The organism is Thiomonas sp. 13-64-67, from assembly GCF_002282795.1.
Lineage (GTDB): Bacteria > Pseudomonadota > Gammaproteobacteria > Burkholderiales > Burkholderiaceae_C > Thiomonas > Thiomonas arsenitoxydans.
Window position 1 is genome coordinate 1 of sequence record NZ_NCKP01000039.1, and the last position, 56,240, is coordinate 56,240.

The 56,240-nt window shown below is 63.3% G+C and carries 52 protein-coding genes, 1 tRNA gene and 1 rRNA gene (1 of these 54 running past the window's edge); 27 read left to right on the plus strand and 27 right to left on the minus strand.

Annotated elements, in window-relative coordinates:
- From B7X30_RS10425 to B7X30_RS10435, 3 genes are all read right to left on the minus strand, one after another.
- Positions 1-876: ribosomal RNA gene (locus tag B7X30_RS10425) — 16S ribosomal RNA — on the minus strand; the annotation flags it as partial.
- Between the two features lie 439 nt (positions 877-1,315).
- On the minus strand, positions 1,316-2,191 hold the full coding sequence (locus B7X30_RS10430; protein ID WP_276732819.1) for a D-amino acid aminotransferase: 876 nt from the start codon (positions 2,189-2,191) through the stop codon (positions 1,316-1,318).
- A gap of 43 nt (positions 2,192-2,234) precedes the next feature.
- Entirely contained in the window at positions 2,235-2,906 is a 672-nt protein-coding gene (locus tag B7X30_RS10435; RefSeq protein WP_286730490.1) for a response regulator, read from the minus strand.
- Positions 2,907-3,028: 122 nt separating this feature from the next.
- On the opposite strand from B7X30_RS10435, the gene B7X30_RS10440 reads away from it, so the two are divergent.
- The 3 genes from B7X30_RS10440 to lnt are packed head-to-tail and all read left to right on the plus strand — an operon-like array spanning position 3,029 to position 6,298.
- Positions 3,029-4,075 (plus strand): PhoH family protein, encoded by a 1,047-nt coding sequence (locus B7X30_RS10440; protein ID WP_286730491.1) that lies wholly within the window; start codon positions 3,029-3,031, stop codon positions 4,073-4,075.
- Complete coding sequence (gene ybeY, locus B7X30_RS10445; RefSeq protein ID WP_286730492.1) at positions 4,072-4,599, plus strand: rRNA maturation RNase YbeY; 528 nt, start codon at positions 4,072-4,074, stop codon at positions 4,597-4,599. The genes B7X30_RS10440 and ybeY overlap by 4 nt, the downstream gene beginning before the upstream one ends.
- A gap of 46 nt (positions 4,600-4,645) precedes the next feature.
- A complete protein-coding gene (lnt, locus tag B7X30_RS10450) occupies positions 4,646-6,298 on the plus strand; it encodes an apolipoprotein N-acyltransferase (RefSeq protein ID WP_286730493.1) in 1,653 nt (550 codons plus the stop codon).
- Here the strand turns inward: lnt and B7X30_RS10455 are convergent.
- A complete protein-coding gene (locus B7X30_RS10455) occupies positions 6,190-6,648 on the minus strand; it encodes a DUF2784 domain-containing protein (protein WP_286730494.1) in 459 nt (152 codons plus the stop codon). The genes lnt and B7X30_RS10455 overlap by 109 nt on opposite strands.
- A gap of 187 nt (positions 6,649-6,835) precedes the next feature.
- Between B7X30_RS10455 and B7X30_RS10460 the strand changes: the two genes are divergently transcribed.
- Together B7X30_RS10460 and B7X30_RS10465 are read left to right on the plus strand one after the other, a co-directional pair.
- Positions 6,836-7,480, plus strand: coding sequence for a TlpA family protein disulfide reductase (locus B7X30_RS10460; RefSeq protein ID WP_286730495.1), 645 nt, complete (start codon positions 6,836-6,838; stop codon positions 7,478-7,480).
- A 13-nt stretch (positions 7,481-7,493) separates the two neighbouring features.
- Positions 7,494-8,813: an MFS transporter gene (locus B7X30_RS10465; protein ID WP_286730496.1), complete on the plus strand. Its 1,320-nt coding sequence runs from the start codon at positions 7,494-7,496 to the stop codon at positions 8,811-8,813.
- A 97-nt stretch (positions 8,814-8,910) separates the two neighbouring features.
- On the opposite strand, the gene B7X30_RS10470 is transcribed toward B7X30_RS10465, so the two are convergent.
- From B7X30_RS10470 to B7X30_RS10480, 3 genes are all read right to left on the minus strand, one after another.
- On the minus strand, positions 8,911-9,855 hold the full coding sequence (locus B7X30_RS10470; protein WP_286730497.1) for a c-type cytochrome: 945 nt from the start codon (positions 9,853-9,855) through the stop codon (positions 8,911-8,913).
- Positions 9,856-9,867: 12 nt separating this feature from the next.
- The gene (locus B7X30_RS10475) at positions 9,868-10,521 is read right to left on the minus strand and encodes a c-type cytochrome (RefSeq protein ID WP_286730498.1); all 654 of its coding nucleotides are present in this window, start codon (positions 10,519-10,521) and stop codon (positions 9,868-9,870) included.
- Between the two features lie 194 nt (positions 10,522-10,715).
- The gene (locus B7X30_RS10480) at positions 10,716-11,135 is read right to left on the minus strand and encodes a YidB family protein (RefSeq protein WP_276732789.1); all 420 of its coding nucleotides are present in this window, start codon (positions 11,133-11,135) and stop codon (positions 10,716-10,718) included.
- A 158-nt stretch (positions 11,136-11,293) separates the two neighbouring features.
- Here B7X30_RS10480 and B7X30_RS10485 point away from each other — a divergent pair, with 158 nt between their 5' ends.
- The 12 genes from B7X30_RS10485 (at position 11,294) to B7X30_RS10540 (ending at position 22,741) form a co-directional block, all read left to right on the plus strand.
- A complete protein-coding gene (locus B7X30_RS10485) occupies positions 11,294-12,586 on the plus strand; it encodes a glutamate-5-semialdehyde dehydrogenase (protein WP_286730499.1) in 1,293 nt (430 codons plus the stop codon).
- A 17-nt stretch (positions 12,587-12,603) separates the two neighbouring features.
- Positions 12,604-12,903 carry a hypothetical protein gene (locus tag B7X30_RS10490; protein ID WP_013107298.1) on the plus strand — a complete coding sequence of 100 codons (300 nt, stop codon included), beginning with the start codon at positions 12,604-12,606 and terminating at the stop codon, positions 12,901-12,903.
- A 22-nt stretch (positions 12,904-12,925) separates the two neighbouring features.
- Positions 12,926-13,393, plus strand: a complete 468-nt coding sequence (locus tag B7X30_RS10495) for a DsrE family protein (RefSeq protein WP_013107299.1) — start codon at positions 12,926-12,928, stop codon at positions 13,391-13,393.
- A 247-nt stretch (positions 13,394-13,640) separates the two neighbouring features.
- Positions 13,641-13,943 carry a c-type cytochrome gene (locus B7X30_RS10500; RefSeq protein ID WP_013124335.1) on the plus strand — a complete coding sequence of 101 codons (303 nt, stop codon included), beginning with the start codon at positions 13,641-13,643 and terminating at the stop codon, positions 13,941-13,943.
- A 13-nt stretch (positions 13,944-13,956) separates the two neighbouring features.
- Positions 13,957-15,249 carry an NAD(P)/FAD-dependent oxidoreductase gene (locus B7X30_RS10505; protein WP_286730501.1) on the plus strand — a complete coding sequence of 431 codons (1,293 nt, stop codon included), beginning with the start codon at positions 13,957-13,959 and terminating at the stop codon, positions 15,247-15,249.
- A 155-nt stretch (positions 15,250-15,404) separates the two neighbouring features.
- Positions 15,405-15,899 (plus strand): DsrE family protein, encoded by a 495-nt coding sequence (locus B7X30_RS10510; protein ID WP_286730502.1) that lies wholly within the window; start codon positions 15,405-15,407, stop codon positions 15,897-15,899.
- Positions 15,890-17,269 (plus strand): 16S rRNA (cytosine(967)-C(5))-methyltransferase RsmB, encoded by a 1,380-nt coding sequence (gene rsmB, locus B7X30_RS10515; RefSeq protein ID WP_013107304.1) that lies wholly within the window; start codon positions 15,890-15,892, stop codon positions 17,267-17,269. The genes B7X30_RS10510 and rsmB overlap by 10 nt, the downstream gene beginning before the upstream one ends.
- 58 nt (positions 17,270-17,327) lie before the next feature.
- On the plus strand, positions 17,328-17,792 hold the full coding sequence (locus tag B7X30_RS10520; protein ID WP_286730504.1) for a DUF4390 domain-containing protein: 465 nt from the start codon (positions 17,328-17,330) through the stop codon (positions 17,790-17,792).
- Complete coding sequence (locus B7X30_RS10525) at positions 17,789-20,092, plus strand: sensor histidine kinase (RefSeq protein ID WP_286730505.1); 2,304 nt, start codon at positions 17,789-17,791, stop codon at positions 20,090-20,092. Before B7X30_RS10520 ends, B7X30_RS10525 begins: the two co-directional genes overlap by 4 nt.
- Before the next feature lie 12 nt (positions 20,093-20,104).
- The gene (locus B7X30_RS10530; RefSeq protein WP_286730507.1) at positions 20,105-20,824 is read left to right on the plus strand and encodes a response regulator; all 720 of its coding nucleotides are present in this window, start codon (positions 20,105-20,107) and stop codon (positions 20,822-20,824) included.
- 113 nt (positions 20,825-20,937) lie between these two features.
- Positions 20,938-21,013, plus strand: a tRNA-Phe gene (locus B7X30_RS10535).
- A 252-nt stretch (positions 21,014-21,265) separates the two neighbouring features.
- The gene (locus tag B7X30_RS10540) at positions 21,266-22,741 is read left to right on the plus strand and encodes an amidase (RefSeq protein WP_286730509.1); all 1,476 of its coding nucleotides are present in this window, start codon (positions 21,266-21,268) and stop codon (positions 22,739-22,741) included.
- Here B7X30_RS10540 and B7X30_RS10545 read toward each other — a convergent pair.
- The 4 genes from B7X30_RS10545 to B7X30_RS10560 form a co-directional block, all read right to left on the minus strand.
- Complete coding sequence (locus tag B7X30_RS10545) at positions 22,675-23,787, minus strand: TsoY family (seleno)protein (protein WP_286730511.1); 1,113 nt, start codon at positions 23,785-23,787, stop codon at positions 22,675-22,677. The genes B7X30_RS10540 and B7X30_RS10545 overlap by 67 nt on opposite strands.
- A 208-nt stretch (positions 23,788-23,995) precedes the next feature.
- Complete coding sequence (locus tag B7X30_RS10550; RefSeq protein ID WP_286730512.1) at positions 23,996-24,547, minus strand: chorismate--pyruvate lyase family protein; 552 nt, start codon at positions 24,545-24,547, stop codon at positions 23,996-23,998.
- A 51-nt stretch (positions 24,548-24,598) separates the two neighbouring features.
- The gene (locus B7X30_RS10555; protein WP_013124372.1) at positions 24,599-25,264 is read right to left on the minus strand and encodes a dienelactone hydrolase family protein; all 666 of its coding nucleotides are present in this window, start codon (positions 25,262-25,264) and stop codon (positions 24,599-24,601) included.
- A 111-nt stretch (positions 25,265-25,375) separates the two neighbouring features.
- The gene (locus B7X30_RS10560; RefSeq protein WP_286730515.1) at positions 25,376-26,287 is read right to left on the minus strand and encodes a LysR family transcriptional regulator; all 912 of its coding nucleotides are present in this window, start codon (positions 26,285-26,287) and stop codon (positions 25,376-25,378) included.
- 111 nt (positions 26,288-26,398) lie between these two features.
- Here B7X30_RS10560 and metE point away from each other — a divergent pair, with 111 nt between their 5' ends.
- From metE to B7X30_RS10585, 5 genes are all read left to right on the plus strand, one after another.
- On the plus strand, positions 26,399-28,780 hold the full coding sequence (gene metE / locus B7X30_RS10565; protein WP_286730516.1) for a 5-methyltetrahydropteroyltriglutamate--homocysteine S-methyltransferase: 2,382 nt from the start codon (positions 26,399-26,401) through the stop codon (positions 28,778-28,780).
- Between the two features lie 155 nt (positions 28,781-28,935).
- The gene (locus B7X30_RS10570; RefSeq protein WP_286730517.1) at positions 28,936-31,290 is read left to right on the plus strand and encodes a DUF1631 family protein; all 2,355 of its coding nucleotides are present in this window, start codon (positions 28,936-28,938) and stop codon (positions 31,288-31,290) included.
- A 149-nt stretch (positions 31,291-31,439) separates the two neighbouring features.
- Positions 31,440-32,375, plus strand: coding sequence for an extracellular solute-binding protein (locus B7X30_RS10575; protein ID WP_286730518.1), 936 nt, complete (start codon positions 31,440-31,442; stop codon positions 32,373-32,375).
- A 51-nt stretch (positions 32,376-32,426) separates the two neighbouring features.
- Positions 32,427-33,257: an ABC transporter permease gene (locus tag B7X30_RS10580; RefSeq protein WP_286730520.1), complete on the plus strand. Its 831-nt coding sequence runs from the start codon at positions 32,427-32,429 to the stop codon at positions 33,255-33,257.
- Positions 33,258-33,296: 39 nt separating this feature from the next.
- On the plus strand, positions 33,297-34,349 hold the full coding sequence (locus B7X30_RS10585) for an ABC transporter ATP-binding protein (RefSeq protein WP_286730521.1): 1,053 nt from the start codon (positions 33,297-33,299) through the stop codon (positions 34,347-34,349).
- Between the two features lie 16 nt (positions 34,350-34,365).
- Here B7X30_RS10585 and B7X30_RS10590 read toward each other — a convergent pair whose 3' ends face one another.
- Positions 34,366-34,749: a winged helix-turn-helix domain-containing protein gene (locus B7X30_RS10590; RefSeq protein WP_013107334.1), complete on the minus strand. Its 384-nt coding sequence runs from the start codon at positions 34,747-34,749 to the stop codon at positions 34,366-34,368.
- Between the two features lie 34 nt (positions 34,750-34,783).
- Complete coding sequence (locus B7X30_RS10595; RefSeq protein ID WP_286730523.1) at positions 34,784-35,356, minus strand: hypothetical protein; 573 nt, start codon at positions 35,354-35,356, stop codon at positions 34,784-34,786.
- Positions 35,357-35,764: 408 nt separating this feature from the next.
- Between B7X30_RS10595 and B7X30_RS10600 the strand changes: the two genes are divergently transcribed.
- Positions 35,765-37,585, plus strand: coding sequence for a chloride channel protein (locus tag B7X30_RS10600; protein WP_286730524.1), 1,821 nt, complete (start codon positions 35,765-35,767; stop codon positions 37,583-37,585).
- 316 nt (positions 37,586-37,901) lie between these two features.
- On the opposite strand, the gene B7X30_RS10605 is transcribed toward B7X30_RS10600, so the two are convergent.
- The 11 genes from B7X30_RS10605 to B7X30_RS10655 all read right to left on the minus strand — a co-directional run bounded on the left by B7X30_RS10605 (position 37,902) and on the right by B7X30_RS10655 (position 48,682).
- Positions 37,902-38,543 carry a TorD/DmsD family molecular chaperone gene (locus B7X30_RS10605; RefSeq protein WP_286730525.1) on the minus strand — a complete coding sequence of 214 codons (642 nt, stop codon included), beginning with the start codon at positions 38,541-38,543 and terminating at the stop codon, positions 37,902-37,904.
- A gap of 5 nt (positions 38,544-38,548) precedes the next feature.
- Complete coding sequence (locus B7X30_RS10610) at positions 38,549-40,759, minus strand: 4Fe-4S dicluster domain-containing protein (RefSeq protein WP_286730526.1); 2,211 nt, start codon at positions 40,757-40,759, stop codon at positions 38,549-38,551.
- The gene (locus tag B7X30_RS10615) at positions 40,756-41,355 is read right to left on the minus strand and encodes a DUF3306 domain-containing protein (RefSeq protein ID WP_286730528.1); all 600 of its coding nucleotides are present in this window, start codon (positions 41,353-41,355) and stop codon (positions 40,756-40,758) included. Before B7X30_RS10615 ends, B7X30_RS10610 begins: the two co-directional genes overlap by 4 nt.
- Positions 41,352-41,945: a DUF3305 domain-containing protein gene (locus B7X30_RS10620; RefSeq protein ID WP_156053673.1), complete on the minus strand. Its 594-nt coding sequence runs from the start codon at positions 41,943-41,945 to the stop codon at positions 41,352-41,354. The genes B7X30_RS10615 and B7X30_RS10620 overlap by 4 nt, the downstream gene beginning before the upstream one ends.
- The gene (locus B7X30_RS10625; RefSeq protein ID WP_286730529.1) at positions 41,942-42,826 is read right to left on the minus strand and encodes a formate dehydrogenase accessory sulfurtransferase FdhD; all 885 of its coding nucleotides are present in this window, start codon (positions 42,824-42,826) and stop codon (positions 41,942-41,944) included. The genes B7X30_RS10620 and B7X30_RS10625 overlap by 4 nt, the downstream gene beginning before the upstream one ends.
- A gap of 79 nt (positions 42,827-42,905) precedes the next feature.
- Positions 42,906-43,214 (minus strand): hypothetical protein, encoded by a 309-nt coding sequence (locus B7X30_RS10630; RefSeq protein ID WP_286730530.1) that lies wholly within the window; start codon positions 43,212-43,214, stop codon positions 42,906-42,908.
- Positions 43,215-43,233: 19 nt separating this feature from the next.
- Entirely contained in the window at positions 43,234-44,418 is a 1,185-nt protein-coding gene (locus B7X30_RS10635) for a formate dehydrogenase subunit gamma (protein WP_286730532.1), read from the minus strand.
- Positions 44,419-44,427: 9 nt separating this feature from the next.
- Complete coding sequence (locus tag B7X30_RS10640) at positions 44,428-44,661, minus strand: hypothetical protein (protein ID WP_286730534.1); 234 nt, start codon at positions 44,659-44,661, stop codon at positions 44,428-44,430.
- Entirely contained in the window at positions 44,658-45,290 is a 633-nt protein-coding gene (fdh3B, locus tag B7X30_RS10645) for a formate dehydrogenase FDH3 subunit beta (protein WP_286730535.1), read from the minus strand. The genes B7X30_RS10640 and fdh3B overlap by 4 nt, the downstream gene beginning before the upstream one ends.
- 31 nt (positions 45,291-45,321) lie before the next feature.
- Positions 45,322-48,309 carry a formate dehydrogenase subunit alpha gene (locus B7X30_RS10650; protein ID WP_286730537.1) on the minus strand — a complete coding sequence of 996 codons (2,988 nt, stop codon included), beginning with the start codon at positions 48,307-48,309 and terminating at the stop codon, positions 45,322-45,324.
- 127 nt (positions 48,310-48,436) lie between these two features.
- A complete protein-coding gene (locus B7X30_RS10655) occupies positions 48,437-48,682 on the minus strand; it encodes a hypothetical protein (RefSeq protein WP_013107347.1) in 246 nt (81 codons plus the stop codon).
- A 206-nt stretch (positions 48,683-48,888) separates the two neighbouring features.
- Here B7X30_RS10655 and B7X30_RS10660 point away from each other — a divergent pair, with 206 nt between their 5' ends.
- Positions 48,889-49,566 carry a hypothetical protein gene (locus tag B7X30_RS10660; RefSeq protein ID WP_286730539.1) on the plus strand — a complete coding sequence of 226 codons (678 nt, stop codon included), beginning with the start codon at positions 48,889-48,891 and terminating at the stop codon, positions 49,564-49,566.
- On the plus strand, positions 49,563-50,915 hold the full coding sequence (locus tag B7X30_RS10665; RefSeq protein WP_286730540.1) for a (Fe-S)-binding protein: 1,353 nt from the start codon (positions 49,563-49,565) through the stop codon (positions 50,913-50,915). Before B7X30_RS10660 ends, B7X30_RS10665 begins: the two co-directional genes overlap by 4 nt.
- Before the next feature lie 103 nt (positions 50,916-51,018).
- Here B7X30_RS10665 and B7X30_RS10670 read toward each other — a convergent pair whose 3' ends face one another.
- The gene (locus B7X30_RS10670; protein WP_286730541.1) at positions 51,019-52,509 is read right to left on the minus strand and encodes an MFS transporter; all 1,491 of its coding nucleotides are present in this window, start codon (positions 52,507-52,509) and stop codon (positions 51,019-51,021) included.
- 353 nt (positions 52,510-52,862) lie between these two features.
- Entirely contained in the window at positions 52,863-53,837 is a 975-nt protein-coding gene (locus tag B7X30_RS10675; RefSeq protein ID WP_013124393.1) for a sulfurtransferase, read from the minus strand.
- 590 nt (positions 53,838-54,427) lie between these two features.
- On the opposite strand from B7X30_RS10675, the gene B7X30_RS10680 reads away from it, so the two are divergent.
- Both B7X30_RS10680 and mscL read left to right on the plus strand, forming a co-directional pair.
- Entirely contained in the window at positions 54,428-54,889 is a 462-nt protein-coding gene (locus tag B7X30_RS10680) for a CZB domain-containing protein (protein WP_013107352.1), read from the plus strand.
- A 134-nt stretch (positions 54,890-55,023) separates the two neighbouring features.
- A complete protein-coding gene (gene mscL / locus B7X30_RS10685; protein WP_013107353.1) occupies positions 55,024-55,446 on the plus strand; it encodes a large conductance mechanosensitive channel protein MscL in 423 nt (140 codons plus the stop codon).
- 33 nt (positions 55,447-55,479) lie between these two features.
- Here mscL and B7X30_RS10690 read toward each other — a convergent pair whose 3' ends face one another.
- A protein-coding gene (locus B7X30_RS10690; RefSeq protein WP_286730542.1) for a CHASE2 domain-containing protein crosses the window boundary here: on the minus strand, positions 55,480-56,240 show its final stretch. Its footprint extends 1,261 nt past the window's final position; the window shows 761 of its 2,022 coding nt (coding positions 1,262-2,022); its start codon lies beyond the right edge, outside the window — the gene reads right to left on this strand; its stop codon occupies positions 55,480-55,482.

Below are 56,240 nucleotides of genomic sequence, written 5' to 3' on the forward strand. Positions count from 1 at the left end.
ACCGCTTGTGCGGGTCCCCGTCAATTCCTTTGAGTTTTAACCTTGCGGCCGTACTCCCCAGGCGGTCGACTTCACGCGTTAGCTTCGTTACTGAACAGTAACCCGTCCAACAACTAGTCGACATCGTTTAGGGCGTGGACTACCAGGGTATCTAATCCTGTTTGCTCCCCACGCTTTCGTGCATGAGCGTCAGTGCAGGCCCAGGGAGTTGCCTTCGCCATCGGTGTTCCTCCGCATATCTACGCATTTCACTGCTACACGCGGAATTCCACTCCCCTCTGCCGCACTCTAGTCAGGCAGTCACAAATGCAGTTCCCAGGTTGAGCCCGGGAATTTCACATCTGTCTTACCTAACCGCCTGCGCACGCTTTACGCCCAGTAATTCCGATTAACGCTTGCACCCTACGTATTACCGCGGCTGCTGGCACGTAGTTAGCCGGTGCTTATTCTGCGGGTACCGTCATCACCGAATGGTATTAGCACTCGATATTTCGCCCCCGCCAAAAGTGGTTTACAACCCGAAGGCCTTCATCCCACACGCGGCATTGCTGGATCAGGGTTGCCCCCATTGTCCAAGATTCCCCACTGCTGCCTCCCGTAGGAGTCTGGGCCGTGTCTCAGTCCCAGTGTGGCTGGTCGTCCTCTCAGACCAGCTACGGATCGACGTGAGGTCTTGCGATCCCCCACTTTCACCCGTAGGTCGTATGCGGTATTAGCTACGCTTTCGCGTAGTTATCCCCCATCACAGGGCACGTTCCGATGTATTACTCACCCGTTCGCCACTCGCCGCCAGGTTACCCCGCGTTGCCGTTCGACTTGCATGTGTAAAGCATGCCGCTAGCGTTCAATCTGAGCCAGGATCAAACTCTATAGTTCGATCATTTTGCATTGCGAACAATGCTCACTCAAGGAATTACGGAAAATTTCCGTACTTCATATGAGCGTTTGGTATATTTGCATCAAGCCAAACGCCCACGCTTATCGGTTGATTTCTTAATGAGCCCGCCTATTTACGCGTTTGCTGCGTTTGCAGCGAAGACATCAATTATTGCACTACTTTTAATCCCGAGTCAAGCGAAATGTTTTATTCTTTTCTTTGCTTCGGTCGCTGCTTTTTTTTGCAGCGAAGACATCAATTATTGCACTATTTTTAATTCCCGGTCAAGCAGAAGGTTATTCTGTATTCTGCTCGACTGCTTGGCTCGGTTAGCGCCGAGAGATGAGATTGTGCATGGGGCGAAACGGCCTGTCAAGCACTTTCGTGACAGCCCGGTAAAAGTCCCTCATTGCCAGGGCGTCTCAACGCTGACTACGGCTAATGAGACTGGCTTTTCTTGGCTTCTTGGTAGGCACTGTAGAGTGCGGTCGCCACTGGCCCGGGCTTGCCTTGGCCCACTGCCTTGCCATCCAGTGTCGCGACGGAGAGCACCTCTTTTGTTGCGGAGGTGAGCAAAATTTCGTCGGCGCAGCGCAGCTCCCACTCGGAGATGGGGCGAAATTCAAGTTTGACTCCAATTTCGCCGCACAGCTCTTGCAGCAACCCGACACGGATGCCTTCCAGCTTGTCGTGATCCCGAAGGGGGGCCGCGAGTCGGCCGTTGCGCACCAACCAAACATTTGAGGCCGAGGCTTCGGTCAGTTGGCCGTCTCTGATGAGAACGGTTTCAGTGGCGTCACTCTCAACAGAGAGTTGCCGGGCCAAGACGTTGCCGAGAAGCGAGATCGATTTGATATGCGCGTTTCTCCAGCGTAGATCGGGCGCCGTGATGCAGGCCACACCTTGGGCGCGCTTTTGTTCGGGCACGTGCGGAAACGGAAAGCTCATCATGAACACGGTCGGCTCGACACCTTGGGGAAACGCATGATCGCGCTTGGCCACGCCACGGGTGACTTGTATATATATGCACTGATCGTCAGGGGCGTTGCGCGCGATGAGTTCCCGTACCAGCGCCAGCCAGTCGTTGGCATGACTGGGATTCTTGATACCCACAGCGTCTAGGCTGCGTGCCAGTCTTGCGAGGTGGTCATGGGCCCGGAAAACCCGCCTGCCATAAACGGGAATCACCTCATAGACCCCGTCCCCAAAGATGAAGCCACGATCAAGTACGGATACTTGGCATTGAGCAAGCGGCTGAAAGGCGCCATTCAGATAGCACTCGGACTGATCGGTCGACATCGGGTTGAATGACATAGCGAATTTCCAGGAAAGAGCGAAGAGCCAAAGGGAGCAGGATTCAACGCACCAAACCGCGCCGCACCGCCTCCAGAGCAGCTTCAGCGCGCGAAGAGATGTTGAGCTTGCGGTAGATCTGTTTGACGTAATCGGCCACAGTGTGTCGCGACAGGCGGAGCTGAACGGCAATTTCTGGCAGGGTGTAACCCTTGCCCACCAGTTGCAGCACCTCGCTCTCGCGCTCGGTGAGCGCAATGTGTTCTTCTTGCGGCAGATTTGAAGAAGGCGCCGACATCGTGCGATGCAGATGGGTGAAATGCTGCACCATGCGACGGGCAATACTGGGCGACAAGGGTGGCTCGCCATCCTGGATGCGTCGAAGTTGGGCACGCAACTCGATTTTTGGGCGATCTTTGAGCAAATAACCGAAGGCGCCCGCTTGCAGAGCGGGGAAGAGATGGTCGTCATCGTCGAAGATGGTGACCACGACAGAGCGGGCCTGTGGGCGGGTTTCCGTGAGGGTGCGGATCAATTCCAGGCCGCTGGCATCGGGAAGGCCCAGATCGACCAGCAGCAGATCGACGGGTTCGCGCTGCAGAATCTGCATGGCGTCGGCCATGCGACCCGCCTCGAAAATGCGCACGCCAGGATAGTTTTCGCGCAGCAATTCGACAAACCCGGCCCGCACAGCGGGAAGGTCATCGACGACCAAAGCGCATTGCATGGTGCTCATCGGCTTCCGTTTCTGATTCTTGCGCCGAGCAGACAATGACGGCGTCAGCCCGATACTATCAACTCACGCCTCTGAATGCGGGGATTTGTGCCGCCATCGGCTCCGCAACCTTATTCGTCCCCATGCCCAACTCGCCCGTGCAACTTCGACACACTTTTTCCCCGCCCGACAATGCCCGCCTCGCCCAGCTCTGCGGCCCGCTGGATGAAAACCTCAGGCAGATCGAGGTCGCGTTCGACGTTCGCCTGTCGCGTCGTGCCGGCACCGTGAGCATCGAGGGCGAAAGTGCCGCCGCCCGGCGCGCACTCGATCTGCTGCAAACGCTCTGGGGCCGGGCCGACGCACGCTTCAGTCTGGAAGACATCCAGCTCGAACTGGTGCAAGCCGCACAAGGGCAGCGCCCCAAACTCACCGCGGCCGACGACGAGCCGGTGCTCTACACCCGCCGGGAAAGTCTGCACGGCCGCACGCCTAATCAGGTTCAGTACATCCGCAACATTCTTCAGCACGACATCACCTTTGGCATAGGCCCGGCGGGCACGGGCAAAACCTTTCTCGCGGTGGCCTGCGCCGTCGATGCGCTGGAGCGTCACGCCATCACCCGTCTGGTGCTGACGCGCCCCGCGGTCGAAGCCGGGGAGCGGCTCGGTTTCTTGCCCGGCGATCTGACCCAGAAGATCGACCCGTATCTGCGACCTTTGTACGACGCGCTGTACGACCTGCTCGGCATGGAAAAAACGCAAAAATTGTTCGAACGCGGCGCCATCGAGATCGCGCCGCTGGCTTTCATGCGCGGACGCACACTCAACCAGTCGTTCATCATTCTGGATGAGGCGCAGAACACCACGCCTGAGCAGATGAAAATGTTCCTCACCCGCATCGGCTTCGGTTCGCGCGCCGTCATCACCGGCGACGTCAGCCAAGTGGACTTGCCGCGCGGAACGCAAAGCGGTCTGGCGCAAGCCCAGAAGGTGCTGGCCGATGTGCGCGGCATCGCCTTCAACTCATTCACCAGCCAGGACGTGGTTCGGCACCCGCTGGTGGCGCGTATCGTTGATGCCTACGATGCGCATGACGTCGCACTGAAAGGCGAGCCGCCGTCCGGCGCGAGCGCAGGCGATTTGGCCAGCGCCACCTCATCCCGTCGACGGCCACCGCGCTCCGCATGACTCGCGCCGCACGCCCCACGAAACCTGCGTTGCGGCTTTCGGTGCAGTTTGCCGATACGACGCACCGCGATCAGTTGCCGCGCGCCCTGCTGCTGCGCTGGGTTCGCGCCGCCTTGCGCGTGGGCCCCGAAAGTTTCGATGCTCTACCGCAGGCCGGGGCGTTGTCTGAGGCGCATCAGATCACCTTGCGTTTTGTGGCTGCTGACGAAGGCCGGGCGCTCAACCGGGCCTATCGCGGCAAGGATTACCCCACCAATGTGCTGACCTTCGATTACAGCCACTGGCCGGTTCAGGCCGACATCGTGCTGTGCTGCCCCGTGGTCGCTGGCGAAGCGCTGGCGCAGCACAAGCCGCTTGGGTCGCACTACGCCCATCTGGTCATACACGGTCTGCTGCACGCGCAGGGCTGGGATCATCAGACCGAGCTAGAGGCACAAGAGATGGAACGTCACGAGGTGACGGTGTTGCAACGCTTCGGCATTTCCGACCCCTACGCCGACGGCAGCGAAATGCCCGCAGGTTAAAGTGCGGGCGCTGCCCACTCCGCCCTTTCAGGCTTCTCATCCCCTTATGTCCGAACGTCCCGCCAAACGCGATACCCAGAGCGCAGCCGCCAGCGCCCTGCCGCGCGGTCTGCTGCGCCAATTCACTCAACCCCGGTTTGCGCCGTTTGTCTCCATCGTGCTGGGCGTGCTGCTCGCCCAGACCTTCGGGCGGCAGCAGCTCGGCGGATGGTCAATCGTCATTCTGGCCGCCTGGATCAGCCTGCTGTGGGCCGATACGCAGCCCCGCCCGAAAGACCGGGCCAAGCGCGGCGCCTTGCTCGGTTTCAGTCTCGGGCTGGGCTGGTTCACGGGCGGGCTGTGGTGGCTTTATATCAGTATGGCGGTGTATGGCGGCATGGCGCCGCCGATTGCGGGCGGTGCCTTGCTGTTGTTCTGTGCCTATCTCGCCCTCTACCCCACGCTGGCCGCTGCACTTGCAGCCGCACTCGCCCCCGCGGCAGGGCGCGAGCCCTGGAAACTGGCCCGCGCCATCGGCGCCACGCTGGTGTTGGCCGGAGGGTGGACGCTGGCGGAATGGTTGCGCGGCACGCTGTTCACCGGATTTCCGTGGCTGGCCCTGGGCTATGCCCAGGTCGGCAACCCGCTCTCCGGCTACGCCCCGGTGATCGGCCAGTACGGCGTGAACTTCGCCGCCGCATTGGCCGCCGCGCTGTTGGCGCTGCTCTCGCAAGTGAGCTTGCGGGGTGCGCTGGTCAGTCTGGGCCTGCTGGTGGCGCTTTTTCTCGGCGGCTTGCAATTGCAGCAGGTGCGCTGGACGCATGCGGTCGGCCCGGCGCTCAAAGTCGCCTTGCTCCAGGGCGATGTCGCCCAGTCGGAAAAATTCAAGCCCGAAACACTGGGCCCCACGCTGCAGCTCTACGGCAACTGGCTGAGTTCGCTCAAAGCCAATCTCATCGTCACGCCGGAAACCGCCGTGCCCGTGCTGCCTGAAGATCTCGACCCCGGCTATCTGCGGCAGATCGAGCGGGCGCTGCGCGAGCACCACACCGCCGCGTTGCTGGGCATTCCGCTCACCCGCGGCGCCGATCAATACACCAATAGTGTGCTGGGACTGGGGGGCGCTGCGCCCTATCGCTATGACAAATCGCATCTGGTGCCGTTTGGCGAGTTCGTGCCCTACGGTTTTCACTGGTTTGTCAAACTGATGGACATGCCGCTGGGCAGCTTTGCGCGCGGCGGGCTCGATCAGCCGCCCTTTGTGGTGCGGGGCGTGAAAGTGGCGCCGAACATCTGCTACGAAGACCTTTTCGGCGCGCAGATGGCGCAGCGCTTTCGCAACCCCGCGCACGCGCCGAATGTGTTCGCCAACCTGACCAATCTTGGCTGGTTCGGCAACACCATCATCATCCCGCAGCATCTGGAAATCGCGCGCATGCGTTCGCTGGAATTCCAGATCCCCGGCATTCGCGCCACCAATACGGGCGCCACCGCCATCATCAACGCCCACGGCCAGGTCGCCGCCGAGTTGCCGCCCTACACCGTCGGGGTACTGACCGGCTCGGTGCAGGGGCACGCGGGACTGACGCCGTTCGCCTGGCTGGCGTCACGTTACGGCGACTGGCCCGAGGTGCTGCTGGCGGCGTTCGCCTTGCTGCTGGGCTGGGCCCTGACCCGCCTGCAGCGCGGTGGCACCCACCACCACAACGCCAGGGTGTAGGCCCCCACGGCCAGATAGATGACAGTGAACACCGCCAGGGGCAGATTCCAGAAAATCAAATGATCGATCCAGGTCTGGATCAGGCCCGCGGTATAGCCGCGCTGTCCGGCATCTTGCATCAGCGCGCTCTGCCACAAGGTGAGAAAGCAGGCACGCCCCAACGCTGCCTGCGCCGCCACCACCGCCATCGACAGCAGATGCGCTGCGCGCCAGACGCAGCCGCGCACCCAGCGCCAACGCCGCCATGCGCCCAGCGGCACGACGATCAGACCGGCCACATTGAACACAATCACGCCCAGATGCACCGCGAGAACGAGGTGCGCCAGTTGCAGATCGAGTGAGGCAGGCATGGCGTAAGCGGGTCAGCAAAGATGCCACCATACGCCGAACAGGCACTACAACCCGTTACGTCGCCCTAAGCGCAGCCCGGCTATGTTGTCATCATTCGCCACGCCCGCGCTGTCTGCGTGATGACCTCGGGATGTCGGCGTCAGCCGCCGCCGATGGCGTGGTCATTTCATTTGTTGGAGCCGTTTCATGCAGTCTCTTACCGTTTTTTTGCGCCGCGCCAGCGCCGCAATCGTGCTCTGCGCCGCCTGCACGCCCGCTTCCTGGGCGGCGGGATTCACCTTTACCCCCTACCCCACAGCGCACAAGTTGCCGCTGTCTCAGGTCACTTTCGAAAACGCGCAGGGCAAGCACATGACCCTGGCGGATTTCAAGGGCAAGGTCGTGCTGCTCAATATCTGGGCGACCTGGTGCCCGCCCTGCGTCCACGAAATGCCCACGCTGGACAAACTGCAAAAGCTGCTTGGCGGCAAAAACTTCGCTGTCGTGCCGCTTTCGGTGGACAAGGGCGGCATCTATACCGTGAAAAGCTTTTACGACGATAACTTCATCAGCCACCTGCCGATCTACGTCGACCCCACCACCCAGGTGCTCGACACCCTGAGCATTCTGGGCACGCCGACGACCATCCTGATCAACAAGCAGGGCGAAGAGATCGCCCGCACCATGGGGCCGGAAGATTGGGACAAGCCGGCTGTGATTGCCCAGATCAAGCATTACATGGCCGCCCCCGCAGGCTCGGCGGCCAAGCCGCCGCAACAGGCGCGCACCGTGGAAATTCGCGACACCCGCGTGGCGACCGCCGCAACCACAACAGGTGCTGCGCCGGAATAAGCGCGGCGGGAAAATGCAGACTGCAGCGCCCGAAGCATTCACCCAGCGGCCCGGTGACGCGTTCAACCACAAGCGCGGCGCCTGGGCGCAGATTTCTCCGGCGGCGCGGCGCATCATCCTCGCCCGCACTGCGCGGAGCATCGGTCAGGGCGCGCTGGTCGCCGCCTTCACCCTGTACCTGCACGCGCTGAACTGGAACGCGCCGCAGATCGGCGCGGTGCTCAGCGGCGGGCTGTTCATCGGCGCGGCACTCACGCTGTGGATCGGACCGTTGAGCGACCGGCTCGGGCGGCGCCAATTCCTGTTGGGATACGAGCTGGTTCTCGTCGTTTGCGCGGCGGTGGCCCTGCTCGCAGCCACACCCTGGCTGCTGGTGCCCGCGGCCTTGCTGGGCGGATTTGGCCGCGGCGCCAATGGAGCCGCCGGTCCGTTCGGGCCGCTGGAGCAATCGTGGCTGGCCCACGGCACGCCGCCCGCGCTGCGCTCACAGATTTTCAGTCTGAACTCCACGCTGGGCATGCTCGGCATGGCGCTGGGCGCCGTGTTGGGCGCTGCCCCCCATTGGCTCAGCGCCCTCATGCCGACGGATTGGGCTTACCGCAGCCTATTCATCCTGCCGCTGCTGGGCTCGGCGATAGGGTTTTTTCTGCTGCTGAAAGCCGAAGACGCCCCGACAGCGGCAAACCCTGAAGCTCGTCCGCCGGCCCTGGCAACGGTTCCCGAAGACCAAGATCAGGCGGATCGCCAAGCCCGTCACCTGCGCGAAAACGCCTTGCTCTGGCGGCTCGGATTGGTGAATGCGCTCAACGGCCTGGGCATCGGCATGGTCGCCCCGCTGATGGCCTATTGGTATCTGGTGCGCTACGGGCACGGGCCGGCCAGCATTGGGCCGGCCATGGCGGTGAGCTTTGTTTTCGCCGCTTTCGGCGCGCAGATCGCAAGCCGCCTAGCGCAGCGCTTCGGCGCGGTGCGGGCCGTCGTCGGCATGCGCACGATGGGGCTGATCATGCTGGTGCTCACGCCTTTGTCGCCGGTGTTCTCGATCGCAGCCGGTTTTTACGCCCTGCGCGCCACCGCGAATCAAGGCACCATGGGCGTGCGTCAAGCACTGACGGTGAGCCTGACGGGCGCGGATCGGCGCGGTCTGGCCGCAACGGTCAACAATGTGTCCATCCAGATTCCGCGCGCCATTGGGCCTTTGATTGCCGGGGTTTTGCTGCACCTGGGCTGGCTGATCGCCCCGTTTTTTGTGGCGGCCACGTTTCAGGCCGCCTATCTGGTCTTGTATCAGCGGTTTTTCAAAAACATCGAGCCGCGCGACGCGGCCCCCTGAAAGCGCAACGCCCCGCAGAAGCAGGGCGTCGCCACAGACATGAGGCGGAGCTCGACGATCACTCAGCGATGAATCCGCTGAACAATCCGCCGAACAATCAGCGAGGTTTGGGTGCCCCGATGTCACCCAGCAGCTTGCCGTTGACCTTGGTGCCGTACAGGCTGAACTTGCTGTCGTGGAACTTGGCACGGGTGGCCGCCACGCTGCCCTGCCAGCGCGGGTCTTGCGGGCGCTCCTGCGCGTCCATGAAATAGGCGACGTCCCAAGCCTCCTGCGGGCTCAGGCTGTAGCTCATGCCGTAGGGCATATTGGCGTAAATGAACTTGGCCGCGTTTTTGTAGCTGCCCATGCCCGCGCCCCAGTTGAACGACTTGGGACCCCACAGCGGCGGAAACACCGTTTCGCCGTTGACGTACTGCCCCTCTCCATTGGCGGCGTGACACAAAATGCACTTGGCCTCGTACACCTTCTGACCCCGCACATAGTCGGGCGCCTGCTGCGGCTCGGGCAGGTTCGGGTAACCGCGCCCCGCCACTTTTTCATCGACCGGCAGCCCCTTGGAAAGCCAGTAGGAATAGCTCTCCAGCGCCACCAGGGTTTTGCTGCCCAAGGGGGGCGCCTTGCCGTTTTGGCTGAACTTGAAGCAGCCTTGCAGGCGCTCCTCGAACGTGTTGACCTTTTTGTTCTTGCCGCGATAGGCGGGATAGCTGACATACGCCGCCCATAGCGGCGCTGAGCCCGCCATGCGGCCGGCGTCGGTATGGCAGTTCACACAGCTCAGGGTGTTGCCGACAAAGTCTTTCGCGTATTTGGGCGTGTCGAGCATGATGTCACGCCCGAGCTTGACCATCTTGCCGAAATCATCATCGGGAATGGCCGACTCTGGCGGCGGGGTGAATTTGGCGCCGGTGCCGACCGCTGCGTTGATTTCTGACTTGGGGGGCGCCATCGGCGCATCGGCCGCCAAGGCCGAAGCCGCAGAAGCGGCAAAGAGACCAAGCGCGCACAGCGCCAGCGTCATAGGGGTTTGTTTGCGTGTCATGGTGCGCTCCGATCAATGTTTTGCCGAGGCGGACTTGGCAGGACTCAGGGGCTGCGCCGCAAGCCACTGCGCCACGGCCTGCGTTTGCGCATCGGTCATGCGCAAGGCGACGGTGTGCATCAGGCCCAGCGGATCGCCGCTGCGGCTGCCATCCTTCCAGGCCTTGATCTGCGCCTCGATATAGGCGGCGCTCTGGCCGACCAGAGCGGGGAAGTTCTCACCCACGCCAACCGCTCCCGGGCCATGACAGCGGATACAGGCAGGAATGCCTTTTTCCCAATCGCCGCGCAGCGCCAGCCGCTCACCCTCGGCCGCCGCCGCTCCGGTTGGCATGGGCGCGGGTTTGCCGCTGGGCTTGAGCTTGGAGTAATAAGTCGCCAGTGCGGTGACCTGCGCTGCACTCAGCGGTTTGGCCATGCCGGACATGATGGCGTTGTTGCGCGCGCCGTCGGCGAAATAGCGCAGTTGATCGGCCAGATATTGCTCGGGCAGACCCGCCAGTCGCGGATAACCCGCAGCCGCATTGCCCATGCCACCTGCGCCGTGACAGGCGATGCAGGACGCCGCTTCAGGCGGGGCGGCAGCCCAGCTAGAAGGCGCGGCCCAAAACAAGGCGCCGAGCGTGGCCACGGCCAGCACTCGGCGCATCGGGATGAATTGACGCATGGGGAGACTCCTCTCAAGTCGGTGCAGGGTTTCATATTGCGCGGCAAATGACGATTGCCGTTGCGGGAAAACCCTGTCAAAGTCGAGGCGAAGTCTAAAGGCGGTTGGCGGAATGAACAAACGCCTTCTGTCGATATCGATCAGAAATGCGATTGCTGGTCTGATCGAATCTGCGTCAAAACATTACCGGGGCTTCAACCCAGCAGCTTGCCCAGCATCTGCTGCGCGGTCGCCATCAGATCGCCCTCGGTCGGCAACTGGCCACCCGGCGTGAGTTTGTCCACCACATCGGGCAGCGCCTGCGACAACTCCCCCGCAGCCTGTTCCGGCTGAATGCCAAGTTTGCTGGCAATATCGCCCAGTGCGCCGCTGCCCAGCACCTGCTGAATCTGCTCGGCCGAAATCGGCAGATTCGAGCCCGTGCCCACCCACGACTGCACCAGATCGCCCAGGCCGCCCTGCTGGAACTTATCCAGCAGCCCACTCAGACCGCCGCTGTTGTTCATCAGCCCCATGACCACCTGCAGCATCGGGTTGTCCCCCGCTGCGCCCTGGGCCTGCTGGCCTCCCAGCATCTGCCCCAAACCCCCAGCCACGCTATCGAACAGCCCCATGATTCACTCCTTGGTCGATAATTCAGTTCAGCAAGTCCAGCCCCCTTAGCGCACAATTGCACCTCGCTAGGGCGACCTGAATAGCTTATTGGGATTGCATGACCTTGAGTATCGTTTGTCGGCCCGAATTTTGAAACTTCTGCTTTATTTACAGTTTCATGGACGCTTCTTCTGAACAGATTCACACCCTGATGGCCGACCTCGGGGCTCGTGCTCGCGCCGCCTCGCGCGACATGGCCCGGGCATCAACCGCGGCGAAAGATCGTGCGCTGGTCGCGCTGGCCGCCGCCATCCGGGCGCATCGTCCCGCCCTGCAGGACGCCAATCTGCGCGACTTGCACGCAGCGCGCGAAGCCGGGCTGGAAGCGGCGTTCGTCGATCGTCTCACCCTGAGCGATAAGGTGGTCGAGCAGATGGCGCAAAGCTGCGAGCAGGTCGCCGCGCTGGCCGACCCGATCGGCGGCATTGACGGCGTGCGCCGCCGACCCAGCGGTATCAGCGTGGGGCAGATGCGGGTGCCGCTGGGCGTGTTCGGCATGATTTACGAGAGTCGGCCCAATGTCACCATCGAGGCCGCGTCGCTCGCCATCAAGAGCGGTAACGCGGTCATTCTGCGCGGCGGCTCAGAAGCCATACACAGCAACCGCGCGCTGGCCGATCTGGTGGCGCAGGCGTTGCAGACTGCGGGTCTGCCCGCCGACGCGGTGCAACTAGTGCCGACCACCGACCGTGCCGCCGTGGGGGCGCTCATCACCATGCCGCAATTCGTCGACGTCATCATTCCGCGCGGCGGCAAGGGGCTGATTGAGCGCATCAGCGCCGAAGCGCGGGTGCCGGTCATCAAGCACCTCGATGGCAACTGCCATGTGTATGTGGACAGCGGCGCCGATCTCGACATGGCCGTTCGCGTGACAGAAAACGCCAAGACCCAGCGCTACAGCCCGTGCAACGCAGCCGAGTCCTTGCTGGTCGCCCGCGATATGGCGGCTGATTTCCTGCCGCGCATCGGCGCCGCGTTCGTGCGCAAGGGCGTGGAAATGCGCTGCTGCCCGGCCAGCCGCGCCCTGCTCGCTGCCGTGCCCGGCGCCGCACCGCTGCTGCGTGATGCCACCGAGGCCGACTGGAGCGCCGAGTACCTCGCACCCATCATCTCCATCAAATTGGTGGAGGGGGTGGATGAAGCCATCGCCCACATCAACCGCTACGGCTCGCAGCACACCGACGCCATTCTCACCCGCGATCACCCCCGCGCCATGCGGTTTTTGCGCGAGGTCGATTCGGCCAGCGTCATGGTGAACGCCTCGACGCGGTTCGCTGACGGGTTCGAATATGGCCTGGGCGCGGAAATCGGCATTTCCACCGACAAGTTTCACGCCCGCGGCCCAGTGGGTCTGGAAGGTCTGACCAGCGTGAAGTGGGTGGTGCTGGGCGACGGTGAAGTGCGCAACTGATTTTTTCTCCATCACACATGACTTCCCCCCAGATCGAAACCGCCGTCCTCACCCTGCCCACCCTGCTGCGCATCAATGCCGCCATTGGCGCGGGTTTCGGCGTGCTCAGCGCCTTGCTCACCGCCGTTGTGAAATGGCGCGACTTCAATGGCTTCGAGCTGCTGGCCATCCTGCCCGGAGCGGTGTTTTTCAATACTCTGGCGCTGGTATTCGTCACCCTGGTGGGGTATTGGCTGTACCGCTGGCTGGCTGAGCGCCAGCACTGGAGCCTGCATCATCTGCACACGCGGCGCACCCATCCGCACACGTCAGCCTGACCCAAAAATCGAGGAGACCTCCATGAATCCACGCGACCGCATCAGACTGCTCGGCGCAGGGCTCATTGGCCTGGGTGGCGCCCAGCTCGCGCAGGCGCAGACGCAAGGGCCGGTGGCAGCGCAGCAGATTTCCAGCGAGCCGTGGAAAGTGGCGTTTCAAATCAGCGACAGCCTGGAGCAGGCCTATGAGGGGCTGATCAATATCCAGAACGTGCTGGAACTCGACCCCAAGATGCAGTTCATCGTGGTGGGTTACGGCAAGGCCATTCACTTTCTGCTCAACGGCGCCAAAACGCCGCAAGGCGCGCTGTTCTCCGGGATGATCGGTGATTTAGCCAATCAGGGCGTGCAGTTCAAGGCCTGCAACAACACCCTGACCTTTCTCAAAATTCCGCAAAGCGAACTGGTGCTCGAAGCGACGGTGGTTCCGGCTGGGGTTTATGAGCTGGTCAAGCTGCAGTCCGAGGGCTGGTACTACATCAAGCCCTGAGTCGATCCACGAGGCGGCCTCTGCGGCAGGCTGTCGCCTCTCAGCTGGCAGCACCCGATCGAATTGTGTGACCCGGGTCACACAGCCGCTCGCCTACGCACCCGGGTATTGACAGCGCTCAAGCGTGGCAAATTCCTGCTGGTTCACCCGAATGTATCCATTTGCTACATTTCGATACCTTTTGCTTTAGATCAAAGACTTTTGATGTCTTCTGGTCTGCAGCTAAATCCCCTCAAGGAGGCATCGAATGTTGCGCAAACTGTTGTTGACGACGTCCCTGCTCTGCGCCACGGGCGCGGTGCAAGCGGCCGATCTGGTCACGCCGAGCCAGGCGCTGGCCGCCACCTGCTTCAACTGCCACGGGCCGCATGGCGTGTCCACCGCAGCCATTCCCTCACTGGCCGGGCGCACCTCGGCGTCGATCGTGGAGACCATGGCGGAATACAAGACGGGCAAGCGCACCGGCACCATCATGCCGCAGATCGCCAAGGGCTACACCGATGAGCAGATCGCGGTCATCGCCACCTATTTCTCGCAGCAAAAACAGTAAGGACGCACACGCCATGCAATCCCGTCGCAAATTCCTGGCAGGCGCCGCCACTGTGGGCGCCATCGGTCTCGCACCCGCGCTGTCGGGCTGCGCCAGCACCACCCGCAGCGCCGCGGGCAAAGGCAAGGTCGTCATCGTCGGCGCCGGTTATGGCGGCTCGACTGCGGCCAAATACATCCGTGACTGGTCGGGCAACGCCATCGAGGTGACGGTGGTCGATCCGGGCGATGCCTTCATCTCCTGCCCTGTTTCCAATCTGGTCATCGCCGGCGCCAAGTCGATGCAGGACATCACCACCTCCTACGACGCGCTGCGCGACCGCCACGGCGTGAAATGGGTCAAGAGCATGGTGGAAAGCATCGACCCTGCCGCCCACACCGTCAAGCTCGCCAACGGCGACACGCTGAAGTACGACAAGCTCGTGGTCTCGCCCGGCATCGATCTGATGTTCGATACAGTCAAGGGCCTGAAAGCCGCGAATGAAGCGGGCAAACTGCTCATTTCCATGAAGGCGGGCCCGGAAACCGTGGCGCTGCGCCAGCAGATCGAGTCCATGCGCGACGGCGGGGTGTTCGCCATCTCGGTGCCCAAGGCCCCCTACCGCTGCCCGCCCGGCCCTTACGAGCGCGCCACGCTGGTGGCCGCCTACTTCAAAAAGCACAAACCCAAGTCCAAGGTCATCATTTTCGACGCCAACGACAAGGTGCAATCGAAGGAGCCGCTGTTCAAAAAAGCCTGGGCCGAGATGTATGCGGGCATGGTGGAGTACGTGCCCGACCGCAACGTGGTGGGGGTGAACGCGCAGACGATGGAAGTCGAGTTCGAAGTGGACAACCCGGTCAAGGCCGACGTGCTCAACGTCATTCCGCAGCAGCGTGCGGGGGTCATCGCGCAGCGAACCGGCCTGGCCAATATGAACGGCCGCTGGTGCGCGGTGGACTATAAAACTTTCGAATCGTCGGTACACAAAGACATCCACGTGCTCGGCGACTCCATCCAGATCTCGCCGCTGATGCCCAAGTCGGGCCACATGGCCAACCAGCACGCCAAGGTCGCCGCCGCGGCCATTGTGTCCATGCTTTACGACCAGCCGGTCAACGACCATCCGGTGGTGATGAACACCTGCTACAGCATGGTGAGCTTCGACCGGGCGATTCACGTCGCCACGGTGCACCAGTACAACGAGAAGGAAAAGACCTATCTCACCGTTCCCGGTTCAGGCGGCATCTCGGCAGGGCTGTCCGACGTCGAGTCGCACTACGCCGAGGCGTGGGCCACCAATATCTGGCGCGACACCTTGTCCTGATCACACACCCACGCGCCGCAGGGTCTGTGCTTGCCCGGATTGTGCGGTGCGTGGTTCGCAGGCATCATGACAAAGTCGATTTGAAGTCGGCCCTATCTTTTTTCGCGGCAACGCCATCAGAGCGCAACGCGACAACCATCCCAAGGAGGAGACAAATGGAGAACACCCCCAATCGCCGCAAGGCACTGGCTGCGGCAACCGTTGGCGCCGCGGCACTCATGGTCAGCACCACCGCGCGCGCGCAAGGCCGCGCAGACAAGGAAGGCCCCGTGAAAGTCGTCTATCACGTCACACAGGGCGACGCACAAGGCTCGCGCTGCCTAGGCAATGTACGCAACCATCTGGCGGCAGACCCCACGGCGAAAATCGTGGTCGTCGGAAACGGCGCGGGCATCGACTTCATGCTGAGCGGCGCAGAAGATGGAAAGGGCGCCGACTTTTCCGGCTTGGTCGGCGGCCTCGCGGCGCAGGGCGTGTCGTTCCGCGTGTGCAACAACACCCTGACCTCGCGCAAAATCCCTAAAGATCGCGTGCTGCTCGATGCCACCACAATCTGCAATACCGTGAGGGCTACGCCTACATCTGCCCTTGAGCCTTCGCCGTTCAAACGGCTCATCCAGCGGGAGGCTGCACCGATAATGTGCCGGTGACCTCCCCTTCTCAACCCACCGTTCCGTCCGCCCAGCGCCCCTTGTGGCGCGATCTGATCGCTTGCGCGCAATTGATTGGCGCGGTAAAGGCGGGCGCTTCACTTTCCACCGCCTTGCCCCAGGCCGCAACACGCGGCAAGTGGGATGCCAGCCAGCGCGGCGCCGCGCAGGCGCTGAGCTTTGCCGTCTTGCGCCATCTCGGCACAGCGCGGGCCTTGCTGGCCGATCTGCAGCCCAAGCCGATCCACCCGCCCCTGCTGCGCGATGTCTTGCAGACCGCGTTGGCGCTGCTGCTGCCGGATGCCCCCGCGCACTACGCCGCACACACCGTGGTCAATCAGGCTGTCGAAGCATGCAAGCGCACGCCTTCGCTGCGCCATGCCCAAGGGTTTGCCAACGCCTTGCTGCGGCGCTTTGTGAGCCGGACAGCCGACATCGAAGCGGTGCGAATGAGCACCCTGGAGGCGAGATGGAATCATCCGGACTGGTGGGTGCAGGCCCTGCAGTCGGCCTATCCCGCCGACTGGCAAAGCGTGCTCGAGGTCGCGCAGCGACAGCCTGCCATGACCCTGCGGGTGAACCCCCGTCTTCAGTCGCGCACCGCCTATCAGGCCGCGCTCGCTGCGTGCGGGCTGCCGTGCACGGCGCCTGACGACCCCCTGCTCGACCAAGCGCTCATTCTGAAGCAGGCGGTGGCGGTTGAGCGCCTGCCCGGCTTCGAGCGCGGCTGGGTGAGCGTGCAAGACGCCGCCGCGCAATACGCCGCCGCGCTGCTCGACGTCCAGCCGGGCCAGCGCGTGCTCGACGCCTGCGCCGCGCCGGGCGGCAAGACCGCGCATCTGCTCGAACGCTGCGATTGCGACCTGCTCGCCCTCGACAAAGACGCTCAGCGTTTGCGTCGGGTGGAAGACACCCTAGACCGCCTCGGCCTACAGGCGCGCACCCTCGCCGCCGACGCCGCCCATCCAGCCACCTGGTGGGACGGACAGCCCTTCGACCGCATTCTGCTCGACGCGCCCTGCAGCGCCTCGGGCATCGCCCGCCGCCACCCCGACATCCGCTGGCTGCGCCGTGCCGCCGACATCCCCGCGCTCGCGGCCACGCAAGCCGCGCTGCTCGACGCGCTCTGGCCGCTGCTGCGGCCTGGCGGAAAACTGCTTTATGTCACCTGCTCGGTGTTCCCGCAGGAGGGGGTGGAGCAGGCCCGGGCCTTCCTCGCCCGCTATGCCGATGCGATAGCATCGCCCGCGCCGGGGCAGTTGTTGCCGCAGGAACCCGCGCCCGATCAGACCGGGGATGAACCCGGCCCTGGCGCTGCGATTCATTCGCAAGACGGGTTCTTCTACGCCCTGTTCACCAAAGCATCGTGAAAACCCGCCCCGCCTCCCCCGACCCCATGCGCCGCAAGCTGCTGCGCAAGAGCCGCTCATGCTGACCATGAGCCCGGAGGGCTTGTTTGTCACCACGGCCGCCGTATTCGCCTTGCCGCGCAGCCTCGAAGACGTGCTTCACCGCGGCATTGCGCTTTATTTCGAGACCGTGGTCACGGTGGTGCGCCCGCGTTGGTACTGGTTCAACGAGGACATCGCTCAGGCCCGGCGTGAAGTGCGACTGGCCTATCAGCCGCTGCTGCAGCGCTACCGCGTTTCCGTGGGCGGTCTGCAGCAGAACTATGACAGCCTCGACGAGGCGCTGGGCGTGGTGCAACGCACCCGGCACCTGCGCGTGGCCGAACCCTCGCAGCTCACGGCCGGTCAGACCTACCAACTCGATGCGCGGTTCAAGCTCGATCTGTCGCAGTTGCCGCGACCGTTTCAGCTCAATGTCTCTTCTCAGTCGGACTGGAAAATCGAAGCCACCTTTCCGCCGCAACCCTTCGTGTGGACGCCATGACCCGGCCGAGCAGTAATGCCTGGGACAGTCGCACCTCGCGCTGGGCCACGCGCATGGCGCTGGCGCTGGGCCTGCCGCTGGCGGTGTTCCTGGTTTTTCTGCTGGCGGTATCAACCGACAACACTGGGCAGCCCAGCCCATTCTTTGCCTGGCTGTACTGGATCAATTTTGTCGTGGCGGGGGTGTTGCTGCTGGTCGTGCTGGCACTCGGTCTGCGGCTGGGCTGGCGTCTGCACAAACGGCGCTTCGGCAGCCGTCTGCTGTTCAAACTCGCCGCGGTGTTCGCCTTGGTCGGCGTGCTGCCCGGGGTGGTGATCTACACCGTGTCTTACCAATTCGTCGCCCGCAGTATCGAGACCTGGTTCGACGTCAAGGTGGAGGGCGCGCTCAGTGCGGGCCTGAACCTGGGGCGTACCACGCTCAATGTGCTGCAGAACGATCTGCAGTCCAAGGCCCGCAACCTGTCGGTACAGATCGCCGACGACCCGACCCTGCTGTCTCCGCTCTCGATGGAGCAGCTACGGCAGCAACTCGGGCTGCAACAGATCACCGTGTTCGATGGCAATGGCACGGTGCTCGTCACCGCGGGCGGAAACCCGTTCTCGCTGGTGCCCGATCTGCCCGGCCCGAACAGCATGCGGCAGCTGCGCACCATGGGCTCCATTGCAGACATCGAAGGCGGCGACGACGGCGCCAGTCAGACCCCACAAACGCTGAAGCTGCGGGTGGTGATCAGCCTGCCCACGCGCCATTTCGTCCTGCCCGGGCATGGGCGCTATCTGCAACTCATCCAGAACGTGCCGCAAGCCATCTCCAGCAGCGCCCTCGAAGTGCAGCGCGCGTATGGCGAATATCAGGAGCGCGCCCTGGGCCGTGAGGGCCTGAAGCGCATGTACATCTCCACGCTCACGCTCACGCTGTTTCTCGCCGTGTTCCTGGCGGTGCTGCTGGCTGTGGTGCTGGGCAACCAGTTGGCCAAGCCGCTGCTGCTGCTGGCCGACGGCATGAAGGCCGTGGCCGAAGGGGACCTGCGGCAGAAGCCCAACTTCCAGCGCAATGACGAGCTCGGCGTGCTGGTGCGCTCGTTCAATGCCATGACCAACCAGCTCGCCGAAGCCCGGGCGCAGGTGCAGTTCAATCACGACGCACTGGAAGCGTCGCGCGCTTATCTGCAAAGCGTGCTCGACAACCTCAGCACGGGCGTGCTCGTCCTGGGCAGCGATCAGCGGCTAGCCCTGGCCAACCCCAGCGCCACCCGGCTGCTGCGCGCGCCACTGCAAGGCCTGATCGGGCAGCCGCTGAATCAGCACCCCAGCCTGCAGGCCCTGGCGCAGACCATCGCCGATGCCTTTACTTCGCTCGACGAACAAGACAATGCCGGACCCAGCCCGCACTGGCTGCAGCAGATCGAGTACCCGCTGCCGGGCAGCGACGCCACCATCACCTTGCTGGCCCGGGGCGCCCGGCTGGCCTTGCCCGGACAGCCCGCATCGGTCGTTGTGTTCGACGACATCTCCGAGGTCATCTCCGCACAGCGCTCGCTCGCCTGGGCCGAAGTCGCCAGGCGACTGGCGCACGAAATCAAGAACCCGCTCACGCCCATCCAGCTCTCGGCCGAACGCCTGCAGATGAAGCTGGCCGCCAAACTCGAAGGCGCCGATCGCGACATGCTCCAACGCAGCACCACCACGATCGTCAACCAGGTCCAGGCCATGCAGCACATGGTCAACGACTTCCGCGACTACGCGCGTCTGCCGGCCGGCAAACCCGAGGCCATGAACCTCAACGCACTCATCCAAGACGTGCTCAATCTCTACACCAGCCTGCCCGCACACGATGGCGCCAGCCCCGAAGAAAAGCCGCAGGTAAGGGCCGACCTGGCTGCCGATCTGCCCCACATTCTCGGCAACGCCACGCAGCTGCGGCAGGTCATTCACAACCTGCTGCAAAACGCCATTGATGCGGTCGCCGCACAGCCACAGCGCAAGGTGCGCATCCGTACCGAGGCCCTGCCGACGCCGTCTGGCGCCGCCCTGCGCGTGCGTCTGAGCGTGAGCGACAACGGCCCCGGATTCAGCGACAAAATCCTCAACCGCGCCTTCGAGCCCTATGTCACCAGCAAGCCGCGTGGCACCGGTCTGGGTCTGGCCGTGGTGAAAAAAATCGCAGAGGAACACCACGCCCGCATCGAGATTCAGAACCTGCAGTCAGAGGGGTCGGTTTGCGGCGCGCGCGTTTCACTTATATTCCCTGGGCTGGCGCAACAACATTCTGTGGATGCGCCCCAGCGGCAAGCATGAGAGTGAGTCGGTATGGCAAGTATTTTGGTAGTTGACGATGAGATGGGAATTCGGGAGCTGCTCTCGGAAATTCTCAATGACGAAGGGCACACCGTATCGCTGGCCGAAAACGCCGCGCAGGCCCGACAGCTGCGCGCCCAGGCCCGGCCCGACCTCGTGCTGCTCGATATCTGGATGCCCGATACCGACGGCGTCACCCTGCTCAAAGAATGGTCCAGCAGCGGACAGCTCACCATGCCGGTCATCATGATGTCCGGTCACGGCACCATCGACCACGCCGTAGAAGCCACGCGCATCGGCGCCATGGCCTTTCTCGAAAAGCCCATTGCCCTGCAGAAGCTCCTGCAATCCGTCTCGCAAGCGCTCACCAAACCTGTGGCCCGCAGCGCCAGCGGCGTCAACCCCGCTTCACCGCTCGCGGTCATGCCCGGCGTCAACGCCGTGCAGGCGCAGCAACCCGTGGCCCTGCCCGCAGAACGCGCCTTCCTGCTGGACCGCCCCTTGCGCGAAGCGCGCGATGAATTCGAACGCGCCTATTTCGAATTTCACCTCACACGCGAAAACGGCAGCATGACCCGCGTAGCCGAAAAAACCGGGCTCGAACGCACACACCTCTATCGCAAGATCAAACAACTCGGAGTCGATCTCGGCCGCGGTTCGCGCAACAGAAATGAACCCTCGTCCGTCCAGGAAGACGAAGCCACTGCGCATCTAGACCCCTCCGCCGAATAGGCCGCCACGAGCCGGACATTGCGAGTGCCCTGAAAAATTTTGCTAGGATGTTCGTTTTTCGGAAATGTAGCGCTCCGAAAAATCGCTTTTGCGCTGGCAGTTTCTGAAATTTTGGCCAGGTAGCTCAGTTGGTAGAGCAGCGGACTGAAAATCCGCGTGTCGGCAGTTCGATTCTGCCCCTGGCCACCAAGTGGATTCAACAACTTAGCCCCGCCTAACCCGCGGGGCTTTGTTTTTTATGCCAAATTTTGTGCCAAATCTCCCGCCTAAAGAGCGCTGAGGGCCTCCCCTCATCGGGAGGCCTTTTTGTTTCCCGCTGGATGTGCTTTCATTGAGCACGACATGTCGACTCAAAATCCATCTGCCATTCCGTCTCACATTCCGGATGCCCTGGATCTTGCTGAGAGTATCCGCCGTGGCGAGTGTGATGCTGCGGAGGTCTTGCAAAGCGCAATCGCGCGCTGTGATGCGATCAATCCGCGAATCAATGCCGTCATCGCAGATTTGCGCGAGCACGCCAAAGCCGGGTTGAAGCACGCGCGCACCGGGGACGCCCCGTTTGCGGGTGTTCCGTTTCTGCTCAAGGACCTGAGCATGGATCTGGCTAGGTACGGTACCAGCCAGGGCAATGCTGCGTTGGCCCGCAGACCAGTGGCGCAGACCGACGCGGTCGTGCGGCGGTGGGAGCAGGCCGGGCTGTTGATTTTCGGCAAGACCAATACGCCGGAGCTGGGCTTGAAGGCCATCACCGAGCCGGTGGCGTTTGGGCCGACGCGCAATCCGTGGAATCTCGACCACACGCCCGGCGGCTCTTCTGGGGGTGCCGCGGCTGCGGTGGCTGCGGGTATTGTGCCGGCGGCGGCTGCGGGAGACGGCGGAGGGTCGATCCGTATTCCGGCGGCTTATTGCGGTTTGTTCGGGCTCAAACCTTCGCGTGGGCGGGTGAGTTGTGCGCCTCAGTTCGATGAGCAGTGGGAAGGAGCCGTCAGCACCCATGCGATTTCCCGCACGGTACGCGACAGTGCGGCCCTACTCGATGTCATCGCAGGCCCGGAGCCGGGCGATCCGTTCATCGTCCAGCCGCCGGCCCGGCCCTTTTCGCAGGAGCTGCAGGCGCCGACACAACGGCTGCGCATTGCACTGAGCACGGCTTCGCCCATCGGCGGCGCGGTCGATGTGGCTTGGTCGCGCGCCGCTTCGGATTGCGGGCAATTGCTGCAATCGCTGGGGCATCACGTCGAATGGATCGACCCCGTGGGCGACGGCATGCAACTGGCGCGCGATTACCTGACGATGTACTTCGGACAGGTGGCGGCGCAGTTGACCTGGTGGCAGCAGCAGGGCGTGCCCGCTTCGGCTTTCGAGACGGACACCCAGGCTCTGGGGTTGATCGGACGCGGCCTTGCGGCAGGCGACTATGCCCTGGCGCGTGCGCGCTGGAACAGCCCGATGCGCGCGCTGGGCCAGTTGTTCACGCGCTTCGATCTCTACCTCACACCCACCTGCGCACAACCTCCGGCTCGCATCGGCGAGCTGGCGGCGCCAAGGTGGCAGCGCACGGCGTTGCAACTGATTCTGCGGTTCGGGCTCGGCGGGGTGTTGCGCCGCAGCGGTCTGGTGGAGCAACTCGCCTTCGACAATCTGCACCGCACCCCGTTCACCCAATTGGCCAACCTCACCGGCACGCCCCCGTGGGCGTGCAGTTCGGGGCGGCCTGGGGGCGTGAAGACTTGCTGTTTCAACTGGCCACTCAACTGGAGCAGGAACGCCCCTGGGGGCATTGGCGCCCACCAGTCTTTGCCGCATGAAAAAAGGACGCCGCGGCGTCCTTTTTTGCCTACCGAGCGGCGTCAGGCCGACGCCAGTTGCAGGCGCGGCTTGATCAGCATCTTGCCAAACAGGCGGAAGTACACCTGAATGGTTTTGAGTTGGACGGCGATCAGGGGCGCCATGAGCAGGTAATACATCCATGAGCCCGCGCCCACCAACTTGGGAATCATCAGACCGAAGCTGATGAAGAACATGCCGAACACGAAAAACGCCACGCCGGGGCAGATCAGCGCGAAGGCGCCCGCGTTGGATTTGGCGCCGCCGGCATACAGATCCGTCGGATGGTTGATGTTGCCGAATTGATGCGACAGACCCATGGACCAGCGAATCCAGGTGATGCCCAGCAGAGTGAGAATGGGGATGACAATCCACAGACTGCCCGCGGCCTGCGGCTGAATGCCGTGGCGCAGAATGGCGTCGAACCCGAGCACGATCTTGATGAGCAGCAACAGAATGGCCGCACTGGCGAAAAAGATCGACAGCATCATGGCGATGGCGTTGATCTCGCGGTGATGGCTCATGGCGCCAGGTGCAGCCAGGCCCACGGCCACCATCGCCAGAGCGAAAATCGACACCATCGGCGCCAGCGAGTTGTTCTCGGCGAAGTCGAATTGCGCATGCACGAACAGCCGGGTGAAGTAGGCGCCGAGAATGCGCAGGGCATAGATGCCCACGGCGAGGAAGGCGGCAATCGCGCCCGGATACATCCACTCCACCACGCTCCACAAATTCGGCACGAACACAGCGCCGAGGAGGAAGGCGACGTTGATGGTCATCGCCAGGGTCAGCGGCACGGCCATGAGGTTGATTTCGGCGTTGGAGGTCAGCAGCTTTTTGTAGGCGTCGGTCTGGCGGAATAATTTGAACTCGCGCAGATTCCACGCCAGCAGCCAGAAATGCAGCACGGCAAACAGGATGATCGCCGCCAGATCGATCCCGATCAGCGCCGAATTGAGCGCATTACCCCCGGCCGTGAGCGCGGGCCATAGGTGATTGAACGTCACCATCGGCGTATCCGGGTGCGGCAGCAGGAACATGGGATAGATAAAAAACGACACCGCAAGCCCACCGGCGCCCAGTGCGGCGAGGAAGTACATCGGTGAATAGCGTTCTCGGAGGTTGTTGACCAGCATGGTGGTTCTCCTGGGAGAAAAAGGTGGGGAGATTGCGCAACGCGTGACATTCAGAATCTTGGCGTTGCAAGACGTTACAAATACAGGGCGGAGTATATAAATTCAAGCCCTGAAATATTTGACAGTTCGCAATTTCCACAAAATTCCTCCCGGAAAATCAAGGAGTTTTACCGTTACGGCGGGCGGGTCTGTGACTTTGGTCTCAATCTCAGCCCGGGAAAAAAACCTCACTCACCCAGAGAGGCGTGCCGCCGTAAACGAAGGACGAACGCCGCGACCACAGCGCGTCTTCGCGGGCCCACCCGTTGCGGCGCGCCAGCCGCAGCAGGGGATGAGCCGCCGACAAACGCTTGACCCGCATGGCGCTGCGCCGGGTCTGCGGGCGCGTGAATACCGCATCGCCCACCGGCTTGACGCCCAGATGCCGCAGCAGCCGCCACGGCCCGCGCAGCGCGGACAGCGCGCACACGCTGTGCCCCAACACCCGCGGCACGCCATCGGCCACCAGCAGCACGTCGCGGCGCCAGACCTTGCGGCCTTGCGGCAGGCCGAGCAGCGGATATTCATCGCGCAGGGCGCGCGCCGGGCCTTGGCGCAGCAGCCGCAACTCGAAGCGTGCGCTGCTGCGCCGCAAACGCTGGGTGAGCGAGCCCGGATCGGTCAGCCAGCTCTCGATGCCGCTGCGCCGCGCGGCGGGCAACGCGGCCGGCCAACACTCAGCGGCAGGGGCGGAAATACGGCGGATGCGGTGCAGGGCCATGAATGGATCGCGCAAATCCGTCAGTATCGCGCACGCCCTGCGGTAAACCTTTCAGCCGACATGCTTGGCGAAAAAGGCCAGCGCCCGCTCGCGCGCCAGTTGGGCAGCGGCTGCATCAAAGCTGGCGCGGGCGTCGCAGTTGAAACCGTGGTCGGCTTCGTACACATAGAACTCGGCTTGAGGGTTGGCCGCGCGCACGGCCTCACGATCGGCCTCTGAGATGTGGGCATCGCGCAGGCCGTAGTGAAACTGCAGCGGCGTTTGGGTTTTTTCGCCCACCAGCTGCACATTTCGGCCGCCGTAATAGCTCACTGCGGGAAGGCCATCACGAATAGCCGTGAGGTAGGCAATGGTGCCGCCCCAGCAGTAGCCCACCACACCGACCTTGCCTGCAGCGGCCACGGCCTTGGCTGCAGCCTGCACCGAGGCGTGAGCGCGGTCGAAACCCAGCGCGGAAACCAGGGCGATGCCTTTTTCCATGCCGGCTTGGTCGTAGCCGAGTTCGACGTTTTTCTCCACACTGTCAAAAACGGCCGGCGCAATGGCGAGATAGCCCGCCGCCGCATAGCCATCGGCCACGCTGCGGATGTGCGCATTGACGCCAAAAATTTCCTGGACGACAACGATGCCGCCCTTGGGTTTGCCCGCGGGCTCGGCCACATAGGCGCCGATGGTCTGGCCGTCGGCGGTGTGCAGGGTGAGGGTTTTATGGGTCATTCGAAGCTCCTTCGAGGGGTTTTCAGGGGTTGAAACCAGCATAGATTGTGCGGTGCTGGCGCTGAACTTGCCGCTCCGCCCAGTTTGCCCCGGCGCCCTGATCGGCCATGGTCACAGCAGTTGCACGCCGTCGAGATGCGTGGCAACACTCTGGCGTGCCATTTCCACCAGATCTCGCACATAAGGCCGCTGCGCCAGGTCTCGCGGCACGGTGGCGTGCAACTCGCTCCACAGCCCGCGCGGACCGATGCGACGGGCCTGCACATAACCACTGTCCAGCGAGGGTTTGAGCGCCCAGTTGGGCAGCGCTGCGACGCCACGCCTGCTGGCGACGAGTTGCAGAATGGCGATGGTGAGTTCCGCCGTGCGGCGCGGCAGGCTGATGCCCGCAGGCTGCAGCACCTCGCGGATGAGGTCGATACGCTCATCCGGCGCGGGGTAGGTGATCAGCGTCTCGCCCTGAAGATCGACGGCGCGCACGCTGCGCTTCGCACACAGGGCATGGCCAGGTGGCAGCGCCAGCAGAATTTCGAAGCGAAACAGCGGCAGCGAAGCCCACTGCCGCCCGGGCGGGCGCAGCGCGCCGATCACCACATCGGCCTTGTCCTTGCTCAGCAGCGTGAGCGGGTCGCGGTGAAAACCCGAGACCAGATCGACCTCGACATCGGGCCAGCGCTGACGAAAGGCGTCGAGCACCGGCATCAGCCATTCGAAGCAAGTGTGGCATTCGAGAACCACCCGCAGGGTGCCGCGGGTATCGCCCTGAATGCGCTGCAAATCGTGCTCGGCGGCCTGCTGCGCTTCGCGCATCTGCCGCGCCAGCGCCAGCAGACGCTCGCCCGCCGGGGTGAAGCGCAGGCCGCGCACGTCGCGCAGCAACAACGGCATGCCGTAGTGACTTTCCAGCGCGCGCAACTGGTGCGACAGCGCCGACGGCGTGAGATGCACGGCCTCGGCCGCGGCGTTGATGCGACCGGTCTCGGCGATGGCGATAAGAGAGCGCAGATGGCGAAGTTCGAGCATGGCAGGCACAAGCTGAATGAAATTCAGCATAACCTAAAAATTCGTCGCTTGATTCAATTGATCCCGATGCGCAAACTGCCGCCTGCATTCAATTCATCTTGGAGTAACGGCATGACCACCACACACATCCTGGGCTATCCGCGCATCGGCCCGCAACGCGAACTGAAGTTCGCCCTCGAAAATTTCTGGCAGGGCAAAAGCTCGGTTTCTGAGCTGCAGGCCACCGCGGCGCAACTGCGAGCCGCGAACTGGGCCAAGCAACGAGATGCCGGATTGCGCTTTGCCGCAGTCGGCGACTTCGCCCTGTACGACCACATGCTCGATACCGCCGCGCTGCTCGGCGCACTGCCCGCGCGCTTCGGCTTCGATGCCCGCACACTCGGTTTGGAGCAGTACTTCGCGCTGGCCCGCGGCAATGCGGCGCAGCCTGCGATGGAGATGACCAAGTGGTTCGACACCAACTATCACTACCTCGTCCCCGAACTCGACTCCGCCACGACTTTTGACGGCGGTTTTGATGCGCTGTTCGACCGCGTGCGCGAAGCGCAAGAGGCCGGACATGCGCCCAAACCGGTGCTGATCGGGCCGCTCACTTTTCTGTGGCTCTCCAAATCGCATCAGCCCGGTTTCGATCGCCTGAGCCTGGCGCCCGCGCTGTCGCGCGCCTACGCCCGGGTGCTGGCCCGGCTGGCCGGGCTGGGGGTGGAGTGGGTGCAGCTTGACGAACCCGCGCTCACCCTTGATCTCGACACGTCCTGGCGCGACCTGCTGCCCACGCTTTACGCCGCGCTGCCCGCGCAGGCCGGGGCGCTGCGCCCCAAGTTGCTGCTGAGCACCTACTTCGAGTCGATCAGCTTCGCCCCGGCCACGCTGGCGGGTCTGCCGGTCGATGGCGTGCATCTCGATCTGGTGCGCGCGCCGCAGCAGATCGACCTCTGGCGCGAGGCGCTGCCGCCGCAGTGGGTGCTGTCTGCGGGCATCATCGACGGTCGCAATGTGTGGCGCAGCGACCTGGCCGCTTCGCTGCGCGTCTTGCGGCCGCTGCACGCCGCGCTGGGCGAGCGGCTGTGGATCGCGCCTTCTTGTTCGCTGCTGCATGTGCCCGTCAGTCTGGCCGCAGAACACGGCGCGGGCGCGCGGATCAACCCCGAAGTGCGTCCCTGGCTGGCCTTTGCGGAAGAGAAGCTCGAGGAACTGCGCGTGCTCGCCACGGCGCTCGATCAGGGCGAAGACGCCGTGCGCGACGCGCTGCGGGCCAACGCCGAGGCGCTGGCGTCGCGCCGCAATTGTCCGCGTGTGACCCTGCCGCAAGTGCGCCGCCGCGTGGAGGCGCTCACCGAGACCGACGCCCGGCGCAGCGCGCCCTATGCCCAGCGCATCGCCGCGCAGCACGCGCGACTGAACCTGCCGCCGCTGCCCACGACCACCATCGGCTCCTTCCCGCAGACCGCCGAAATTCGCGCTGCCCGCGCCGCCTGGCGCCGCGGCGAACTGCGGCATACCGACTATCTGCAGAAAATGCGCGAAGAGATCGCCGCCGTCATCCGCAAACAGGAAGACATCGGCCTGGACGTGCTGGTGCATGGCGAGGCCGAACGCAACGACATGGTGGAATTTTTCGGCGAACAGCTCTGGGGCTACACCTTCAGCGCGGGCGGCTGGGTGCAGAGCTATGGTTCGCGCTGCGTCAAGCCGCCCATCATCTGGGGCGATGTGTGGCGGCCCGAGCCGATGACGGTGGATACCGCGCGGCACGCGCAGGCACTCACCCCGCGACCGGTCAAGGGCATGCTCACCGGGCCGATCACCCTGTTGCAATGGAGCTTCGTGCGCGACGATCTGCCGCGCGACCAGGTGGCGCTGCAACTCGCGCTGGCGGTGCGCGACGAGGTGAGCGATCTGCAGAACGCGGGCATCGCCATCATCCAGATCGACGAACCCGCCTTCCGCGAGGGCCTGCCGCTCAAGCGCGACAACTGGCCGCAATACCTGAGCTGGGCGGTGCGAGCGTTTGGGGTATCGGCTGGCGTGGCGCGCGATGACACGCAGATTCACACCCATATGTGCTACTCGGAGTTCAACGACATTCTGCCGTCCATCGCGGCGATGGACGCCGACGTCATCACCATCGAAACCTCGCGCTCGAATATGGAACTGCTCGACGGCTTCGGCGCCTTCGCCTACCCGAACGACATCGGCCCCGGCGTGTACGACATTCATTCGCCCCGCGTGCCTTCGGCGGCCGACATGGCCCGACTGCTGCGCCGCGCCGCGCAGCTCATCGCGCCCGAACGACTTTGGGTCAACCCGGACTGCGGCCTCAAAACCCGCGCCTGGCCGGAAACCGAAGCGGCGTTGCGGCACATGGTTCAGGCGGCACGCGATCTGCGCCATGAATTGCAGACGCACGGCCGCATCGCCCCGCCGCCTGCCGTTGCCGCAGACGTTAAGGCCAGCGCCCGCAGCACCTGCTGCGCGCACGACTGCGCTTGAGGCGCATAGCCTCGAGGCTATGAAGTTGGCGTGAAGCTGCAACGCACAGCGGGCAGATGAAACCCTGTCAAGGAGAAAAGCAGGAAAGCGCATGACAATTCGGTTTACAGTGTGAAAAATGCCCGTTTTCGCAGGGCAAAACCGTCTGACAGCCCATGTTGCCTTCCGAAATTTTCCAGTCCTGCATCGATGACGCCATTGCCCGCTCGGACGAGTTGATGCGCTCGGTCGTGCGCCAGGTCATCGAGGCGCTGGAACAGCAGGCCGAAGCGGCGGGCAACGGGCGGGATCGGCAGCAGTTCTCCGACATGAGTCACGCGCTGCGGCAGAACGAAGGCCGACTGATCCAGGCCTTCGTCGACCGCTTTCATCAAGTGCTCGACGAAGAAATTCTCGGCCAGAAGCCGGTCACGCCGCGAGAACTGCAGCTCGAGGCGCTCAGTCTGGTCGATGAATCCGATCTCGAAGAAGGGGTGGAAGTCTCGCGCCTCACGCACATGCTCGAATCCGAAGCCCAGTGGGAGGTGCGCGATCTGGGCGCGCGGCTCGACAGCCTGCGCGCGGGCGAACACGCCGCGCCGCAGACCAACCCGCTGCGGCCCGAGGTGTTCAGCAAATCGCTGCACCACGCGCTCGGCGTGGTCGATCTCGACGCGGAAGAGCGCCTGGGGCTGCTGCGAGCTTTCGGCAAGGGCATGTCGGCCGCACTCAAAGACACTTACTCGCTCTACAACAAGCGTCTGGCCGAGCTGCAGGTCGAGCCCGCGCAATACCGTCAGCAGCGCCGCGCGCCCGCACGCAGCGCCGCCGCCACAGCGGTGGACGAGCAGGCGCTGGTCAACGCCGCGCAAACCGGCGCGGAGCTGCATCTGGAAGCCTTGCAGCAATTGCTCGCCGGGCGTTTCGCCACGGCGCCTTCGGGCGCGCCGGACGGTGGCCAAAGCGGCTTTGCACCCTCCGGCTTCGGCCCCACCGGCCCGACGGGCCCTGCGGCTTCGGGCTTCGGCCCCTCGGTGTTCGGTCAGGCATATGGCCTGAACCCGCAGTTGCGCGATGCGCTCGACCGTCTGCTGCTGACCGACCGCCTGGGGCTGCGCGAGGTGAACTGGCGCGACGAGCCCGCCGCTTCCGCGGCGACGGTGAACCTCATCGAGCAGCATCGGCAAAGCCTCTACGAGGTCGCCAACCGGCCGCTGGAGCGGCTCACCATCGACGTGGTCTCGCTGCTGTTCGATCACATCCTGGCCGACCCCAAGCTGCTGCCTGCGGTCAAAGCTCAGTTGGCGCGGCTGCAAATCCCGGTGCTGCGTCTGGGTCTGCGCGACGCCAGCCTGTTTTCCTCGCGCAACCACCCGACGCGCAAGCTGCTCAACCGCGTGGCCGAATACAGCGCGGGTTTTTCCAGCGTGGAAGAGCCCGCGGCCCAGCGCTTCCTGCCGTTTCTGTCGCGCATGGTGGAAGCCGTGGTCAACGCCGAGGAAGACGACGCCACGGTGTTCGAGCAACAACTCGCCGATCTGCAGCGTCACATCGCCGAGAGCGCCGCCGCGGTGGAGCAGCAACAGGCCGATGCGGTCGATGCCCTGCGCCGCGCCGAGTTCCGCAGCCTGCTGCACGGCGCGCTGTATCGGCATCTGCACGAAGTGTTCGCCCGGCTGCACACCCATCCCCAGTTGCGCGAGTTCATGCTCGAGCACTGGTCCACGGTGTTGGCCGAATCCGTGCTGCGCTTTGGGGAAGACGCCGAGGTCACCCAGACCTACAAGCAGACCGCCAGCGATCTGATCTGGAGCGTGCAGCCCAAGACCGCCGAAGCCGATCGAAAGGCGCTACTCAAACTTCTGCCTACGCTGGTGCAACGGCTGGGCCAAGGTCTCGACCTGATTTCCTTGCCTGCCGACAAGCGCCAGGAGTTCATGTCATGGCTGATGGACGCGCAGGCGCAGGCCATACGCGGTCAGGGCGAGGCGCAGCAGGCCACCTCGCGCGACGACGCCCTGCTGCTGCAGCGCGAATGGTCACGGCTGCTGCACCCGCAGACCAATGCGGCGGCGGCCGCCGCCATGCCCGAAGCGCTGGTGCGCAACGAAGAAAAACTCACCAGCGGGCTGATCGAAGCCAGCGACGTGCCCGCCGAGTCGCAACCCATCGCGGCTGAGGTGGCCGATTCGCAGCAAGGCCCAGTCAGCGTGCCGCCGGGCGAGCCTGCGCTGCTCTCGCCCTCCGAAGTGGCGGGGCTGATCGCCTCGCTCGACATCGGCACCTGGGTGCAGTTGCAGATTCAGGGGCGCAACGCGCGGGCGCAACTGACCTGGCGCAGTCCGCAAGGGCTGTTTTATATGTTCTCCAGCAAGGTGGGCGGCCGGGCGCATTCCATGACCCGCCGCGCGCTGGAGCGCATGGCCGCGCAGGGCCTCATCCTGCCGCTGGAAGCGCAGGGTCTGATGGATCGCGCCATGCAGGGCGTGGCCGAACAATTGCGCGAACGCCAGTCTGGCGAATCCGGCTGAACCGGCCTGGTCTGAGTCCGCGGCCGCGCTGCGTTTACACCTGAAAACACTGCGCTTCGGCCCACTTCGTTATATTTCTCTAAACATCGCGTTGAGCGCACAGTTGCGCTCGATCCGCCTGTTCTCGAATATCTACCAAGGAGCCATTGATGCATCGTCGTATTCTGTTGAAACTCTCCCTCGCAACCGCCATTGGCCTGGGCGGCATGACGGTCGCCTCGGCGGCCGAGCCGGTTTTGTCGGTGGCCTATGCCGGCTCGATGGGCGCCTTGATGGACAAGGCGCTCGGCCCGGCCATCGCCAAGCAGGACAAGGTGCAGTATCAGGGTCAGGGCGCCGGAGCGTTCGGCCTGGCGCACCTGATCGCGGCCAAGCAGATCAACCCCGATGTGTTCGTCTCCATCACTCCTGGCCCCATCGAGGTGCTGCAAAAAGCCGGACTGATCGACACCGCCGTGCCGGTGGCCAGCACGCAGATGGTGATTGCCTACAGCGACAAGAGCAAGTTCGCCGCCGACTTCAAGGCCGCTGCCGCCGGGAAGATGCCCTGGTACGAAGTGCTCGAAAAACCGGGCCTGCGCTTTGGCCGCACCGACCCGAAAACCGACCCGCAGGGCCGCAATATCGTGTTCACCATGCTGCTGGCGCAAGAGTTTTACAAGCAGCCGGGACTGGCCGACAAAATTCTGGGCAAGGTCGAAAACGAGCAGCAAATTTTCACCGAGCCCTCGCTGCTCTCGCGCCTGGAGTCGGGCCAGCTCGACGCCACTTCGGGCTATTTGAGCGCGGTGATTTCGCACAAGCTGCCCTACATCAAGCTGCCCGGAGAGATCAATCTCAGCGATCCCGCCATGATCGAAAAGTGGTACAGCAAGGTGCACTTCGACATCAAGCTCCCCAACGGCAAGACCGACACCCTGTCCACCCAGCCGCTGGTGTTTTATGCCGCGGTGCTGAAAAACGCGCCCAATCCCAAGGCGGGCGCGGCTTTCGTCAAGTTGATGACCAGCGCCGAGGGCCAGGCCTTGTTCAAACAATACGGCTATAGCGCTCCCAAGGGCGGCGATCTCCATCCGGCTCGTTGAACGGCTCATTGACTCGTGCTCTGAGCCTCGGGCTGCGACGACAATGACGGCATGACCCTGACCCCGCTGGACACCGCCGCAGCCCCGTTCTTTGCGCCGCACGCCAAGCAGACGCCTGCGCGACGCGCGTGGATCGTGGCGGGCGCCGGGCTGGCCGGGCTGCTGTTTCTCAGTCTGCCCTTTGCCGGGTTGTTCATCAGCACGCCGTGGCAAACGCTGCATCTGCAGCAAGGCGACCTGGGCTCGCTCTGGGTGTCGGTGAGCTACAGCCTGATCGCCGTGGCCATCGTGGTGATGTTTGCCACGCCGGTGGCCTGGTGGCTGGCCCGGCACGACTTTCGCGGCAAGTGGATCATGGAGATGCTGGTGCTGCTGCCGCTGCTCACGCCGCCGCTGGCCATGGGCCTGTTGCTATCGATGAGTTACGGGCCATACAGCTGGATCGGCCAGCCGCTGAATCATCTCGGCCTCAGTCTCACCAACACGCCCTCGGCCTTTTTGCTGGCGCAGGTGTATGGCAGCGCGCCGTATTTCATCGTCGCCGCGCGCTCGGCGTTTGAGGGCGTGCCGCGCGAGCTAGAGCAGATTTCGCTCACCCTGGGGCAGTCGCCCTGGCGCACTTTCTGGCGCATTACCGTGCCGCTTTCGGGGCTGGGTCTGGCCGCCGGGGTGGCGCTGGCCTGGGTGCGAGCGCTGGGTGAGTTCGGCATTGTGCTGATCGTGGCGTATTACCCGCAGGGCATTCCGGTGAAGCTGTGGGTCAACCTGCAAGACACCGGCCTGCCCGCGGTGTACCCGCTGCTCTGGCTGTTCTTCCTTATCGGACTGCCCTTGCCGCTGTTGCTCGGCGCGCTGTCGCGGCGCGGGCCGCGCGGCGGCTGAACCTTGCCTGAGCCTTGCCTGAACCCCCTGCCGGACATCATGCCCTCGCCCGCCAGCCTGCACGTCAATATCCAGATCCGCCAGCCGATCACGCTCGACGTCGATTTCGAGGTGCACGGCTTCACCGCTCTACTCGGCTCCAGCGGCGAAGGCAAGTCCACGGTGCTGAAGGCGCTGGCGGGGCTCATTCCCAGCCAGGGCCCGCCTTTCGGCGCCCTGCCGCCGCAGCGCCGGCCCGTGGGCTATCTGCCGCAGGGGTATGCGCTGTTTCCGCATTTGCGCGCCTGGGAGAACGTGGCCTATGCGCTGGGCGGGGCGCTGGGCTCTCAGCGGCAGGCGGCCGTCAAGTTGTTGCAGTCGGTCGGGCTGGCGCAGCAGACCGAGTTGCGCCCCGCCCAGCTTTCGGGCGGACAGCAGCAGCGCGTAGCACTGGCCCGGGCGCTGGCGCGGCAGCCGCAGGTGCTGCTGCTCGACGAGCCCACTTCAGCGCTCGATGCCAGCACCCGCGACGACATCATGGCCGAGCTGGTGTCGCGCATGCACGAGCTCTCCATGCCGGCGCTGGCCGCCACGCACGATGCCAGCCTGGCGGCCATGTCGGACTGGGTGGTGCTGCTCTCGGGTCGGCAGGTCATTCAGCAGGGGCCGCCTGCCGAGGTGTTCGCGCATCCGGCCAATCAGGCGGCTGCGGCGCTGCTGGGCGTGCGCAACCGCTTTACCGCGCGCGTGTTGCGCCACGCGGTTGAGCGCGGGCTGACGCTGTTGCAGTGGGAAGAAGGCGGGCTGCCGCTGTGGGCGCCCTTGATGGCGTCGAGCGAGATCGGCGGCTTGGTGGACTGGGCCGTGTCGCCCGACGAGGTGCGTCTGCCCCCGCTCAAACCGAGCCAGTCCGCCGATCTGGAAAACCCGGTCTCAGGCCAGGTCGAGCACCTGGTGGTTCAGGGCGCGAGCGCGACTCTGGCCATGCGCTGCGGCGACGCCCGGCTGTGGCTGCGCGCCCCGCTGCGGCTGATTGCCCACCACGGCCTGCGTGCGGGCGCGCCCGTGGTGGCGCATCTGCGCGCCGAGCATCTGATGTGCTGGCCGCACTGACGCGCTTCCTGAAGCCTCACTCGCGCAGCAGCTTTTGCAGCACGTCGAGGTCGGGCTGAATGGCCCTGAGCGCCTTGCGTTCCATGCGCCGGTAGATCGACAGCACCTCGCGCCCCAGCGGGGTGAGCTGCGCACCGCCTCCGCCCGCGCCTCCCTTGGAGGCTTCGACCAACGGCTCTTTGTAAGCCTGATTGACGCTGTGAATCAGCAGCCAGGCGCGGCGGTAACTCATGTCGAGCGCCCGCCCGGCGGCTGAAATCGAGCCAGTGCGCTCCAGCGCTTCGAGCAGCGCGGCCTTGCCGGGCCCGAGCGCCGTGCCTTGTTTGATCTGCAAGCGCACCCTCGCCGTATCCGCGGGTGGCAGGGGCGCCTTGTCGTCTGCTGTGCCATTCTCGTTCATGCATATAGCGTAGCGCTTCGCCGACGCCTACGGTTCAGTGCTGAACATGTGCGGCGGGCAGCCCATCCGGTACCGCTGCCAGAGTCTGCACCACATCGAGCCCGTAGCGGTCGCCCATGCCGAGTTCGACCTGCAGCGGCAAGCCATCGCTTTGCCGCAGCCAGATGCGCAAAGTGGCACTGCTCTGCGCGCTGTGAGCGTCGAGCAGAGTGCACGCCACCTCCTGGCCCTGCCATTTCAACGTGGTGCGCTGCGGCGTGATGTGGGCGGTCTGCACCTTGTCATTGATGAGCAAGGGCACGGTGAAGGTGCGGGTAGGCGGCGGGCGCTGCAGATAACCCCAGCTCAGCGTCAGCGGATCGGTGAGCCCGGGCGGCGCGGGCTGTATCGGTGTCGTCGGCGCAGATGCCGCCTGATCGGCAGTCGTCACTTGCATACGCCCATGCTCGATCTGCATCAGCGTGGCCGGGCTATCCCCCCGCTGATTGCTGGCCGAGAGCAGCTCGGGCTTGCCGTCGCGCACTTCTCCGCTTGCACCGCGCACCCAGTGCAGCCGACGCAGCAGCACGGCAAGCGCGCCCCTCGGCGTGAGGGTGAGACCAGCCATTGCGCGCCGCGAGAGTCTGTGCCTTGACCGTCATTTTTCAGAGTGACGCGCCATTCGGCCTGGAAATGGACGAATTCCGGGACCGGTTGCGCGTTAACGGAAGGCATTGGCTGCACCACGAATGCAAACAACAGCCCGGCGATCACTTTGTGGTCGCGCCAAATGGAGAGAAAGCTCCTGCGTTTGATCGATTTGATGAACATGGATGGTTAACGAAAACTCAGGCGCGATGTTGACACGCCGAAGCAAGGTCACTTGATCGGCAACAGGTTTTGCCACACTTTGACACATCAAATTTCACTGATCTTTCGTATTCTGCTGTACTGAACGCTCGAGATAGATGGTTGTTGCTTTGTCGTTTTTCTTTTCTCGAAGCAGCCCTGCACCCTCAGTCTGTGCCACCATTTCATGAGCCCCGCTTCTGCTAGATCACCCCACAAAAACCTGCCTGTACAACCGGCCGATCAACTATCCATTGGAACGGAGGATTTGAACCGCGCTCCCGGCGGAATCCACCCGCGGACTGTGTTCATTTTGCTGCTGGCGTTAGGGATCGGCGTCGCGGCAGAGTTGATTGCACAACTGCTCATGGCGCTGATCGGGCTCGTCACACACCTTAGCTTCCAGGGCCGCATCGGCTGGAGTCTGGTAAGCCCAACGGACACCGTACTGGGCGCTTGGATCATTGGCGTACCCATCATCGGCGGCCTCATCGTAGGCGTCATGGCGCGATATGGATCTGCCGCTATTCGCGGCCATGGCATCCCGGAGGCCATGGAACAGGTGTTGGTCAATCGCAGCCGCATTTCGCTGCGCGTGCTCTTTCTCAAACCCCTGTCAGCGGCTATTTCCATTGGCACTGGCGGACCATTTGGCGCCGAAGGGCCGATCATTGCCACCGGCGGCGCCTTGGGTTCGGTGGTGGGCCAATGGATCTCCATCACCCCCAACGAGCGCAAGGTCCTGTTGGCCGCAGGCGCCGCCGCAGGCATGGCAGCCGTGTTTGGCACGCCACTGTCTGCAATGATGCTCGCGATCGAATTGCTGCTGTTCGAGTTCAGCCCAGCCGCGTTGCTGCCGGTGCTGGCCGCCTGCGTTTCTGCTGAAATCGTGCGCACGCTGTTCGTAGGCGCTACGCCGTTTTTTGTCATGCCCCCGCTGGCTTGGCCGCAAGCCCCAGCCTTACTGGCCTGCGTACCCCTTGGGGCTGTGGTCGGACTTGCAGCCGTGCTTGTTACCCAAGGCGTCTATGCGGTGGAAGATGCGTTCGATCATTTGCCAGTCCACTGGATGTGGTGGCCTGCCATAGGCGCGGTGGCAGTAGGCCTGATTGGTTGGTGGCAACCAAGAACCTTGGGCGTGGGATACGGCAACATCACGGACGCACTTTCAGGCAATCTCCTCGGTCCTGCACTTTGGCTGCTCGGTGCGGCCAAGTTGGTTTCGTGGACCATCGCGTTGGGTAGTGGAACCTCTGGGGGCACGCTGGCTCCGTTAATGACCATAGGCGCCTGCCTGGGCGCGGCTCTGGGTCATATCAGCGCTGTCATGTTCCCGCAACTCGGCCTGAGCCCAAACCTGGCAGCTCTAGTGGGAATGGCCGCCATTTTCGCGGGTTCTTCCCGCGCCCTTTTTATGTCAGTGATATTTGCTCTAGAAACCACTTGGCAGGTAGCAGGGCTGCTCCCACTTCTCATTGGTTGCGGCACGGCTTTTCTCGTATCCAGTCTGCTGATGCGTCAAACCATCATGACGGAGAAAATCAGCCGCCGCGGGCTGCACGTACCCCATTCGTACCAAGCCGATCCACTGACTCAGGCCCGCGTGAGCGACTATGCCAGCCTCAAGCCGGTCACATTACTGGCAACGCAAAGTGTGGCCGAAGTGCGGGCTTGGTTGGACACTCACGCGCCGGGAAGTTATCACCAAGGCTACGCCGTCGTCGATGCAAACGGCGCGGCCCTTGGCGTGATCACGCGCAAAAGTTTGTATGGCGCTGACATTGATGCCACGCAGCAATTGGGAAGCTTAGTCAGAGACCCCGCCGTTTGCGTGAACATGGAAACCACCCTTGCTGAGGCCATCTTGAAACTCTCGGCCCATGACATAGGACGGCTTCCTGTGATAGCGAGTGATGGCTCTGGTCGGGTCGTTGGCATGCTCACGCGAAGCGACATCCTTGCCCTGTGGCGCGAGCGACTATTGGACCAGTTTCAGCGAGGACGTTGAGCCGTGGCCGAGTAGATCTCGACGGATTCGCTGCAGCCCTGAGGCAATCAGATCAAGTTACTTACCTGTTTAGCCGATATTGGTGCAACGCGCCGCCTCATGCTGGCGGTGCCCCTCTACCTCTATTTGCTGGTTGAGTTTCAACGCACAAGGCGCTGTGTCCCTAATCCTTGGCGTAAATCCCCGATCCTTGGTCTCGGGCAGGAAGAACAGGCCGATGACAAAGGTGCCCACGGTCTGTGGCACGGCCACCTGGTGCAGGCGCCTTGCCTGAACTGCAAGCCGGAGCTGCCCGCAAAAACAGCGTAAAGCCAGCTCAATCCAGCAAATCGAAAGCCATCTGCTCCACTTGGAGAAATTCGCGGGTGAACACAGCCAGCGCGCGGTAGAACCGCGCCGCGAGATCGCCCTCGATGGCCTCGCACATCTGGGCGCCCCAGGGCTGAATGTGGCGCTGGAACAGATCGCGCTGCCGCGTCAGGTTGCACACCGCAGGGTCGTCCCCCGCAATGAGATAGCGCATGGTTTCGGCGAGGATGGCGAAGTGGTCTTCGCTTTCCCCAAGGTCGGTGCGGCGGGCCAGCCCGATGTCCTGCAAATCCGCGCGCAGCCGGGCCAGAGGCTTTTCATGCAGCGCGCCGGCCAGGTAAAACGAGCCATAGACATACACCGCAGGCCGCCCCGTGCCGCCGAACAGGATTTCGAATTCATCCCGAACCTCTTCGGGCGTCACCGCGGCGGCAGTGTTCAGCAAATTGCTCCAGGCCAAGTGCAGCGCGCTTTGGTCAGCATTTTCGACCGCCAACATGCTCGCCAGTTGCGACAGCACTGGTTGCGAGGGCGGCGCGATGAACAGCAGCGCAAGCAATCCCCAGAGATCGGCGCGGGCGGCGTCTTCATCGCTGCCGGGCGCGGCCAGCTCCACATCAGGGTGTTGCATCGACAGAGGTTGCAGCATGGCGATCAGGGCAGGTCGTGCATGGTGGTGTCGGCGCGGGTATGCATGTCGATCACCCGGCAGTCGCTGCACATTTTCAGCCGATTGGCTGCGTCGCCCGCGAAGGCCGGGTGGCCGGAGAGCTTGGCCACCATTTGCTCGATGGCCTGCACCGTACCGAAGGGCTTGCCGCAGCGCACGCAGCGCCAGGGCTGGGCTTCGTTGAGCACCTGCGGCGCGCTGCGCTGAGGCCCCCAAAGCAGACGCGGCTCCAGACGGATGGCGTCTTCCGGGCAGGTCTTGACGCACAGGCCGCACTGCACGCAGTTCTTTTCGATGAAACGCAGTTGCGGCGCCAGCGGGTTGTCGGCCAAAGCCCCCGCAGGACAGGCGCCGACACAACTCAAGCACAGGGTGCAGCGGCTGGCGTCCACCCGGATGGCGCCAAGGGGAGAACCCGCGCAATGCGGCAGGGGGATGACGGCCGCGCCCGACCCCACCTCCTGCACGGGCGCATGGCGGATCAGATGGTCGAGCGCGAGATCGAGCGTGGCGCGCTTCTGCGGTAGGGCGGCGAACTGCGCCTGGATGCTGGGAACCGCACCTGTTGGTCGCGGCGGCGCCAGCAAGGCATCGAGTTCTCGCGCATCGGCAGTCTGCAACAAACGCAGCCGTGCCCCGCGATAACCCATGCCGTGCAGCAGGGTTTCGGTGAGCTGCATCTGGCCTTGGAGGGCATGGAGATAGGCCGGGGCCTCGGTGTTGTCGGACAAGACCAGAATCTCTGCCGCGCCCCAGGAAAATGCGGACAGCCAAAGCTCCATGCCCACCGAGGCGATATGCCACAGCGGCACCGCAATAACGTGGGCGGGCAGGCCGCGAACGCGGGGATCTGCCGCCGCGAGCCGACCAAGCTGCCCGATGAGTTCCGCACCGGTTTCCTGGCTGTGGAACAGCAGCGTCGGCCGCTTCAGCCCGGCGCTCTGCGCGGTGAGCAGCAGGGTGCGCAGCCGTGCGCCAATTTCCGGTGCGCGTGGGTAGGCGTAGGTGAGCGCCCCGGTGGGACACACCGTGGTGCAGGCGCCGCAGCCGACGCATAGATGCGGGTCGATCTCGATCTGCTCGACGAAGGGCTTTTTTTGCGCGGCGGTGGGTAGGATGGAATCGGCCTCGGCGATGGGGGGTGTCTGGTCGGGCCGCAAGCGGGCACGGCTGTGCACGGCCTGCGCGGAGCAGATGTCGATACAGGCGTGGCAACCCAGCAGGGTGTTACGGGAGTGCGCACAGAGCTTGGCGTCATACTGAAAAAACCGGGGCTTGTCGAAGCTGCCCTTCAGATCGCGCAGTTCAGTCGCGGCGCGCACCAGCGCCAGCGGGTCGGAGCCCGGGGCGTAATAGCCCTGCGGCGGCTGATGCAGCGACAGGCTGGGCTGCGGCTGCAGATCGAGCACCAGATCGACTTGCAGCGTGTCCGCCCGAGGGCCGCGGTTGAAGTCGATGGCGCCGATGGCGCCGCAGGCCTGCACACAATCGCGATGCCCGGTGCAGCGTTGCAGGTCGATCTGGTAGTCCAGCCCGATCGCGCCCTCGGGGCAGGCTGCCAGGCAGGCATTGCAGCGGGTGCAGACATCGAGATCGACCGGATTGGCGCTCTCGATGTCCACCTCGAAAGCACCCAGCCAGCCGCGCACGCTGCGCACGCGCCCGGCATGGACCGGATGTTCATGCTGCAGCGGCAATGCGGCGGGCGCAGCACGTCCGCCCGGACGCCCGGTGTCCAGCAGGGTGAGTTCCAGGCCGTCGGCAAGGAGCTTGCGCGCCATGTCCAGAGACTCGGCATCGCCAATGACCAGGCAACGCCCCGCGCTGTGGTAGCTCGCTGTCGGCACGGGTTCGGGCTCGGGCAACGCCGCGGCAGCAAGCAGGGCGGCGATTTTCGGGCCGGCAGCCTTGGCCTCACGACTCCAGCCTGCGGTTTCACGGATGTTGACAAACCGGATCGGCCTTACATCGGGCGGCGGCACGCCCTCGGTCTGCGCCGCCAGCGCGGCAAATAGCTTGGCCTCTTGCGTGCAGGCGACGAGCAAGGGCTCGGTGCTCTGCGCGGCCTGCTGAAAGCGCACGATCTCACGGCGACACAGCTGGCTGTGCGGTTCGATGGTCTGGCCCAAAGCGGCAGTCAGTTGCGGGCCGTCCAGCGGCATGGTGTGGTTGCAATTGCAGACCAGAGTTTTCATGGGGTGGGAGGTGTTGCGTTCAGAGAGGCGTCTTGGGGCATGTCGGGAGTGGGCGCCGAGCCAGGCTGATCTGTGGTGTCGGCCTCATTCGCGGTGGTCGGAGTGCGGTTTTCCGAAGTCGAACCGGGGCACTCAGAAGCCGGTCGCTGCGCTGCGGGCGTTGCAAGGGCGGGGTCTGCCAGGTCGAGCCCCAAATTCGGAGTCAGTTTCAAGCGCGCCAGAAGGCCGGGCGGAACCGGGCTGGGGGTGTTGTAGTCGTCGATATAGGTATCGAGCCCGTCCATCACGTTGAACTGCGGATCGGCGAACAGCTTGCGCAGGGCGGCACGGCGCACGCCCTCGTCCACACCTTTGGCGATGAACCGTGTCAGATCGGCGGTGTGATCGAGCGCTTGCAGCTCGTCCAGCGTGGGCGGTGGCGGCTGATCGTTTGCAGGCGCAGGAACAGGTTCGGGAACAGCGGCAAGTTCCTCACCCTTGTCCGGCGCAGGGGAGGCGGGCGCCGCTGCGGGAACGGAATCTGTCCCGGCCTGCAATTTGCGCCGCGACCAGCGCGATAGAAAACCGCGGTCTTCGGGAGAACTGGCTTCACTCATGGACAACAGACCGGTGGATCGTCTCCGTCGGCGCTAGGACTTGGCGCCTTGCTGCACGATACATCGCGTTCATCAGGGGCCAGAAAGCTTTGCGGACGGCGGCGCTTGCGTGGTTCGGGCTTGTAATGCAGCGAGGAAAAATCGGCCAGCCAGTTGGCCACCGCGGCCGGCAGCGGTGCAATCTCGATGGTTTCGCCGGCATCCATCCAGCGGGCCGCTTCGTTGTAGGACAGAGTCACCGCCTGAATGACAGGCAAGCCTTCGGGCGCATGGCGCGGATCATCGCATTCCGGCTCTGCCGCTGGCGTCCACCAGACAAACCAGCTGGGCTGCGGCGAGGTGAGGTTGAGGTGATAGCCCTCCGCCTCGTCCCGGAACAGTTGCACGCTGAAGCCGGGATACAACCATTGCGACTGCGTCCCGCTCCACTCCAGACAGATGGGCGCAGATTCCAGCGCCACACGGCCTGCCGTCGCAGGCAGGACATCGCGCAGACCCCAGCGCCAGCGCTGCCAGCGATTGTTGAGCTGGTCGCGCTGCATGAGCACGGCGATGGGCCATGCGGCAGGCGCGGAAACCGGTGCGCTCATGCCGATAACCGCTCCAGCGGCTCAGCAACAAAACGCTCAGGCGCGGTGTATTGCAGAAAGTGGCGATTGGTGCAGCGAGCGAACAAGGCGATGCCCAGGCGTTCGGCGATGTCATAGCCCATTTGCGTCACGCCCGATCGCGAAACCAGGATGGACACCCCCATCAACGCACATTTGATGACCATTTCCGAGGTCAATCGGCCGGTGGTGTAAAACACTTTGCCCTGGCCGCCCACGCCGTGCAACCACATCCAGCCAGAGATTGCGTCCACCGCATTGTGGCGGCCCACATCCTCGGTGAACATCAGCAGGCGGCTGCCCTCGAACAGGGCGCAGCCATGCACCGAGCCGGCTGATTTGTAGAGCGAATCATGCAGGCGCATGGCATCGAGCAGCGCGTATAACTCGCCTTGACTGATCCGGGTTTCAGCATCAAGCGCCGCGTTGTCCACTTCGTCCATCAGGCTGGCATAGACCGTGCCCTGTCCGCAGCCCGTGGTGACCACGCGTCGACCTGCGGAGCGCTGCGTCAAATCCGCAATGCCGCTGCGGCTGGTGATGGAGCAGGCCTCCACCTCCCAATCGACCTGCACGGAGGCAATATCGGCGATCGAGTGCACCAGACGCTGATTGCGCAGATAACCCAGCGCCAGCAACTCGGGGGCCGCGCCCACGGTCATCAGGGTGACGAGCTCCTGCTTGTCGAGATACAGCGTCAACGGCCGCTCTGCAGGAATTTGGGCCTCCTGCGTTTCCCCAAATTCGTTGCGTACCCTCACACCTCGGGTGAGGGCCTCTCGCGCCTGGCTGAGTTGCGGAACACGAGGCGGCAATGCAGACGCAGTGACGTGTTGCGAAGACACTAATTCAGATTGGGCCATCAATACATTCTTCTCGGGCGGTTGCAAATCAAGGCGTGACAGCCTGTCGGCCCACATGACGGCGCCCAGACGCTGCTCCTTATTTCTGCGCGGCGGCTGCCGGGGCGGCTGCGTCAGATTGTGCGGCCACATACGGCCCAGGGTTCACACAGGGCGGGGTAGGAACCGGCGGCTGGGTCGCCTTGCCTTGTTCCTTGGCCTGAGCGTAATAAAACGCCGCCACTTTATCCTGGGTTTGACACAGCTGATAGGCGGCCACCTTGTCAGCCCATTTAGCTTTGGCTGCGGCTTCTTCTGCCTTCGCCTTGGCTTCCGGGTTTGGCGGCGGCAACTTGGCCCACGCCGTTGCGCCGCAAGCCAGCGAGACGGCCACTATTAGTCCACGCATGCATCGCATCATCATCTCCTCAAGCCTTGGGTTTGATCACGGGCACTGGCGCCTGCGCGTTGGGGCCGCTGCGCTGGGCGGGAATTTTCCCGGACTTGATCGCATCCAGCCAGAGCGTGTGGTGCTGCTTCGCCCAGCTCTCGTCCACATAACCAGTACGCATGCCATCGAGCGCGCCCTCCGTGCCAATGCTGCCGATGTAGATGTGGCCGAAGGCCATGGCCATGAACAAAATGGTGGCTGAGGCGTGGACGATTTCGGCCACCTGCATGGCGCCGCGGGTGTAGGGAAAGTTGGGCACCAGTTTGTCGAGCACCAGGCCCGATGCCACTGCCAACAGACCCAAGAACAGCACCCCGACCCAGAACCAGATTTTCTCGCCCGCATTGAACCGCGCGGATGGTGCTTCGCCGCCGCCAAACAAACCGCCCCCCTTTGCGAGCCAGGCCAGGTCGCTCTTGCTCGGCAGGTTGTCGCGCACGAAGGTCAGCAGCACGATCACCAGCGACAACCCGAACAGCGGCCCGATGAAGTTGTGGGTGGTCTTGAGCGCGTAGGTGAGCCAGCCGAAAAACGCCGAACCCAGAATGGGAAGCAGGAAAAATTTGCCAAACATGATGACGATTCCCGATACCGCCAGGGCGATGAACGAGAACGCCAGCACCCAGTGCATGAAACGCTCGAACGGCGTGAAACGCTCGATTTTGCGTCCCGTGGGTTTGTGCTCCAGCCGGATTTGTCCGCGGAACAAGTAGAACGCGCCAATACCCACCAGAGCGAGGATCAGCAGCCAACCGCCGACTGGAATGAGCAGCAGATTACGGGTCTGCCGCCACGCTTCGCCTGCCGAGGTAAAGGCTGAGCCGGGATACGCCGTTTGCGGCTGAATCAGCACCCCGGCTTCGGGGTCGGGCAGGCTGGAGAAACCGGCTTGCTGCTTGATTTCGCGCCACATGGGTGCGTTATTGCCAGGCTGCACTTGCGCACGCTCGCCATTGGTTTGCTGCAGATAGCCGGGGATGGTTGAAGCGCCCGGAGGGGCCGCAGCTTGATCTGCGCGCTGCGCCGTGCCAGTCTGAGGCCCCGGGGTGAGCGTTGCTGGCGCATCCGCCGCGAGCGAAGCAGACGCGCCCAAACTCACGCTCAAGCCCAGCGCAAGAGCAGCAGCTAAAGCGGCAACAAAACGGGATGTGACTCTGAACATGGCCCGCTCCTAGCGCATGCGCACGTATTCGTTCTGGTTCTGGGCGCGACGGTTGATCTCGCGCTGCCAGCTGGCCTTATCCCCCACCTTCCAGTCCTTTTCGGTGAAAGCGGGATTAGCGCCCATCCACGGGTCTTGCGAAGGCGGTGCTCCGGTCTGGGTAAGGGTCTGTGGTTTCTGACTGCATCCGGCCGCCATGGCGAGCAACACGGCTGCGAACATCAAGGACATGCTGCGGTTCATGATGACTCCCCTTGCTTCGTCGGTGCGGGCTGTGCTTGCGCGTCCGCCTTGCCATACGCCGTTCCCCACCCCCACAGTTCGGCGCCGCCGCCGCGGTTCAGCACGCGGTCGCGCAGGATGTCGGCAATGACCTCGCCGTCCCCCGCCAACAACGCCTTGGTCGAACACATCTCGGCGCAGATCGGCAGCTTGCCTTCGGCCAGACGGTCGCGGCCGTATTCCTTGAATTGTTCCTCCGAGCCGTTGGGCGCGGGGCCGCCGGCGCAGAAGGTGCACTTGTCCATCTTGCCGCGCAGGCCGAATTCGCCGTTGGCCGGAAACTGCGGCGCGCCGAAGGGGCAAGCGTAGGAACAATAGCCGCAACCGATGCACACGTCCTTGTCGTGCAGCACCACGCCTTCCGGGGTGCGATAGAAACAACTCACCGGACACACCGCCATGCAAGGCGCGTCCGAGCAATGCATGCAGGCCACCGAGATGGACTTCTCGCCGGGTACGCCTTCGTTCATGGTGACCACGCGGCGGCGGTTCACGCCCCAGGGCACCTCGTTCTCGTTTTTGCAGGCGGTGACGCAGCCGTTGCAGTTGATGCAACGCTCGGCGTCACAGATGAATTTCATGCGGGCCATGGGGATTGTCTCCGTTGAGCGTGAGGGCGCATCAGGCGCGTTCGAGTTGGCAGACGGTGGTTTTGGTTTCCTGCATCATGGTCACCGCGTCGTAGCCGTAAGTCGTGGCCGTGTTGACCGCCTCGCCCAGCACGATGGGCGCGGCGCCTTCCGGGTAGTACTGGCGCAGATCCTTGCCCTGCCAGTGACCGGCGAAGTGGAAGGGGATGAACACGGTGGATCGGTCGACCGCCTCAGTGACGCGCGCGCGCACCTTGATGCGTGCGCCGGTGGGCGTGCTCACCCAGACGTCATCGCCTTCACGGATGTTGCGGTCGTTGGCCACCGCCGGATTGACCTGCACGAAGGCGAACTGCTGCAGCTCGGCCAGCCAGGGGTTGGAGCGGGTTTCGTCGCCGCCGCCTTCATACTCGACCAGCCGCCCGGAGGTAAGGATGAGCGGAAATTTCTTGACGATGTCGATGTTCTTGTCCTGCACCGTCTTGTAAAGAGTCGGCAGGCGCCAGAAGGTCTTTTTGTCGTCGTAAGTCGGATACTTGACCACCATGTCGGGCCGCACCGAGAACAAGGGCTCGCGGTGCTGCGGAATCGGGTCGGGGAAGTTCCACACCACGGCGCGGGCGCGGGCATTGCCGAAGGGGTGGCAGCTATGGTTTTTCATCACCACGCGGATGATGCCGCCCGATTGATCGGTCTTCCAGTTCTTGCCGTCGGCCAGCTTTTTCTCGGCGTCGGTGAGTTCGTTCCACCAGCCGAGTTTTTTCAGCAGGGTGGAGTCGAACTCGGGATAGCCGGTCTGGATGTCCGCGCCCTTCGAGGCAGAACCGTCCGCCGCCAGCAAAGACTGGCCGTCGCGTTCGACGCCGAAGTTGGCGCGGAAGTTGCCGCCGCCTTCCATGACATTGAGCGAGGTGTCGTACAGATTCGCCGTGCCCGGATGGCGCAACTCCGGAGTGCCGTAGCAGGGCCAGGGCAGACCGAAGTATTCGCCGTCGAGCTTGTAGCCGGTTTCCTTGTCGATGCCGCCTCGGGCGCGCAGAGTCTTGACGTCGAACACGTGCATATTGCGCATGTGCGCCTTCAACCGCTCCGGGCTTTGTCCGGTGTAGCCAATGGTCCAGACCCCACGGTTGATCTCGCGCAGGATGGACTCGGTTTCCGGCTCCATCATGCCGCCCTTGCCCGGCACCATCTTGTAGTTCTTCACCAACTCCTTGCCGAAGCCGAGCTTGTCGGCGAGCTGGGTCATGATCATGTGATCGGTGCGCGACTCGAACATCGGCTCGACTACCTTCTCGCGCCATTGCAGCGAACGGTTGGACGCAGTCACCGAACCCGAGGTCTCGAACTGCGTGGTGGCCGGCAACAGGTACACAGCGCGCTTGGGGTTGAGCGGGGCGTCATCAGACGGCATCGCGGCCATGGCGGCAGTGGCCGATGGATAGGGATCGATCACAACCAGGAGATCGAGTTTGTTCATGGCCTTTTTCATGTCGAGGCCACGGGTTTGCGAATTGGGCGCATGCCCCCAAAAGATATGGGCGCGCAGGTTCGGCCCCTGGTCGATCATGTCGTTCGGCGTGAGCACGCCGTCGATCCAGCGCGAGACCGTCATTCCCGGTTTGGTCATCATGCCCGGAGCGAATCGGCCCTTGATCCACTCATAGTCCACCCCCCAGACTCCGGCGTAGTGTTTCCAGGCACCCTCGATCACACCGTAGTAGCCGGGCAGCGAATCCGGGTTGGGGCCCACATCGGTTGCGCCCTGCACGTTGTCATGGCCACGGTAGATATTGGTGCCGCCGCCCGACTTGCCGACATTGCCCAGCGCCAGTTGCAGGATGCATGAGGCGCGCACGATGGCATGGCCGATGGTGTGCTGCGTCTGCCCCATGCACCACACAACAGTGCCCGGCTTGTTTTCGTGAAGCATCTTGGCGATGGCAAACGTGGTTTCGCCATCCACGCCGGAAACCTCCTTGACCGCATCGGGGTTCCACTTCGCCAGCACGTCCTCCTTGACCTTGTCCATGCCCCAGACCCGGGCATCGAGATACTGCTGGTCTTCCCACCCGTTCTTGAAGATGTGATAGAGGATGCCGAACACCACCGGCACGTCGGTGCCCGAGCGCAGCCGCACATGCATATCGGCCTTGGCTGCCGTGCGTGTGAAGCGCGGATCGACCACGATGACCTTGCAGCCGTTTTCCTTGGCGTGCAGCAAGTGCAGCATGGACACCGGATGCGCCTCGGCCGCATTCGAACCGATGAAAAACGCCACCTTGGAGTTGGCCAGATCGTTGTACGAATTGGTCATGGCGCCGTAGCCCCAGGTGTTGGCGACACCGGCGACCGTGGTGGAATGGCAGATGCGCGCCTGGTGATCGCAATTGTTCGTGCCCCAGAAGGAGACCCACTTGCGCAGCAAATAGGCTTGCTCGTTGCTGTGCTTGCTCGAACCGACGACAAACAGCGCGTCCGGCCCGCTTTCCTTGCGAATCTCCAATAGACGGTCGGTGATTTCCTGCAGCGCCTGATCCCAGGAGATGCGCTGATACTTGCCGTCCACCAGCTTCATCGGATAGCGCAGACGGTGATCACCGCGGCCATGATCGCGCAGCGCAGCGCCTTTGGCGCAGTGTGCGCCTAGGTTGAGCGGCGATTCGAATACCGGGTTCTGCCGCACCCACACCCCGTTTTCCACCATGGCGTCCGAGGCGCAGCCGACCGAACAGTGCGTGCAGACCGTGCGCCGGGTCACTACATTTTTGCTCCCGGCCGAACCCGGCGCTGGCGTATCGGCCGCGTCGGCCTTCTTCACCAAGTGCAGTTGCGAGCCGATCAAACCCGCTCCGAGCCCCAGCCCCACCCCAATGCCGGAGCGCCGCAGAAATGCACGACGGTCGATCGTCGGCAAGGCGCGGTTCAGGCTGCGCTTGAGCTGATCGACCCAGAGGGTCGAGGTGTCCGGGGACTTACCTTGGGTGTCCTTGCTTTCGGAACGACGAGTTAGCAGCATGTCTTCACTCCAATGTGATGCGTGGGAGCAGGTGGCGCGGCGGGCGAAACCCTAGCTTCAAAGGCTTGCCAGTAAGGCTTGCAACTGGCACCGCGCGGCAGATCGTATGGCCGCATTTGCCAGGCGTTCAAAGCCGGGTGGTGCGGTAGTAGGCACGAATGTGCTCGGTCAGGTGGTAGCCCGTCTGTTGCGTGGCGTCAACCTTGGGCTCTGCTGCCGTCTTGGTCAAGACCGGCTGCGCCATGGCATCCGCCCTTGCAACACTTGCGCCAAAAACCGCCGCCGCTACGCCGCTCATTCCTTGCAGTAGCGAACGACGCTTGATCGCAGTTGCCGTATTGGCGTCGTCCGGGGGCATTCGTTTTTCAGTCATTCGAGTCTCCTTGCGGCAGGCCGCAGTGGGCCGCGGGGTGTTGCGCGGCGCGATTGATTTTTTTATGCGAACTGTAGCCCTATAACCGCGTCAACTCAACGCAAATTGCAATGCATACAAACATCCGGATTCGCGAATAAACAATCGCTTGCACTCCACTGCTCCGCAGCCTAATATCAAAACCCTTACAAAGCAAAGGGATTTTCATGGACCTCCTGACCCTGGCGCGTGGCCCGTTACTTCTCGGCAGCGTATTGATCTTCGTGCTGGGCATGCTGTGGCGAGCGGCAGGGTTGATTCGCCGTCCAACCAAGCTGGCCACATCGACCCCGCGGCGCGTCCATGTGCAAGGCGCGATCTGGTTCACGGTCCTGCGGCATATGTTGCCGCGCGCTGGCACTCGTCCAAACCCGACACTTGCCACGCTCAACCCCTACTTCTATCACTTCGGCCTGGCCTTCATCGTGTTTGGCTACGCCCCACATATCGCCTTTCTTCACCGGCATCTGGGGGTGTCTTGGCCTGCATTGCCGGACGCAGTGATGTATCTCGCCGCGGGCGTCACCATCATCTCCTTGCTTGTGGCGCTTGCCATGCGCCTGATGGACCCGACTCTGCGACGGATCTCCAGCGCAGATGACTACATCTCCTGGGGCTTGCTGTTTCTGGTGATTTTCACGGGCATGGCCTTGATCGATCAGCCCTCCAGCGCCTATGCGGCGCAGGGATACTCCGCAGATCCCACCCGGCTGGCGATTCACCTCATGTCACTCGAACTGCTGCTGGTGTGGTTTCCCTTCGGCAAACTGTTCCATACCGTCAGCTGGTTTTTTGGCCGCGCCCAGTTCGGCGCATTCATGGCGCGTCGGGGAGTACGGGCATGATGAATCGCGAGATGTATGCACAGTTCGGCAACGCCATCGCCCATCTGGCGGAGCAAGCACCGAAGGTCGAGATGCCTGACGCGGAGCGTGTCAACCGTGCCAAAACGGTCATACTCGAAAAAATGGATCGCAACCTCGCGGTCGATCTCGAGAGTTGCGTGCGATGCGGCTATTGCGCCGACGCCTGCCAGTTCAGCGTGCAAAACGATGACCCTGACCTCATTCCGACGCACAAGCTCGATCTGCTGCGGCGCGTCTGGCGACGCGAAGTCGCCCCCCTGTCCTGGCTGTGGAAACCATTCACCCGGGATGTGAATGTCGATGATTTGCGGGAATGGCAGGCGCTGTGCTTCGACAGTTGCACCGAGTGCGGCCGTTGCAGCATGGTCTGTCCGATGGGCATCAACATCGCCCGCGGCGTGAACGTCATGCGCGAGGCGCTGGCCGCGGCAGGACTCGCACCAGACGAACTGCGCGCCGTGCAAAGCGAGCAAGACGCCCGCGGAACCGTGTTTGGAGCAGATGCCAGCCATCTTGCACAGGCCGTCGAAGTGGTTCGCGGCCGTGGAGTGACCGTGCATCTGGACAAACCCAAGGCCAAGGTGCTGATGCTGACGACGGTGCTCGACATCCTGTTGTTCCAGGACGCGCTCGAGGCGACGGCACGGGTACTGAACGCCGCCGGGCTGGACTGGACACTGCGCAGCAATGGTTATGAAGCAGCCAATTTCGGCTTGCTCTCCGGCGTAGAGGAGACGCAGAAAAAGGCGTCAGAAGCCGTGATCCGACAAGCCCTCGAGGTGGGCGCCGAAATGGTGATCGTGCCAGAGTGCGGCCATGCCTATCCGGCCCTGCGCTGGGAAGGCGCTGAGGTACACGGAGGTCCGCTGCCTTTTCGCGTGCTGGCCATCTCCGAGCTGATCGGGGAACTGGTGGAGCAAGGCAAGTTGCCGTTGCGCGGCGATGCGCACCAAACCCTGATGTTCCACGATGCCTGCAAACTCGGCCGACATGGCGGCGTGTTCGAGCAGCCGCGACTCGCTCTGCGCGCCACGGGAGCTGAGTTGTGTGAGCCGCGCGATACCGAAGAAATGAACTGGTGCTGCGGCGGCGGAGCGGGCGGATTTTTGATCAACCGTGCGGCACCCCTGCGGGCGCAAGCTTTCGCCATCAAGCGGGCACAGGTGGACAACAGCGACGCCCAGGCCATCGTCACCTCGTGCGGCAGTTGCCGACTCAACTTCCTGGCCGGTGCCGAGCAGACCGAATGGGACAAGCCTGTACTCAGCCTGGTTGAACTCATTGCCCAAAACCTCGTGGATCATCCCTCGCAGCAAACGCCGTCCTGATCCGCGCAGCAGGCCTGCGAGCCAAAAGAAAAGCCCGCTGAAGCGGGCTTTTCCATTGTGCGAGTCTGCCCCCGGCCCCGAAAGGCCAAGGAACCTATTCCGGTCAGTCTGCCGCGTAGATGTCGCGATCTTTGGTTTCCGGCAGGAAGAACAGGCCGATGACAAAGGTGCCCGCAGCAATGATGACCGGGTACCACAGGCCGTAATAGATGTTGCCGTTCTGCGCCACCAGAGCGAAGGCGATGGTGGGCAGCAGGCCGCCGAACCAGCCGTTGCCGATGTGATAGGGCAGGCTCATGGAGGTGTAGCGGATGCGGGTCGGGAACAACTCGACCAGCGCCGCCGCAATCGGCCCATACACCATAGTGACGAAAATCACCAGCAGCGCCAGGATGGCGATCACCATCGGCAAGTTCATCTGCGCCGGGTCGGCCTTGGCCGGGTAGCCCGCCGCCTTGAGCGCGGCACCGATCTCTTTCTTCAGCGCGGCCTCTTTGGCCTTGAATTCATCGGGCGGCAAATCCTTGGCGCCAACCACGGTGATAGTCTTGTCGCCAATCTGAATGACCGCCGGGCCGGTGCCAGACACGGTGTTGTAGTTGGCCGAGTTGGCCGCCAGCATCTGCTTGGCGATGTCGCAGGATGAGGTGAACTTCGCCGTGCCGGTGGGGTTGAACTGGAAGGTGCACTGCGATTGATCGACCGTGAGCGTGACCGGCGAGTTCTGCACCGCCCGGTACAGCGCCGGGTTGGCGTAGTGGGTGAGCGCCTGGAACAGCGGGAAGTAGGTCAGCGCAGCAATCGCACAGCCCGCCAGGATGATGGGCTTGCGGCCCAGCAGGGCGAGGATGACGTACTTCAGATTGCCCCAGCGCGCAAACGCCTCGGTCAGCGGTGCCTTGGACGCCTTGCCATCGGCCTTCATTTTGATGAAGGCAGGAGACTCGTTGAGCTTGAGTCGAATCCAGACCGATACGGCGAGCAGGGCGATGGACACGAGGAAAGGCACACGCCAGCCCCAGGCGTTGAACGCGTCTTCGCCCAGCAGGGTACGGGTGCCGAGAATGACCAGCAGCGACAGGAACAGCCCCAGTGTGGCCGTGGTCTGAATCCACGAGGTGTAGGCGCCGCGCTTGTTGGCCGGCGCGTGTTCAGCGACATAGGTGGCGGCGCCGCCATATTCCCCGCCGAGCGCCAGGCCTTGCAGCAGACGCAGCGCGATGAGAATGACCGGTGCAGCCGCGCCGATGGCCGCATAGTTGGGCAGCACACCGACGATGAACGTCGACAGACCCATGATCAGAATGGTGACGAGGAAGGTGTATTTGCGGCCGATCATGTCGCCCAGCCGACCGAACAGCAGGGCGCCAAACGGTCGCACGATGAAGCCTGCGGCAAACGCCAGCAGCGCGAAGATGAACGCCGATCCCGCATCCAGTCCAGCGAAGAACTGCTTGGCGATGATGGCCGCCAGCGAGCCATAGAGGTAGAAGTCGTACCACTCGAATACCGTGCCGAGCGATGAGGCGAAGATCACCTTCTTCTCGCCCGCCGTCATGGGGCGCGCTTTTGCGCCCATTGCAATGGAAGCCATGCTCAAGTCTCCTGGATGTGGACGTGGGCGTGGCGTCGCTGCTGGGTCTTCCACCCGAGGCCCGCAACGCAACGCATCAACCCCGCGGCGCCAACGTGTTACAGCACGTCACGGGAATGACGGATTGTTTTCAGCCTAGCTGACCATGCGCTGACAGTCGGGCGGATGAAAATCTAGGGAAAACACGAAGCTGCAGTGCAGCAATTTCAGGGCTGCGCACCTTTCTTACAAGTTTCATCGCATGAAATGACTCGCATCCGAACATTGTTGCATTGCGGTATTGCCGCATGCGCCAAAGCGTATGGACGAAAAAAAACCGGCACAAGGCCGGTTTTCTGGAGCTGCGGACTGGCTCAGCCAGGCAGGCCCACGGTGGGGTTGCCGAGGTTGGTCCACTCGTTCATCGAACCGGCGTAAAGCTTGGAATTCTTGTTGCCGAGAATTTCATGCACCACGAACCAGGCCCCCGAGGCCAGGTGGCCGGTGTTGCAGTAGGTGGTCGTCGGCGCGGTGTCGCTGATGTTGAAGTCGTGGAAGATCTTCTTGTAGTCGGCTGCGCTCATGAACATGGCCGCGCCATGATCATCCTTGACGATGGCGTCGATCGGGAACGACTTGGCGCCGGCCAGGTGGCCCGCCGTCTTGTTGATCGGCTTCTTGGCAATGCCCAGGTACTGGGCGGTCGGGCGGGCGTCGATGAATTGCTCGGTGCCGCTCTTCTCGCCTTCCTTGACATCATTCAGACCGGCCAACAGCGCCTTGTCTTCGCCCGTGGCTTTCCAGTCACCCATTTTCTTGGGCGCGGGCTTGATGCTCACCGGATAGCCGGCGTTGATCCAGGCGTTGGTGCCGCCGTTGAGGATGGCGATCTGATCGGCGGGCACGCCGAAATAGCGCATCTGGAAGTACAGGCGAGTGCCGCGGTCCATTGCGAACACGGCGTTGCCGGTCGGCACGATGACGTAAGGCTTGCCGCTGTTCACGCCTGCCGCGTCCATGACCTTGGTGAAGTATTCAGCAGTCGGCATCATGGCCTTGAGCTTGACGCCGTCGACCGTGCGCTCTTCACGAATGTCGTTGAAGTTCACCAGATCAGCGCCCGCGATATGACCGCCACTCTTTTTCACAAAATGGTCTTTGCCCATGACCGGCTCTTCGTCATAGGCTTTCATGCTGCCGCCGCCACGAATATCGATGACGGTGACTTCGCTCTGGTGCGCCTTCAGCCACTGGGGCGTGACCAGCGGGCCGGGCACGTTCATGGCGAAAGCGGCGTGGGCTGCGCCCATTCCAATGGCGGCTGCGATCAGGGTTTTGGCAAGTTTCATTTGGCTCCTCACGAGGTTGGTTTCTTCGCCGATCTCAGTAGTCAGCGATGGATAGTCGCCGCACCGACCGACCGGTCTGCGCGGCACTGCATGCGCCACCCGCAACCAGGCTCGGCGCGGGCGGTACGACATTCGGTGGATGCTTGTTTTCAGCGCAGTGGCGAAACAAACGAAACGCCGCTGCAGGATGTCTCCAGATCGTTGTTTTTTTCCTCAGCCCTGCGGTGCCGCGAACGCAGCACCACAGTGCACTCCCTGCTCGATGGGGCGGCGTCATCCGGGGTACAACCGCATCACGCCTAGCCAAGCCTTACAGCAACGAGGAGCAAAACTTGGATGACTGCACTTTAAGCAGATGTCAACGCGGAAACTAGGGCCAGTATGTATCAACTGTGACCTGGCGTATCGGCGGCGCGCTTTGCGGGGCACCGGACATTCTGTGCAAAAAATCACACTTGACTGAATACAAGCGTAAAGCGGCCCGCACATTCCTAGACCGACCCTGAGCCTGATTTTTAAAGTCCTTCTCATGGCTGGCGGCAACCGCCCCGGCATGTTGCGTTCACAACCTCTCTCAAAAAGGACAACTCATGGGACTTCTCGCTTGGCTGCGCCGCCACGACCTCGGTCTGCTTCCCGCCACCGACACTCACCTGGCCCCCGAAATCGACCCGGAAGAAGACCACTTCGACGGGCTCTATCTGGGGCAGGCGGTGCAAGGCCATCTCAACTGGAAAAAGCGCCTCAAGGCCATCATCGTCGACGGTCAGCAAGATGATGTGGACATCGCCTCGGTCGCCGTGGACGATCAGTGCGCTCTGGGTCAATGGCTGCATGGTCGCGCCAAGGGCCGATACGGACACCTGCCCGAATATGCGCGCCTGCGAAAGATGCACGCCGAGTTCCACCTCGCTGCGGCGCAGGTGCTGCTGAGCAGCCGCAACGCCCAGCGCGAAGAAGCCGAAAAATTGCTGCGTGGCCCGTTCAGCGCCCTGTCTGATCAGGTTCAGCTGGAACTGGTGCGGTTTTACGCTGCGGCGCGGCCGAATTGATCGTTCCCGGGCGATAGACTGTAAAAAACCCTCTAAAACAGGGTGCGGCGCTAGGGAATTGCCCATTTTTCCCGCAAAATCCGCGCCGTGCGTGAGGTATTCACGCCCTTCCCCCACCGGTTGAGGAGCCCCGTATGTCCCTGATGAAAGATTTCAAAGAGTTTGCCGTCAAAGGCAATGTGATCGACTTGGCCGTTGCCGTGATCATCGGCGGCGCGTTTGGCAAAATCGTCGAATCGCTGGTCGGCGATGTCATCATGCCGATTGTTGGCGCGGTCATCGGCAAACTGGATTTCTCCAATCTGTTCATCGTCCTGGGCAAAGTGCCCGCCGGTACCGAAATGACGCTGGCGGCGCTCAAAAAAGCCGGCGTGCCGGTGCTGGCTTATGGCAGCTTCATCACCGTGGCCGTGAACTTCATCATCCTGGCCTTCATCATTTTCATGATGGTGCGCATGATTTCCAAGCTCAAGCACGCCGAGCCGCCGGCCCCCCCCGCACCCACGCCGGAAGACACCGTGCTGCTGCGCGAAATTCGCGACGCGCTGAAGAAGTAAATCAAGGTCTGTGCCCCGTCAGGCCGCCAACACTCAGGCTTGCCGGGGCAGTTCGACCCAGAACATCGCCCCCTCTCCGGGGCGCGATGTCACGCCGGCAGCGCCGCCATGCTTTTCGGCCACCAGCCGCACGTAGTAAAGGCCTAGGCCGGTGCTGCCTGACAGCGGCGTGCCCGGCCCCTCATGGGCGCGGCTGAAGCGCTGGAACAGCCGGGCCGACTGCTCCGGCGTCAGCCCCGGCCCCTGATCCCGCACCCAGAAGCGCACCGTGTGCGGCGCGAGCGTGGCGCCGAGGATCACCTTCGAGCCTGCCGGGCTGTGCTGCACCGCGTTGCGCAGCAGATTGGTGGTCAGACGCTCCAAGGCGTCGAAATCGCCCCGCACCCAGATCGGATCGTCTGGAATTTCTCGGACAAAGCGCACCCCTTGCGCCAGCGCCTCGTCATAAGCGAAGTCGGCGGCCTGATGCAGCACCGCGCCCAACTCGATTTCGACCAGGGCCGACGGCTCCAGCGACTGCGCGCGCGACAGATCGAGAAAGCCTTGTGAGAGGTTCAGCGCACGGCGAAGCTGGGTGAGCAGGCGGTCGCGCGCCGCAACATCTATCTTGCCGGACTGCAGCAGTTGCACGGCGCCAGCCAGCGGCGCGCGCACGTCGTGGCTGATGAAGGCCAGCGCATCGTCGCGGCGGGTTTGCAGATCGCGCAAACGCTGCTGCGCGGCCTGCACCTCCAGAATGCGGCGTTCGAAACTCAGTCGCTTGTGCTTAGCGGATGCATCGCCTTCTGGCGACT

Bases quoted from the DNA above. Each gene is read 5' to 3' on its own strand.
- B7X30_RS10430 (WP_276732819.1), bottom strand. From the start codon at position 2,191: ATGTCATTCAACCCGATGTCGACCGATCAGTCCGAGTGCTATCTGAAT.
- B7X30_RS10435 (WP_286730490.1), bottom strand. From the start codon at position 2,906: ATGAGCACCATGCAATGCGCTTTGGTCGTCGATGACCTTCCCGCTGTG.
- B7X30_RS10440 (WP_286730491.1), top strand. From the start codon at position 3,029: ATGCCCAACTCGCCCGTGCAACTTCGACACACTTTTTCCCCGCCCGAC.
- ybeY (WP_286730492.1), top strand. From the start codon at position 4,072: ATGACTCGCGCCGCACGCCCCACGAAACCTGCGTTGCGGCTTTCGGTG.
- lnt (WP_286730493.1), top strand. From the start codon at position 4,646: ATGTCCGAACGTCCCGCCAAACGCGATACCCAGAGCGCAGCCGCCAGC.
- B7X30_RS10455 (WP_286730494.1), bottom strand. From the start codon at position 6,648: ATGCCTGCCTCACTCGATCTGCAACTGGCGCACCTCGTTCTCGCGGTG.
- B7X30_RS10460 (WP_286730495.1), top strand. From the start codon at position 6,836: ATGCAGTCTCTTACCGTTTTTTTGCGCCGCGCCAGCGCCGCAATCGTG.
- B7X30_RS10465 (WP_286730496.1), top strand. From the start codon at position 7,494: ATGCAGACTGCAGCGCCCGAAGCATTCACCCAGCGGCCCGGTGACGCG.
- B7X30_RS10470 (WP_286730497.1), bottom strand. From the start codon at position 9,855: ATGACACGCAAACAAACCCCTATGACGCTGGCGCTGTGCGCGCTTGGT.
- B7X30_RS10475 (WP_286730498.1), bottom strand. From the start codon at position 10,521: ATGCGTCAATTCATCCCGATGCGCCGAGTGCTGGCCGTGGCCACGCTC.
- B7X30_RS10480 (WP_276732789.1), bottom strand. From the start codon at position 11,135: ATGGGGCTGTTCGATAGCGTGGCTGGGGGTTTGGGGCAGATGCTGGGA.
- B7X30_RS10485 (WP_286730499.1), top strand. From the start codon at position 11,294: ATGGACGCTTCTTCTGAACAGATTCACACCCTGATGGCCGACCTCGGG.
- B7X30_RS10490 (WP_013107298.1), top strand. From the start codon at position 12,604: ATGACTTCCCCCCAGATCGAAACCGCCGTCCTCACCCTGCCCACCCTG.
- B7X30_RS10495 (WP_013107299.1), top strand. From the start codon at position 12,926: ATGAATCCACGCGACCGCATCAGACTGCTCGGCGCAGGGCTCATTGGC.
- B7X30_RS10500 (WP_013124335.1), top strand. From the start codon at position 13,641: ATGTTGCGCAAACTGTTGTTGACGACGTCCCTGCTCTGCGCCACGGGC.
- B7X30_RS10505 (WP_286730501.1), top strand. From the start codon at position 13,957: ATGCAATCCCGTCGCAAATTCCTGGCAGGCGCCGCCACTGTGGGCGCC.
- B7X30_RS10510 (WP_286730502.1), top strand. From the start codon at position 15,405: ATGGAGAACACCCCCAATCGCCGCAAGGCACTGGCTGCGGCAACCGTT.
- B7X30_RS10520 (WP_286730504.1), top strand. From the start codon at position 17,328: ATGCTGACCATGAGCCCGGAGGGCTTGTTTGTCACCACGGCCGCCGTA.
- B7X30_RS10525 (WP_286730505.1), top strand. From the start codon at position 17,789: ATGACCCGGCCGAGCAGTAATGCCTGGGACAGTCGCACCTCGCGCTGG.
- B7X30_RS10530 (WP_286730507.1), top strand. From the start codon at position 20,105: ATGGCAAGTATTTTGGTAGTTGACGATGAGATGGGAATTCGGGAGCTG.
- B7X30_RS10545 (WP_286730511.1), bottom strand. From the start codon at position 23,787: ATGCTGGTCAACAACCTCCGAGAACGCTATTCACCGATGTACTTCCTC.
- B7X30_RS10550 (WP_286730512.1), bottom strand. From the start codon at position 24,547: ATGGCCCTGCACCGCATCCGCCGTATTTCCGCCCCTGCCGCTGAGTGT.
- B7X30_RS10555 (WP_013124372.1), bottom strand. From the start codon at position 25,264: ATGACCCATAAAACCCTCACCCTGCACACCGCCGACGGCCAGACCATC.
- B7X30_RS10560 (WP_286730515.1), bottom strand. From the start codon at position 26,287: ATGCTCGAACTTCGCCATCTGCGCTCTCTTATCGCCATCGCCGAGACC.
- metE (WP_286730516.1), top strand. From the start codon at position 26,399: ATGACCACCACACACATCCTGGGCTATCCGCGCATCGGCCCGCAACGC.
- B7X30_RS10570 (WP_286730517.1), top strand. From the start codon at position 28,936: ATGTTGCCTTCCGAAATTTTCCAGTCCTGCATCGATGACGCCATTGCC.
- B7X30_RS10575 (WP_286730518.1), top strand. From the start codon at position 31,440: ATGCATCGTCGTATTCTGTTGAAACTCTCCCTCGCAACCGCCATTGGC.
- B7X30_RS10580 (WP_286730520.1), top strand. From the start codon at position 32,427: ATGACCCTGACCCCGCTGGACACCGCCGCAGCCCCGTTCTTTGCGCCG.
- B7X30_RS10585 (WP_286730521.1), top strand. From the start codon at position 33,297: ATGCCCTCGCCCGCCAGCCTGCACGTCAATATCCAGATCCGCCAGCCG.
- B7X30_RS10590 (WP_013107334.1), bottom strand. From the start codon at position 34,749: ATGAACGAGAATGGCACAGCAGACGACAAGGCGCCCCTGCCACCCGCG.
- B7X30_RS10595 (WP_286730523.1), bottom strand. From the start codon at position 35,356: ATGGCTGGTCTCACCCTCACGCCGAGGGGCGCGCTTGCCGTGCTGCTG.
- B7X30_RS10600 (WP_286730524.1), top strand. From the start codon at position 35,765: ATGAGCCCCGCTTCTGCTAGATCACCCCACAAAAACCTGCCTGTACAA.
- B7X30_RS10605 (WP_286730525.1), bottom strand. From the start codon at position 38,543: ATGCTGCAACCTCTGTCGATGCAACACCCTGATGTGGAGCTGGCCGCG.
- B7X30_RS10610 (WP_286730526.1), bottom strand. From the start codon at position 40,759: ATGAAAACTCTGGTCTGCAATTGCAACCACACCATGCCGCTGGACGGC.
- B7X30_RS10615 (WP_286730528.1), bottom strand. From the start codon at position 41,355: ATGAGTGAAGCCAGTTCTCCCGAAGACCGCGGTTTTCTATCGCGCTGG.
- B7X30_RS10620 (WP_156053673.1), bottom strand. From the start codon at position 41,945: ATGAGCGCACCGGTTTCCGCGCCTGCCGCATGGCCCATCGCCGTGCTC.
- B7X30_RS10625 (WP_286730529.1), bottom strand. From the start codon at position 42,826: ATGGCCCAATCTGAATTAGTGTCTTCGCAACACGTCACTGCGTCTGCA.
- B7X30_RS10630 (WP_286730530.1), bottom strand. From the start codon at position 43,214: ATGCGTGGACTAATAGTGGCCGTCTCGCTGGCTTGCGGCGCAACGGCG.
- B7X30_RS10635 (WP_286730532.1), bottom strand. From the start codon at position 44,418: ATGTTCAGAGTCACATCCCGTTTTGTTGCCGCTTTAGCTGCTGCTCTT.
- B7X30_RS10640 (WP_286730534.1), bottom strand. From the start codon at position 44,661: ATGAACCGCAGCATGTCCTTGATGTTCGCAGCCGTGTTGCTCGCCATG.
- fdh3B (WP_286730535.1), bottom strand. From the start codon at position 45,290: ATGGCCCGCATGAAATTCATCTGTGACGCCGAGCGTTGCATCAACTGC.
- B7X30_RS10650 (WP_286730537.1), bottom strand. From the start codon at position 48,309: ATGCTGCTAACTCGTCGTTCCGAAAGCAAGGACACCCAAGGTAAGTCC.
- B7X30_RS10655 (WP_013107347.1), bottom strand. From the start codon at position 48,682: ATGACTGAAAAACGAATGCCCCCGGACGACGCCAATACGGCAACTGCG.
- B7X30_RS10660 (WP_286730539.1), top strand. From the start codon at position 48,889: ATGGACCTCCTGACCCTGGCGCGTGGCCCGTTACTTCTCGGCAGCGTA.
- B7X30_RS10665 (WP_286730540.1), top strand. From the start codon at position 49,563: ATGATGAATCGCGAGATGTATGCACAGTTCGGCAACGCCATCGCCCAT.
- B7X30_RS10670 (WP_286730541.1), bottom strand. From the start codon at position 52,509: ATGGCTTCCATTGCAATGGGCGCAAAAGCGCGCCCCATGACGGCGGGC.
- B7X30_RS10675 (WP_013124393.1), bottom strand. From the start codon at position 53,837: ATGAAACTTGCCAAAACCCTGATCGCAGCCGCCATTGGAATGGGCGCA.
- B7X30_RS10680 (WP_013107352.1), top strand. From the start codon at position 54,428: ATGGGACTTCTCGCTTGGCTGCGCCGCCACGACCTCGGTCTGCTTCCC.
- mscL (WP_013107353.1), top strand. From the start codon at position 55,024: ATGTCCCTGATGAAAGATTTCAAAGAGTTTGCCGTCAAAGGCAATGTG.